This is a genomic window from Methanobrevibacter sp. (genome assembly GCF_045114555.1).
GTDB lineage: Archaea > Methanobacteriota > Methanobacteria > Methanobacteriales > Methanobacteriaceae > Methanobrevibacter.
The window spans coordinates 115,344-173,014 of sequence record NZ_JBGUKT010000022.1 but is presented as its reverse complement, the minus strand read 5'-3'; the positions used below and the strand labels follow the sequence as shown (position 1 = coordinate 173,014).

Here is a 57,671-nt window from a genome sequence, read left to right as displayed (position 1 = left end):
GGTGTTTATGCTATCCATAAGATTGTAGAGCATAATGCAGGATCTTCATCAGGTTCCCCATATGGTAAATTGAGTTGTGTAAGGGCTGTTTTCTCAGCAGCTGGTGAATTGCCGCTCTTTGCAGTGATTGCAATTATATTCCTCTTGACTGGAACTATGGACATCAGTGGAATTATAGATTATCAGGCAGTGCATGGTCCTTTAGTATTGAAATTGCCTCTTGCAGCAATTATGTTCTTCACATTGATTGTTACAAAATCCCCATATTCTCCTTTTGCCATTACAAAAGGAAAGGAAATCATATCTGGATTTGAAACTGAACACTTCGGTATGCTTAGAGGATACATAATGTTTTCAGAATCAATCGCATGGTATATTCTATTATGGTTATTCTTGACAATATTCTTTGGACCGATTTCCGTTGTCGGATACTTGATTGGAATGATTGTAATCTGTATAATTACAGGATTTATCAATGCTACAACTCCAATGTTAAATCCAAACCATTCCGTAATGGCTCAAATATCCATTGCAGTTATCTGTACTGTAGGTTCAATTATCATGATTATTATTTAAAATTAAATGAATTAAAATTAATGAAATTAATTAAAATTAAAAATTAAAACAATGATTATTACTTTTAATTCAAGTAAAAACTAATAAAGAAGGCTTAAAAATGAATGATGAAAAAGGAATGAGAGTATTAACTTCATTGGTAGCTTTAGGCATTTTTGTAGTGGCAGGTCTTGCTGCTTTCTATCAAAGTATTTTAGCGCTTCCTTTAGCTATAATTGGACTTATTTTTGTTCCATTTATATTGATGCAAAATAAGGAAAAATATGCTCATTTAGCTGAAAACTTAGAGAAGATTGCTTTCATCATTACATTTTTGATTATTTGCATTACATTTATTTGTTTATATAAGCCAATTTAGGTAAACTAGGTGAGATTATGGAAGAATTATATATTATGATTTATATTTTAGTTTTCATTATAGGATCCATTGCCGGTCTTTTATTGAGTTATAAAAAGCATATGGAACCTTATATAATATCTGAAATAGATGTTTTAACCTTGGTTTTATCTATTATTGGATGGTTTTTATTATTTAACCATGGATTAAATACACATATTAGCTCTGAAATATTGCTTACTATAGCATTCTTCTTTATAGGGCTTGCATTAGGAAGAAGGCCAGGTTATGGCCGTAAGGAAACTGCAATAGGTATTCTCATTGCAGCGGTAGTCTGGATTTCAACATCAGGAGTATTATTTTAATATATTAAATGAATCAAGTAGTTAAATTTAAAATCAAATCATTTATATGGTGATTTATATGAATAGTGAAGAAAAATATGAAATGATGAAATTAAGAGTTCTTCATAGTTTTAAATGGGAAAAGGACATTACAATCCCATTATCTGAAGAATTTGGAATTTCTAAAGAGGAATTTGAAGATATTCTTATGAATCGCTTTGATATGAGTGATTTGGAAAATATGCATGCTACCTTTGAAATAGCAAATAGAGAAAAGATAAAAAGGCAAATGCATCTTGATTTAAGACTTTATTGGTTAAGTGATGTTGCTAAATTAATATCTGAGGAAGATGCAGATAGAATCTGCCACAAATTAACCAAAGATGTAGTAAAGAATGGCAAAAAGTATGAGGATGCTTTAGAAGAGGGTAGAGCTCAAATAGTTGAATTATTGAGAGAATAATTTGAAAGATTATATTTATAAAATTATTATAAAGAACGAGATTTAAGGTAATTGAAATGCTTAAAAAACTTAAAGATATTGTGAGAAAAAGTTCAATTCATGTTTGTATTGTAAACTGTGGAGGATGTAATGGTTGTGATGTAGAGCTCGTTGCACTTCTTTCCCCAAGATACGATCTTGAACAGTATGGAATTTATGTTCACAATAATCCTCGTGAAGCTGATGTTCTTTTAGTGACTGGTGCAGTTACAGAACAATGGAGAGACAATTTAAGAAGGATTTATGCAAAAACTCCTGAGCCTAAGATTGTAGTTGCTGTTGGAAACTGTCCGCAATCTGGAGATGTCTTTGCACAAGAAGGAGGAAGGGTTCTTGCTCCTGTTTCAGACTTCATTCCAGTGGATGCAGCTATTCCAGGTTGTCCTCCAAGGCCAAGTGAAATTTTAGAGGCAGTTTTAACTGTCGCTCCTGGTGCTCTTGCAGCTAAAGGAAGGGCTCAAGACGCTAGAGAAGACTAATTATAATTTATTTGAATTAGAATTAGAACTAGAAAAAAATTATATTTATTGTTGATTTATGAAATTAGATAAGTAAATAGGAGTCAGATATTATGATATTACCAATTGGACCAATTCATCCAGGTTTAAAGGAACCTTTAAGACTTAAACTCAAAACTGAAGGTGAAAAGGTTATTAAGGCTGAGATTGATTATGGTTATGTTCATAGAGGTATTGAAAAGATTATGGAAGGAAAGACCTGGCAAAAATGTATTTACTTATCTGAAAGAATCTGTGGTATCTGTTCATATGAACATACTCAAACCTTTGCAGAAACCTTAGAATCAATTTCTGGAGTTCAAGCTCCACTTAGAGCCCAATACTTAAGGGTGATTACAAATGAATTGGACAGGATCCAATCTCACTTGCTTGCAAATTCAACATTCTTCAAGACTCTTGACCATGAGACATTGTTCATGCATGTTTTGGCTTTAAGGGAATATGCAATGGATTCCCTTGAATTGTTAACAGGAAATAGGGTCAATTTAGGTTGGAATGTTGTCGGTGGAGTTAGAATGGATGCTGATGAACGCCATTTCAATGCAATTCTTGAGAACTTGAAGAAAATTGAGGATGGCTTTGACAGGCATGTTGCATTATTTGAGGAGGCCCCAATAGTTGCCTTAAGGGCAAAAGGTGTTGGTGTGATGACTAAGGAGGAAGCTATTAAAGGACATGCTGTAGGGCCTATCGGAAGAGCTTCCGGTCTTAAGCATGATTTGAGAGAAGAGCATTATACTTATAAGGATGAGTTTGACTTCAAGCCGATTTGGAGAAAAGAGGGAGATAACTATGCCCGTACCTTAAATAGGCTTTATGAAGTTGAACAATCCATTGATTTAGTGAAACAGGCTATTGAGAATATGCCTAAAGGAGATATAAGAACTCCGGTAGACATTCCTTCAGGATATGGGGAATGGAGAAATGAAGCCCCTCGTGGAGAAGTAAGATACATGGCTGAAACCAATGGAGATTTGATTAAGCGCATTTCAATCAGAACTCCAAGTATCATGAATATTGACTCTTGTGCAAGATATATGCTTAAGGATGTAGCTACAGTTGCTGATGCAGTAGCTACTTATGCATCATCAGATCCTTGTATTGCATGTACTGAAAGAGTGGCTATAACTGACGTTGGCACTGGTAAATCCACTGTAAAAGATTTCTTTGAGGTGAAATGAAAATGTCCTCACTTATTTGGTATATTTATGAATTTGCAAGAAAAACCTGGATTGATGGATTTTTCGATGCAAAATCCAAGGAAGACATAGCACACAAGCCAGATAGATTCAGGGATTTTCCTGAAGTAATCAAGGAAAATTGTATTGGTTGTGGAAGCTGTACAGCATCTTGCCCATCTCCAAATGCAATCAAATTGGTTAGGGATTCAGACAATGAGGAATCCATTGGTTTGATTTACCCTGTAATCAATAAGTCTGCGTGCATTAGATGCGGGTTCTGTGCTGAAGTCTGCCCTTCAACTCCAAAAACCTTGGAATGTGGTGAAAACCATTTCATTCGTGAAGAGTTCAATATCATACCATCAAAGAGAAAATACATTGTAGATGATTACCTATGCATAAGATGCCATAAGTGTATGGATGCCTGTGAAGTTGGAGCAATTGAAGAGATTGATGATAGGGTTGTTGTAAATCAATCCAAATGTATTTCCTGTGGAAAATGTTTAGAGACCTGTCCTGTAAAAGGAGCAATGAGAGGGGTCTTTGTAAACAATCTTGAAGAGCAAAAGAAAATTATAAATTTGGCAGTAAGCACATTAGAGGAATACATTGAATCCAAACAGGATGATTTAATCCAATTAGGCACTGATAAGCTATTTTTAGATGAATTGGATTTCAAGCCTATCTTTGATAAGTCATTAACCATTCTAAATGATGAAGAGGTTGTTCACGAAGTCTTGGAAGATGCCATCAATAGATTGAAGATTAGAATTATCACTTGGGACGCTGACAATTGTAAGAAATGTCAAATGTGCATACCAGACTGTCCTACTGGAGCAATCAGTTTCGATAATGAAAATGATACTATTGTAAGAGACAAGGAAAAATGCTTAAGATGCAGTATATGTTATCAAACCTGTCCATTTGGTGTCATCAAATATTTCTTGGCTAAATTTAACCTTGATACAAATGATAATGATGAGGAAGTTATTCACATTTCTGTAAAGGCTTCTCAATTAGCAGAAAGGAGGGCTTAAGATGGTTACTGTTGATCCAATTCCAAGACCATTAAGGGATGTTCATATAGAGTATGAGATTGATAATGAGAAATGTATCAATTGTATTGACAAGCCATGCTTGAATGTTTGTCCGATTGATGCAGTTTATCAGGATGAAAATACCAAGTTCATTAAATTGGACGAGCATTGTTTCGGTTGTGTCTTATGTACCAATGCATGCCCTTATGATGCTATTCACATTAAAAAGACTTTAGCGGATCCAATTCGTGAAAATGTTCCAAACATCAACAAAAAGCTTTGCAGAGCATGTGGAGCATGCGTAAATGCATGTAAGTCTGGAGCTATTCACTTAAGGTCCTCTGGTGGAGAGGAAGTACATAGTGAAATAGATGAGGATAAGTGCATTCGTTGCGGATATTGCTTTAGGCACTGTCCTACTGATGCAATCAAATATGGTGAAATTCTTCCTAAAACTGTTAAGGAAGGTAAAACTCTCTGCATTGACCAGGATGAATGTATCGGTTGTATGACATGTACAAGGATTTGTCCTTCCAAAGGTGCAATCAATGTAGGAAAAACCAATAAATTGCCATTCATTGACCCTGCATACTGTGCAAGATGTGAGGAATGTATGCATTCCTGCCCTACCTATGCAATAGATTATGTGGAAAGGGAAGAGGCATTCGAATCATTCAATAAGATCAAGACATTGGAAATTGCATCTGAAATCATTGATAGGGATGTTCATAACATTTCTAAAGGAGTAACCAATATTGACAATGTTTTAGTCAAATTGCTTGAGGACATCTCAGCGGATTATCACTTTGATGATTTTGATTATGAAAACTCAATGGACATTAGGGATGTTCCTAGAGGAATGGAATTTTCAGATGTGGAAATCTTTACCTGTACAAACTGCAGATCAATCGTAGTGAATGTAACAGAATTCCTTAATGAGCGTTTGAATGCACAGATTAAAAAGGACTTGGATGTTGTAAAGGTTTTGGACCTCGTAGAGTTCTTCCCACCTACACTTGGAATTGAAGTGGTGGAAGAGAATTGTATCAGCTGTGGATTATGTAGGGATGTCTGTCCGACTGAATCAATTAGCTTGGATGGTCCTAATCCAATTCTTATAGATACTGACAATTCATGCGTTTACTGTGGATTATGTGCTGAAAGCTGTAATTTTGAAGCTATCAAGCTTAAGGAAGAGTTCTTTACAAACAGAAATCATGAGATATTCTTCATTAAAAGAGACCTTAGAGGAAGAAGAAACGGTACTGTAGAGATTAATCATCATGCTTGTCAATTATGTGAAGTTTGCGTTAAAAACTGTCCCGTTAATGCATTAAGCGTTGAAGATGGAAAGGTCGTTGTAAATCATGATGATTGTATTTCCTGTAGAAACTGTGAAGGAATCTGTCCAGTGAATGCAGCAAGAGTCTCTACAATTTGGCAGTTCTTATAATATCATTTTAAATTATTTTATTTTAAAATAAAATTTTCTTTTTTTATTTTTATTAATCATGCTTATTAAAAAAATTCAATACTAAAAATCTAAAATTATATAAAAAATTCAAAACTTAAAATTTGGGAAGATTAAATTATGGTAAAAAAAGTTTTTATCACAGATTGTGAAGGTCCATTGACATTAAATGACAATGCTTATGAATTGGCAGATGAGTTTATTGAAGATGGTGGAAAATTATTCAAGATCATCAGTCGTTTTGATGATTACTTAGTTGATGATGTCAAGCTTGAAAATTATCATGCTGGTGACACTCTTAAACTTATTGTTCCATTTTATAAATTAGCTGGACTTACAAATGAAAAAATGATCAAGTTTTCAAGGGAAAATATCTATCTTGTTGATGGATCTGATGACACTCTTAGATTCGCAAATGAACTTATTGATTCTTTCATAGTTAGTACTAGTTATGGCCAATATATTGAAGCTCTATGCAATTATATTGATTTCCCATTCCAAAATACTTATCACACACAACTTGATGTGGATGGGGCTACTAATTTTAACCAATCTTGTGCAAAATCCAAAACTATAGGTGTCAAATCACCAAAATTTATTGAGGAACTTAAGAAAGTTGAAGAGTTTAGAAAAATCATACTTGAACATGGTGATGAAAATGAAGATGACTTCAATGTTTTGTATGACATTTTCTTCAATGAGTTTCCAAAGCTTGAAATCAACAAGTATATTGAAAGTGTGAAAACTGTTGGTGGTAAAGGTAAGCAAATTGCAGTTGAGGATATTGTTGATAAATTGGATTTGGGTCAAGGTTCAATCATCTACATGGGTGACAGCATAACTGATGTTGAGCCATTGCAATATGCAAGGGATAATGGAGGATTGTCTGTTAGTTTCAATGGAAATGAGTATCCTTTGAATGTTGCTGAGATTGCAGTTATATCTGACCATACAATCGTTAGTTCCATACTTATTGATCTTCATTCAAGATTTGATAAGGAATATGTCTTGGACTTTATCAGAACTTATTCTGAAAAGGGTCCTGATGAGGCATTTGGAGACTTTGAAGTTGATTACTCTCTCATTGAAGAGTTTGAAAAGGTCTTCCATAATAAGAATGCCCCAATCATAGAGATTATTTCAGATGAAAATAGGGAGCATTTGCTTAAGTTAAGCAAAGAGATGAGAAATAATATCCGTGGTAAAGATATTGGTGGACTAGGTTAATATTATATTTAGAATATATTTAATTGATTTATTACTAATGAGATGACATTTATGGTAAATTATGATAAGGTTGAAGATACATTCTTTGAATCATTTGATGGAATGTATATCAGAGCATTGATTACAGCAGAAGACGAATTGACTGTAAAGGAAGCAGCTTACGATGCTACAGCTACACCAAGTGCTGTCATTGGCAGAGTTGAAGCAGGTGTGGAAGCTTTTGTAGACGCTGATAAGACTCCTGATGGAAGACCTGGAGCTATTGTCCAGTTCTGGTTAACTGATGACTTGGCAAAATTTGAAAAGGAATTATCCTACAGAATTCGTCAAGACATTCTTGTAAAGCCATTTACAAGGGTATTCAGCATAACTGAAAATCCTGTTGGTGCTATTGGAATGATGGAAAGCGTAGGCCATTGTGGAGATGGCTATGAATGGGAAATTGAAGAGTTTGGAAGAAAGATAATCAATGTCCCTATTGCAGTTCCAGATTTCCAGATTGAATCTGAACTTGCTTATGCAGAAGGAATCATGGGAGGTAACTTCTGGTATATGTGTTCCACTAAAGAAGCTGTCTTAAAGGCAGGAAGAATTATCATTGACACTATAATGGAAGTGGAAGGAGTTTGCACTCCTTTTGGAATATGCTCTGCTGCAAGTAAGCCTGAAACAAACTTCCCAGAGATTGGTCCAAGTACCAACCATCCCTATTGTCCTTCATTAAGGGAAAGGATTGGTGATGAATCAAAAGTTCCTGAAGGTGTAAATTATATTCCTGAAATAGTTATAAATGCAACAAGTCAGGAAGCAATGAATTTGGCTATTAAAAAGGCTATTGATGCAATTATTGACATACCTGGTGTAGAAAGGATTTCTGCTGGAAACTTTGAAGGCCAATTAGGTGAACATAAGACCAATTTATTGGATATTTTGAAATAATGCTCTTTGAAATAATGTTCCTAATAATCTTTTAACGATGTGAATTAAATGGAAGAAAATGAAAGAAATATTCCGAAATCCTCAAATAATGTGACTGCTGAAGATTTAGGCGTTGATGAGATTGTTTATGATGCAATCAATGTTGATGTAATAGGTTTTGGTGCATTGAATGTGGATAAGCTCTATAAGGTTGGGCACATTGCAGAAATCGATGGAGAAAGTTTCATTAAAGGTGAAGAGGAATCTCCTGGAGGTTCAGCAGCCAACACCATCATAGGTCTTTCAAAGTTTGGATGTTCCACATCATATATTGGAAAGATTGCAGATGATGACGAAGGGGATTTATTGGAGTACAATTTGATGATCAATGATGTTTACTTGACAAATCTCATCTATGCAGATAGCGGCAATTCAGGTAAGGTATTGGGATTCGTTTCTGATGCAGGAGATAGGGCTCTTTATGTAGACCCTGGTGTAAATGATGAGATAACAATTGATGAGATTAATCCATTGAATGTCAATGCATGCAAGATACTTCATTACACCTCATTTGTAGGAGATTCATTCAATGCTCAAAAGGAATTGTTGCCATTATTGGCAGATAAGATTGTTTTAAGTTTTGATCCTGGAATGCTTTATGCTAAAAAAGGAGTAGGAGAACTTAAGGAAATTCTTGAAAGAACTGATATTCTTCTTATTAATGAAGCTGAATTGAAGATATTGTTTGAAGATTATTATAAGGAAAAATTGAATTTATCTGGTGATGATTCATTAAGCTTTAGAGATTTGGCAGTTTATGTTCGCAATGATGGCATTGATACTGTGGTTGTAAAAAGAGGTTCTGTTGGAGCTTATGCAATAAATAAGAAGGATGAAGAGGTTAAAATACCTGCATTCGAATGTGATGCAGTTGATACAACCGCTGCAGGAGATTCATTTAATGTTGGGTTCCTGTATTCATATCTTAAAGGATATGATTTGGCTAAATCATGTACAATAGCTAATTGGGTTGCTTCAAAATCAGTTCAAGCCATTGGCATTTCCGGATTGCCTACCTTAGATGAATTGGAAGAATTTATACAGTCCTTATGAAAATTTTATTTAATTAAATCATTTAATAAAAATAAATCATTTAATAAAAATTATTTGATATAATAAATTATTTAAGTTATTTAAAAGATATATAAACATAATAATGTTTTTAAACAGTGAAATTTAAGATTAAAATTTACTTATTGAAGTAAATTTATTATAAGCTTTATCTATGGGGATAAAAATATGGAAATTAAACTAAAAAAGCAGATTGAAACATTAGAGAGGGAAATCACTCTTAAATCTGTAGATTTAGATGAAGATATTGAAGACTTTAATGTAGACATTCATGATTTCAACGATCAGGAAAAGCTCATAACCATTTCACCTCGTTGTGTCAGATGCAATCTTTGCGTTGAAGAATGTCCTATTAATGTTATCAGCTCTTCCACCTGGCTTAAGAAAGCTAAAATTGGTGAAGATTGCGTGCAATGTGAAATTTGCGCTCAAACATGTCCTGTTTCATGTATTTACGTGTGGGATGCTGAATCAGTCATTAAGGAAGATGATTCTGTAGAATATACATTAAAGGAGATTAAGGTTCCTCATAGAAATCTTAAAATGGAAGACATTTCCATAAATCGTAAAGAATGTATTGGATGCGGCTCTTGCTTAAAATACTGTCCAACCAATGCAATATCACTTAGAACTAAGGAATTCATTGAAGAGCATGGAGAGACATGTCCAAGTGATGGGGCTATTGACTCTGAAGATGGATATATGTATTCCTATATTGACAAAGACCGTTGTTGTGGTTGCGGATCCTGTGCAAACTTATGTATCCAAGGTGCAATTAACCTTAAAAGGGATTTAGGTCCAGTAGTGATTTACAGCCATATTGATGTCAATCAAGATATCTGTGTAGCTTGTGAATTATGTGAAGATAACTGTCCCGTTTCTGCCATAAAGGTTGTAGACGGTGAAATTATTCTAAATAATGATAAATGTATAAGATGCAAGGAATGCAGTTCCAGATGTCCTGTAGGTGCTTTAAATTTAGTTTTAGATGATTAAGAAATAAATGAAAAAATTTTTTAAAAAATAAAATTGGATAATGGATTATTTTTACAGATTTTTTAAAATCTTATGGAGAAGTGTTTAAAATGAAAGCTAAAGAGATGATGGATAAGGAATTTGTTTTTGTTTCAAAAAATGATTCTATAGAAGACGTTTCTATAAAAATGGAAGAGTACAGAAGATTTACTGCTCCTGTTTTAGATGAAAACATGAAATTGGAAGGTTGGATTACCTCATTCAACATAACCAAAGGATTACGTGAAGGAAAGACAACCATTGCTGATGTTATGAGTCCTGTTGAGGAAATCATGACCATTAATGAAAATGAAGCGGCAAGAAATGTTGTTATTGCAGCTTCAAACAATAAATTAATCAGCATTCCTATTATCAATGATGAAAATCAGGTAATCGGTGTTACAAGATCAGTAGATATTGTAGATTCCATGTCTTCATTATATGATATTAAAGTAAATAAAATCTACAAAGCTATGGAAAAAGAGCTTAGAGGAGTCAGTTGGGATGAATTGATGGAAGCTTCCGCTAAAATCTCTACAAGAACAACTGGTGTAAAAATCACTGCCGAAGAGTATGAGAAAAATATTGAAAATGCCACATTTGGTGAAGCCATTTGGGCAACTGGTGGTCTTGAAAAGTTCTTTGCAGGCCTTATTTCTGTTGGAGAACTTGTTATTGCACGTAAAGTAGGTCGTGCAAGACGCTAATATTTTCAAATCTCTTTAGATTTTAAAATTTCTCCTTTTTTCTTTTTTTATTTTTTTTTATTTTTTTCCTGTTCTTATTTTTTATCTGTTCGGTTCCTATTTTTATTTTATTCTAATTTTAGTTATTTAAGCCATTTTTATAAGAAATTGAATACAAAAAATTCTATCATGATTTCATAGACTAAAATTAAGCCTATTCCCCCTAAAATTCCTGTAATGAATCTGAGAGTGTTATTGCTTTCTCTCATTTCAAATAGCTGTGTGAATCCATCGATTGCACATGGGATTAAAAGGAGGATTCCTAAAAATAGAGTTGTTAATGAATAGGGAACCGGGAAGAATTTTATAAGGATTATGCTAGCTATTCCACTAATGTAAAACCCTGTGCATCTTGCGCAAACAGGAAATTGGCGTCCTTTATAAAAGAAGCTTCTTTCAGGTCTTCTATGACAGATATAATCGAATACACTCATTTTTTAACCTTTCTTTTAACATTTATTCTTTAAAGAGACTTATACAATCAAGGGTCTATAATCAATAGATTTTACGATAAAGAGGTTTATACTATCAATACATTAACTATTATAAAAAGTACTGCAAGTACTATTAAGGTACTGCAACATCCTTCATTCCTATTTACATTATTTTCGTCATTTTCAAAATAAGTTTCATAAATTAAAAATTCTTCAGGACCAAGATCCATTCTATCACCCTCTAATTATATTATTTAATCTTATTTTATTCCTATTTATTATTTAAATTTAATTAAATTTACTTAATTAATTCTTAGTTAATTGCGTCTAATTGTTCCCATCCCCTTAAAATTTTTTTCATATTGAATAATTTTATTAATAATAAAAACATATCCTATAACATATAAACAGTTAAAATTATTTTTAATTAATTTAAACAAATTTAACAACTATTAACTATGAAGTGATTTTTATGTCTAAATATAATGAATATCAAGATAAAACCATATTAGTAACTGGTGGAGCAGGTTGTGTTGGAAGTAACTTAACAAGAAGATTAGCAGAATTAGGTGCAGAAAAAGTGATTATACTTGACAATATGTCTTCCGCTTATGAATGGAATGTACCTACAAATGAAAATGTTGAGCTTATTCAAGGAGACATTTTGGATGATGAAGAGCTAAAGAGAGTATTTAAAATGAAACCGGATTATGTATTCCATTTGGCTGCTCACTTTGCTAACCAAAACAGTGTGGATAATCCTGAAACTGACTTGATGGTAAATGGTATAGGTATCTTGAAAGTTCTTCAATATGCTCAACTTACTGGTGTTGAAAGATTTGTATATTCCTCTTCTGGTTGTGGAGTATACGGTTTAGACTCTAAAATGCCATTTGAAGAACATGACATTTCTATTTCATTGCACACTCCTTACCAAGTAACTAAATTGCTTGGTGAATTATATACCAATTATTTCCATAATTTATATGACATGCCTATTGTAAATGCAAGATTCTTTAATGTATTCGGTCCTGGTGAAGTTCCTGGAAAATACAGAAATGTTATTCCTAATTTCTTCTACTGGTCTATGACTAAACAGGCATTGCCTATTACCGGTGATGGATCTGAAACCAGAGACTGGACCTTTGTAGGAGATATTGTAAATGGTCTCTTATCAATGGGTGTTGAAGAGGAAGCTATTGGTGAAGCCATTAACCTTGGTTCCGGTAAGGACCACAGAGTTATTGATATGGCGAATAAAGTCAATGAATTAACTGGAAACCCTGAAGGAATCGCTTATGTTGCAAGACGTAATTGGGATGCTAAAACCAAGTTATTGTCTTCCATTGATAAGGCAAAAGACATTCTCGGTTACAAACCAACTGTTTCATTTGATGATGGTTTAGAAAGAGTCTATGGTTGGTTTACAGACAACTGGGAAAACATTGAAAGAGATGCAGAGTTCTAATTATCTCTTTTAATTATTTACTATTTTTTATTTTTTAATTATTTTTTAAAAAGAGTTATTTCACTTATTTTCTATTTCTATTTCTATTTCTGTTTCTTAAGTTATTTTTTTTAAAAAAGAGCTATTTTAATTATATTATAAAAAAAAGAAAATGGTTTATTTAAAAACCAAATAAACTGGATAAATTACTGGAACCACTCATGTTCATTGCACTTGAATTGTACATTTGAGTCATGTTTGTGGTATTGAATGGATTTAAGATAATGTTCGGATCCATTTGACCAGTGAAAATCAAGAAACCGATTAGTGCAAATTCAGCTATTAAAACAACTAATTGGACTAACCCATGCTTTCTAGCATTTGAATCTTTTCTTGTTATCAGATAAATGGCAAAAATAAAACCGAGCACACTACCTAATATTGCAAATAGGTAACCTATGATAATCATCAATCTGTAACTTTCTTTTCCGGATGAGAGGTTTTCAGGCATAGGATTTAGTTTGACTTCTTGTTTTTTTCCTCCACGTGTAGGAATAAAGAAGACATTGGAATCATCTTCCTCTGCATTGTATTCATCATAGATAGTCCCACAGTAAATGCAGAAATCGGTAGTTCCATCGTTTATTTTTCCACATCTAGGACATTTAATTGGATTCATTTATACCACTATTTTAAATATATTTTAAATTTTTATTATTCTATTAATCTTAATTTGAATTTTTAATATAAGCTTTGTACTATATTATTTAATATTTAATATAATTTATAATTTTTTATTCTATTTTCCCCTTATCTTTTTTTTAGAAATAAGTAAACTATTTACCATCATCTTTTAATCCACATTCGCTGCAGACATGCTCCTGAATGCTTATGATTCCTCCGCAAGACTCACACTTCCAGTTAATGCTGTCTTCCAACATTATCTTATTTATTCCAGTGTAAGTGATTCTTTTTGCATTGTCTAATGTGGAAAAATTGTATCTCTTCTTATAATTCTTGTCTTGCTTTTTAATGAGTTTGCAAGGAAATTCACTGCATCTGCCACAATATTTGACTCTTTTTGTTTCAAGACATTTTTTTATTTTGCATTTCAATGCATTCTTGGTCTTATTGGGACTATCAATAAGGCATCCAGGGCATGAGTTGCTTTCGGATAAATGTTTTATGCATAACTTGCAATTCATTCCACAAGGTGCAAACATTATAGTATCAATCTTTTCAGGCATCTTCATTTTCAACACTAAACTTATCTTTTTAATTTATTTTTTAAATTCTTTTTTATTTTATTCCTTTTTTTTATTTAATTTTATTTTTTTCCTTTTTTTATTTAATTTTATTTTTTAAATTCTTTTTTATTTTATTCCTTTTTTATTCAATTCTTTTGCTTTTTCATTTAAAGATAAGTTTTATATATTTCCAATAATATAATAGTATTAATTATTTTAAAATAAATTTATTTTCATTTATTTGAATAAAGGGGGATTAATATGAAGTTAAAAGGTAGGAATTTATTAATTTTGCTAATTATCCTAATTTTAGGATTTTCTATTTTATCTGCAGGATCAGCTTATACTGGAACTGGATTCACTCATGACATACCTTACTCAAAATATTCTGATTTGTCAAATGATGATATCCTAAGCAAGTTTGATGATACTGATTGCCAAGGGGAATTCACTGGATTATGTACTTATGTAACTGATGGAGATACCATTGAAGTGGATGGGCTTGGAAAGGTGCGTTTTGTAGGGGTAAACACTCCTGAAAGAGGAGTTGAAGGTTATATTTGCTCTAAACGTTTTGTTCAGAAATTATGCTTGAATAAGGAGGTAAGCTTGGATATTGATGATTCAAAGAACACTGATAAGTATGGCAGATATTTGGCTGTTGTCATTGTGGACGGCAAGAACCTAAATGAAATGCTTTTAAGGGAAGGGCTTGCTGAAGTCATGTATATGCCTCCAAGTGAGTTTTATCCATATGATTGGACCCCTAATTCAGATGGATACTCAAAGTATGTAAGTTCATACAGTTCTTCAAGCAGTGGAAGCTCTTCATCCAGTTCAGGCTCTGGATCTTATATAGCAAGTGCAAACAGCCATAAGTTCCATTACACTACATGCAGATGGGGAAAGAAGATCTCTGAGAAAAACAAGGTCACTTTCAAAAGTAGGTCTGATGCAATCAGCCAAGGTTACGAGCCTTGTAAGGTTTGTCAACCTTAATTTTACTTTTTATCATCATTTAGTGACAAAAGCATTAAATATTTTTCAAAAGAAACATTATTATAATTATGATTATTTTTTTTAATCATAACGTTTTTTGGAGTTTTTAAAATGAAAAAAGAAGTATTTTATGGAAAAGGTATGGGAAAATTAAAAGAGGAAGATTTGGATTTATACCAAGCTATTGTTGCTTTAAATGATGCTGTATGGAATGGAAAGGCATTAGATTATAAGACTCAAAAGTTAATAGCTATTGGAATTGCTGCTTCCAATGCAGACAGTCGTGCAACTGAAAAGCAAATCATGAGTGCTAAAAAGGAATTGGGAGTCACTCGTGATGAAGTTGTAGATGTTTTGAAAGTTGTATTGTTGACTTCAGGCATGCAACCATTCAACAAGGCCTTGCAAATTGCTAATAAAGTTTTTGAAGAGTAATATAATAGTTTATTATTTTTTTAGGTGTAAAATTATGGGTGATAAGGTATTTTACGGTAAAGGCATTCGCAGAATTAAAGAAGAAGATTCTGAACTGTACGATTCCATTGAAAATTTGGATAAGAATGTTTGGAATGCCAAAACTTTGGATTACAGGACTCAAAAGTTAATAGCTATTGCAATCTCAGCAACTAAACCTGAAAGCTCTTCCTTCTTGAAGCAGGTTTCTAAAGCTAAAAAGGAAATTGACATTAGCCGTGATGAAATGATGGATGTTTTAAAGGTGGTTCTTTTAACTTCAGGTATGCAGCCATTTAATAAGGCTTTAGAAGTGGTAAATAAATTGTATGATTGATTAGTTATTTTATTTTTTTACTTTTTTTACTTTTTTTACATTATTCTTTTTCTAGAAGTGCAAAAATTTTCTCAATGGAATCCGCTATTTTAAAGGTGTTCTTATCAATCTCTTCTCTAACTACTCCTTCTTCCAACATAAAATCAAGCATTTCTAACATAGGGTCATAATAACCGAAGAGATTAAAAAGTATTATCTTTTTGCTGTGCTGTTTTAATTTCTTCAATACGATTATTTCAAAGAATTCATCAAGGGTTCCTATTCCTCCAGGAGCTATTATAAAAGCGTCTGAATATTTTAAAAATAGCTTTTTTCTCTCATCCATGGATTCTGTATAAATGAATTCATCGCAATCTCTGCAGATTCCTTCAAAATCTTCCATCCATTCAGGTGCAATTCCTATAACTTTTCCATTATTGTCTATTGCTCCTTTTGAAACAGCACCCATAACCCCTGTAGATCCTCCGCCAAATACGAGAGTATGTCCTCTTTTAGCTATTTCCTCACCTAATTTGTATGATTCTTCAGTATATTTGGATTTTATTTGAGTGCTTCCAGCACCATAAAGACAAATTCTCATATTATCACAATTATTATTTTTAAAATGAATAGATATTTATTATTGTATGTTTAATTAATAAAAAAGCTATAGAAAAATTATAATTAAAGAATAAAAATAGTATAATTTATTATTAAAGGAAAGTAATGTTCCTTTAATAATCCCATTTTCAAGAAAATATTTTAAATAATAATTTCTAATAATACTTAGTATTATCAATTAATATTTTACTATTTTTAATATTTAAACATTTGCTTGAAATTAGAGTTAAAATAAGGCATTTTAGCCCTTTTTTAATTTAGTAAACTAGTTAAATAAAGTAGAGGAAATTCACTCCAAAGAAATCTAACTTTAGTTTTTTTTTAGGAAATTAATTATTTAATTAGGAGGATAATTAATTTCAAAACTTCGACAAAGTAAAAGAAAAATTCTTTGAATGAAATCTGGGAATTGATTTCAATGATTAAAAGGAATTTTCTTTAACCGAAATTTTAATATTATCACCTCCAAAATTTTCTCGAAAATGGGTGATTTTTTAATGGAGTGAAAAAACCTCTAAAATTAAATTATCTTTGTTTGTTTATAAAATAATAGGAAAATTAGAGGTTAATGTTGATTTAAACTTGGCATATTGTTTTTATTTCGTTATAACATTGATTTAAGATTAGAAAATCAATTTTTAATTAGAAATTTATTTTTTATAATTCTTTATCTATTTAAATAAAAAATTACATATAAATAAATAATAATTCTTTTTTGGAAATTTGGTGAGTTTATGAAAATATTAGTAGTTCAAGAATCAGACTGGTTAAAGAGAAATCCACATCAGCAACACCATTTGATGGACCGTATGGTACTGCGTGGACATGAAGTGAAAGTTATAGATTATCCTATTGATTGGCCAAAAGAGGATCCTGATGGATTCATGTTCAAAAGGGAAGTTCATGACAATGTATTCAAAGTAAAGCCAGAAGCAGACATTCAAGTAATCAGGCCTTCTTTCATTAAAAAACCAGTTTTAAACTACATGTCATTATATTATACTCATAAAAAGGAAATCAAAAGGCAAATTGAAGAATTCAAGCCAGATGTAATCATGGGATTGGGTTTGCTTAATGCTTATTCCGCTTCAAAGCTTGCAAATAAACATAATATTCCATTTGTATACTACTTGATTGATGTGCTATATGCACTTATTCCAGAAAAGACATTTCAGTCATTTGGAAAGAAAGTCAACATCAAGGCAATAGAACGTTCTGACCTTGTAATTACTATCAATCAAAAACTTAAAGAACTGGCAATGGATTTGGGTGCTAATCCAAATGAAACCATTTTAATTGATGCTGGAATTGATTTAAATGACTTTGACCCTCAACTTGATGATTCAAATATAAGGGATATGTATAACATAGATAAAAATGACACAGTTCTATTCTTTATGGGTTGGATCTATGAATTTGCAGGTATGAAGGAATTGGCTATGGAACTTGGAAAAAACAAGGAAAAGTATCCGAACATGAAGATTCTCATTGTAGGGGATGGTGATGCATATGACAAGATGGTTCAGATTAAGGAGGATTATGATCTTGGTGATCAACTGATTCTAACTGGAAAGCAGCCTTATGAAATGATTCCAGAATTTTTGGCCTCTGCAGATTTCTGTCTTCTTCCAGCTTACATTGATGAAGAGATTATGCAGGATATTGTCCCAATCAAACTTTATGAGTATTTGGCTATGGAAAAGGTAGTTATAGCAACAGAGCTTCCAGGAATTTCCAAAGAGTTCGGATATGGGAATGGAATTGAATATGTTCAAAAGGCAGAGGAAGTTTTGGAAACTGCTCAAAGGATTCTTGATGAAGGAAAATATGAAGAGATTTCCAAAAAAGGAAGAGAATATGTCAAGTCCAATGATTGGGAAGCAATCACTGATAAGTTTGAAAAGGCTTTGAATGACTTGATCGGATAATAGTTTTAAGATATAAGAACAAGTAGAAATCTTTATAACTCATTAAGTTCAATTAAGATTTACAGATCAATTTTTTAACTTTTTGAATGATGTTAATTTATTTTAAAAAATTTTGTTTTAAATGAAAAGTTCTAATTGTGATATTATGGCGAGAAAAAGTTTCAATGAAAAACTAAACGATTCTAAAGATATGCCTAAAATTATAAAAGTTACAGATGAAAAATCTATTGAACGTTATGGTGGAGAGGATATGCTGATTGCTCCTCCATTGGAGTACAATGAAATCATGGCTAAGATTCCAAAGGGAAAACTGATTACTACCGGTCAAATTAGAGAATTTTTAGCAAAGAAACATGGTGCGGAATTTACTTGTCCCTTGACTGCAGGTATTTTCATTTCTTTAGCTGCTCAAGCAAGTGAGGAAAGAGAGGATAATAAGATACCATTTTGGAGAACTCTTAAAAAGGATGGGGAGTTGAATCCAAAATATCCTGGAGGAGTGGAATATCAAAAGGAAATGCTTGAATATGAAGGCCATAGATTCATTACAAAAGGAAGAAAGAATATAAGATATTTTGTTGAAGATTATGAAGATAAATTATTTGAGTTAGAATAACTTTTAGTTATTTTAACTAATTTTTATATTTGTATTGAATAATTGATTTTTTTTTATTTTTGATTTAACTGATTTTCACCATCAAATAATTGGGGATTGTTTATGCCAGAATTAACATTTAGAAATGCAGAAGAAAAGGATGTTCCTTTAATCTTGGAATTCATTAAGAAATTAGCTGATTATGAGCATCGTTTAGATGAAGTGATAGCTACTGAAGAAGCTTTAAAGTATTGGATTTTCGATAAAAATCAAGCAGAAGTCATTTTTGCTCTTGAAGACGGTAAAGAAATAGGATTTGCATTTTTCTTCTTAAGCTTTTCAACTTACATTGCAAATGTCAATATGCACCTTGAAGATCTGTTCATCGACCCAGAATATCGTGGAAAAGGGTATGGAAAGGCATTGCTTAGAGAACTTGCTAAGATTGTAAAAGAAAGAGGATATGGCAGGTTTGAATGGACCTGTTTAGAATGGAATGAGCCAAGCAAGGAATTCTATAAGTCCATTGGTGCGGAAGAGAAGGATTGGGATGTTTTCCACTTTACAGGAAAATCCTTGGATGATTTTGTAAATGAAGATTAATTTAAATATTTTTTATAATTTTTTTAATCTTTAATTTATTTATTTTTTTATTTTTTTAACCTTTTTATCATCTTCATTTTTTCTATTTTTACATTTATTTTTAAAATTGATTCATTTTTTCATTATTTATATTTAATAATTTAATCAATAGTTCATTTTTTAATAATTTTCTTACTATTTTTTATAAAAAATTCATTTATTTTATTGAAAATCACACTCTGTTCAAAAGTTTTAAAAAAGTTTTAATAATGGGATTAATAAATATAAATCTGATAATAAATTAATTAATAAATTTTGAATTAATTTATTTATTTTTTTTATAATTCTTATTAATTAATTAAATTATTAATTCTTTAATTTATAGTGTGATATAATGAGTGAAAATGATAGTGATATGATTTATGGTTTATGGGATAAACCTCCTGTTTTTGAGTTGATTTTATTATCCCTTCAACGTTTATGTGCTATTTTTGGTGCTACAATTTTAGTACCGATTGTAGTTAACACCACTGTTGGCGAACCTGTGCTATCTGTTCCAGTTGCTTTGATTGCTTCAGGGATAGGTACACTTATTTATGTAATCTGTACACGGAATAGAAGTCCGGTATATCTGGGAAGTTCATTTGCTTTTATTGCTCCTATGATTGCAGGATTTGCTATTGGCGGTAAGTCAAGTATTTTCTCAGCTTTAATGGTTGTAGGTTTAGTTTATATGGCTATTGCTATAATCATCAGAATTACTGGTAATGAATGGATTAACAAGTTACTTCCTCCAGTAATTGTAGGTCCTATGATTATGGTTATCGGTTTATGTTTAGCTCCTACTGCAATTCAGGAAATCGGTCTCGACCAAGCTGTAGTTCCAATCAATAATCTTATTGTTGCACTTGTTGCATTCTTGACAACTGCTGTAATAGCTATTCGTGGTAGAGGAATGCTTAAGGTTATTCCTTTCTTGATTGGTATTATTGTATCATATGCTGTAGCAGCTTGCTTAGGTATGGTTGACTTCTCAGGATTCTTTGCAGCTAGCGTGTTGGAAGTTCCTGATTTCTATATGCCATTTGTAAACTATAGCTTCAATCCTGCAGCTCTTTTGACAATTGTTCCAATTGCTCTTGTAACTATGGTGGAGCATGTAGGGGACCATAAGGTATTAGGTGAAATCATTGGACGTGACTTGATTTCTGATCCTGGTTTAAACAAAACCCTTTTTGGTGACGGTCTTGCTACCTTCTTTGCAGCATTCATTGGGGGTCCTGCAAACACCACTTACGGTGAAAACACTTCAGTTGTAGGTTTAACAAGAGTTGCATCCATTTATGTAATCGGTTTGACTGCAGTCTTTGCAATTCTCTTTGCATTCTCTGGACATTTAACTGCACTTCTTGCAGCTATGCCTAACCCTGTAATCGGTGGTGTAGCTATTCTTCTTTACGGTTTCATTGCAGTTAATGGGGTAAAGCTCTTGATTCAAGAGGAAGTGAACTTCAACAACAACAAGAACATTGTTGTAGCAGCTACCATGTTGGTTTTAGGTTTAGGTGGAGCTACCTTATCTATAGTTCAAGGTGACTTATCAGTATCCATTTCCGGTATGGCTCTTGCAGCAATTGTTGGTGTAATACTTAATTTACTTATTCCAGAAAGAAAAGATGATAATGAATTCACTGAAGTTCATTAATCTATTTTTTCTTTTTTCTTTTTTAATATTCTTTATCTATTTTTTCTTTTTTTCTATTTTAATATTTCCCCATATATTTTTTTACAGAATCTTTTTTTAAAATTTTTATCTATTTTATGATTTAAATAAAAATATATTTATTTTATTTAATACATAGATATTATTAATAAAAATTCAACTATTTAAAAACATGGAGATAAAGTATGAATGAAATTGTTTTGAATCATCCATTAATTACACATAAATTAGGTATTTTAAGAGATGTTAATACTGGTACTAAAGAGTTTAGAGAGCTTGTTACAGAAATTTCCACTCTATTATGTTATGAAGCTACAAAAGATGCAAAGCTTGAGGAAACAGAAATTGAAACTCCACTTGCAAAAATGCAAACAGGTAAGCTTAATGAAGACAATTATGCTGTTGTGCCTATCTTAAGGGCAGGTATGGGTATGGTTGAAGGAATCATCAATGTAATTCCTAATGCTAAAGTAGGACATATTGGTCTCTACCGTAATGAGGAGACCTTTGAGCCTGTTGAATATTATTACAAGATGCCTGATGGAATTGGAGATAGGATAGCCATTATTATAGATCCTATGCTTGCAACTGGTGGGAGCGTTTCAGCAACCATTGACAGATTAAAGAAAGATGGTGTTAAAGCAATTAAGTTTTTATGCATTGTTGCGGCACCAGAGGGAATTAAGGTCATTGAAACCAATCACCCTGATGTTCAAATCTACTGTGCAGTTGTGGATGAAGGATTAAACGAAAATAAATATATCGTTCCAGGTCTTGGTGACGCTGGAGATAGGATTTATGGTACTAAATAATTTTTTGCTATAATAAAATAAACAAAAGTATTAATATATATAAAATAGAAAAATAATAAAAGATAAAAAATTTTTTATTTAAACAATTAATATTAATTAAATTATTATGGTGAAAAAATGAGTGAAGTATATAAAACATTCACATCCGAATCAGTAACCCAAGGGCATCCGGATAAAGTTGCAGACATTATATCAGATGCAATTTTAGATGCATATATGGAACAGGATCCTCATGCTCACGTAGCATGTGAAACTAGTGTTACAACTGATTTTTGTCTAGTGTTTGGTGAAGTCACATCAACTGCAAACATCACCAGAGCAGATATTGAAAAAATCATTAGAGACACTATTATTGAAATTGGATATGACAATCCTGAATTGAAATTTGATGGTCATAACTGTGAAGTAGTCAGTTTGCTTCATGCTCAATCTCCAGACATCAAGCAAGGTGTAGACCGTGAAGGTGAAGAAAGCGGAGCTGGGGATCAAGGTATGATGTTCGGTTATGCAACTAATGAAACTGATTCATTAATGCCATTCCCAATCGATTTGGCACGTAAGCTTACAAATAAATTAACAGAATTAAGGGAAACTGGTGAAATTCCATATTTAAGACCTGATGGTAAAGCTCAAGTTTCCGTAAACTATGATAAGGACGGAAATGTGCTTTCATTGGATGCAATTGTTCTTTCAACCCAACATGATGAGACAATGTCCAATAATCAAGAGCAACTTAAAGCAGATATTCGTGAAAAGCTCTTTAAAGCAGTCATTCCACAGGAATTAATGACTGAAAACACTAAAGAACACATCAACCCAACTGGTGTCTTTGAAATCGGTGGCCCTCATGGGGATGCAGGATTAACAGGTCGTAAGATTATTGTAGACACTTACGGAGGTTATGCAAGACATGGTGGTGGAGCATTTTCAGGTAAGGACTGCACTAAAGTGGACAGAAGCGCATGTTACATGGCAAGATACATTGCAAAGAACATTGTAGCAAGTGGACTTGCTGAAAAATGTGAAATCCAAATTTCCTATGCAATTGGAGTTGCTGAACCGACTTCCGTTATGGTGGATACCTATGGAACTGAAGTGAAGACCAGCAAATCCTTTGATGAAATCGTTCGTGAAAACTTTAAGTTAACTCCTGATGGAATCATTGAAACCTTGAACTTAAGATCTACCAAGTATAAGCAAACCGCTAAATACGGTCACTTCGGTATTGAAGGTCTTCCATGGGAGAAAACCGATAAAGCTGAAGACTTAAAGAAATATATTGTAGAATAATTTTAAAATTATTTCTTTTATCTATTCTCAATATTTATTTCTTGAATCTTGAGACTTCTTTATGAAGTTTCTACTTTTTTTATTTTTTATTATTTTTTATATTTTTTACATATTTTTTACTATTTTTAACACATCATGTAGATAAATACATTACATTCATGATGTTTTTCAGTTCTCTTCTTTTTAACAAATTTTATGATAAATATTTTTAATAGTTTTTGTTAAAAACATCATTTTAATTAATCATATATTCAATTAAATTAAATCAAATTCCACATCTATTTTTTATTATTTTTTAACATAGTGTCTCCCCCTTATTTTTTCTTATTTTTTTAACGAATATAGATTATTAGTATAATTTAGAATCATTTCAAAAATTATATATATTTATTCAATTAATTATAATATAAGAGAAGATTATACTTTATAGATTTTTATTCAATATTTCATCAAAATAAAGATAAATTCTTATTTTTATTTGATTTAAATATTTTTTAATCTATTTTTTAATATAATCTTAATCTTTAATGCGTTTATTTTAATTTAACATATTGAATGAATTAATTTAATTTAACATTTTAAATTAATTTAATTTAATTTAACCTTTTAGAATAAACTAATTGATTTAACCTTTTAAAATAAAATAAACTTTAGCGGTCGAATTTTTTATATAATGTGGTGTTATGATGAAAGAATTATATGAAAAAATGATTAATGAATCAGTAGCTGCACTTCAAGCAGATATTGATGTAATTTCTAAAAATAGATACAATGACTTCAAGATTGTTGATGCAAAACCTTATGCAGATGCTGTAGCAGGCATGACCTGTGCAGATGGACAAGCAGAATCTGTAATTGACTTGCACAAGAAATCTGTAGAAAGCCATTACAAAGTATTGACTTCTGTAACTGAAACAATCAGACCGGAAGATGATCCATTTATTGAACATTACCAAACTCCTCCTGTACTTGAAATCTTATGTGAGGAAGATGGTGAATTTGCAGACAGCATGGATGTATTCATTAAGGCCATTGCTGACAATGAAGCATTGATTGCAAAAGAATCCATTCGTCGTTATGGTGGATTCTATGGTCCTACCTGTGTAGTGGACTTTGCATTGATGCCTGGTAGTACCTCTAATGTAGTAAACCAAATCTTGCAAACCATTGACATTCCTGTAATGCACAAGCAAGCTATTTTATCTGCAAAATCCTGGGGTATGAACACTTCCTATGGTGTTGGAGATGCATTTGCAAACGCTATTGAAGCTGGCGCAACTGCTGCTGAAGCAACTCAAAAAGAAATTGAAGCATTGCAAATGATTTACAAAGAGCCTGTAGAAGCTCAAGGAAAATTAATGGACGATGCAGGTCACTCCTCATTTGATGTAAGAAAATTCATGTTAGGATACAAAAAGGAAATGACTTCTGTTGTAAAAGCTGCAATGGATGATGGCGTACACTATGGTAACATTGTAACCGTGCCGGCATACTGTGTTGGAGATATTGGTCACCACATTGGTCAAGCAAGCTACAACATGTGTAAGGATGACGTAATCTTAGCAGTTATTCAAGCAACTGCAAAAGTTATGGAAGCTTCCTTAAAAGCTAATGTTGACAACTTCAAAACCCCTTACAATGTCTTGTCATTAGCAACCGGTTCAACTGCATGTGCTGCTGAATACATTCTTGAATTAGATGGATTCAATGCACCTATGGTTGTAGACTTATTAACCAAAAGATTCCACAACTTCGTACAACAATACCCTACCAGAGGAGCAGCTGCAGAATTGCACAACTGTGACTTTATGGACATGATCTATAGAGGTTACACTTCAATCAACAATGCTAGAAAAGCTAGAAGCAGTCAAAAAATTGACCTTGTGCCTAAAGCTGCTGGATTTGACGTTGACTTAAGTGCTATTGCTGAAAATGAAGTACTTATGAATCCACAAAGATACACTTACCCTGCTTGTGGAATTACAGTAAGATTCTCTTCATTAATGAGACTTGCAGACTACCCTTGCTTACTTACTCCTGAACCTGTAACCGCTACCATGATGACTAACATCATTGCACTTAACAAGGAAGTTCCTGGTTCCCCTGTAAGAGGATGTAAGAACTGTGCTGCATGTATGATTGATGCAAAACACGAATACTGTCAATGGAAAGAATCTGTATAAATAAGTTTTATTGGATAATTTAAAGATTTTTCTTTAAGTTATCTTTATTTTTTTTAAGGTTTCAAACTTAATTAGTATAAGATTATTTAAATATAGGAGAGAAATTATGGCTTCATGTAATATTACTAAAAAATTCATTGCAGAGCTTATTGGTACCTTTTTCCTAGTGTTCTTCGGTACTGGATCTGCAGTTGTAACTTTACTTATTGATGATGGTGTTGATCCTGGTGCAGCGGGTATTGGACTACTTGGTGGTTTAGGAGACTGGTTAGCTATTGGACTTGCATTCGGATTAACTGTAATGGCATGTATTTACTTATTTGGAAAAATTTCAGGTGCACACTTAAACCCTGCTGTAACAATCGGTTTGCTTGTAAGCAAAAACATTTCATTAATTGATAGTGTTTACTACATCGTAGCACAAGCGATCGGTGCAGTTTTAGGAAGTTTATTATTATTTGTATGTTTAGGTGCTCCTGCTGTAACAATTGGAGGATTAGGTGCTACTGCGCCTGGTTTGAGTGTAGGATATATTCCAGCAATGATTGCAGAATGTATCGGTACTTTCTTCTTGATGCTTGTTGTAATGGGTGTTGCTGTGGATAAAAAAGCAGACCCTGGTGTTGCAGGTATCTCCATTGGTATGACTGTAGCTGCTGTAATCATTGTACTTGGTGCATTCACTGGTGCATCCATTAACCCAGCACGTACCTTTGGTCCTTACTTAATGGACACCTTACTTGGTGGAGCTAACCTTTGGGGATTCTTCCCAATTTATTTAGTTGGCCCTATTGTAGGCGCTATCCTTGCAGCTTTAGTATACTCATACTTAGCTAAAGGAAACGATGCTTGTGCATTGCCACAACCATTTGAAGAATAACCCAGCTTTTTCGCTCCTTCGGAGCGCAAAACCTGGACCAAAACTTTTTCACTAGTTGGGAGTAATTACTCTTAACTGGTTACACTTTTTTTTTAAAAGTTTTCATTACAATATTGAGTATTTTTCAATATTCCGATTCTTTTTTCTTAAATTTTTGAGCATTTTTTCACTTTTTTTAGTTTTTTTATTATTTTGACCATTTTTTATCATTTTAATTTTATACAGTTGCATAATATTTTTTAATTTTTTTATATAAAAGTTTAAATATTAGATAGTTTAAATATATGATTAACTAATAAGTTCAAAAATATCTGAACAGTTATTAGATTAATTTGGTGAGGAGTCAATTATGTGCACTGCAAGTGAATATCTAACAGCAAAACATTATTTTGGCAGAAACTTTGACTATGAAATTTCATATAATGAGAGGGTTTGTATCACTCCAAGAAACTATGAATTTAAATTCAGGAAAATAGAAGATATGAAATCTCATTATGCGATAATTGGTATAACTGCAGGTATTGATGAATATCCCTTATATTATGACGCTTGCAATGAAAAAGGAGTAGCTATTGCAGGTCTTAACTTTGCGGGCAATGCTGTTTATAGGGAAATTGAGGACGATATGGTGAATGTGACACCATTTGAATTCATTCCTTATTTGTTATCGCAGTCTGAGTCGATAGAGGATGTTAAAGAATTACTTCTGAATCTTAATTTAGTGAATATAAACTATTCGGAAAACTTACCTTTATCTCCTCTTCATTGGATGATTGCTGATGAGAATTCATCTATTATTGTTGAACCTTTAGAAGATGGATTGAAAGTTTATGATAATCCCGTTGGGGTTTTAACTAATAATCCTACCTTTGACATGCAATTATTCAATTTGAATAATTATAGGAACTTGTCTATTAAAACACCGGAAAATACTTTCTCTAAAGACCTTGAATTGGATACTTATAGCAGAGGTATGGGTGCAATTGGACTTCCTGGTGACTTGTCGTCTTCATCAAGATTTGCAAAAGTGGCATTCACTAAAGAAAATTCATTCTCTGGCGAAAGTGAAAGTGAAAGCGTTTCTCAATTTTTCCATATTTTGGCATCTGTTGAACAGCAGAAAGGATTGACATTTATTGATGATCCTGATTTATATGAATATACAATTTATTCATCCTGTTACAACACAAATAAGGGTATTTTATATTATAAAACATATGATAATCATCAAATAACTGCTGTAGACTTAAATAAAGAGGATCTTGATGGCGACAGTTTGATTATTTATCCCTTAATTGATGAGGCGCAAATAAATTTTGTAAATTGATTTAAAATCTTTTTATTTATTGTAATTTTTTATACAATTTTTAAAAAGTTTTTATGGTTGAAACTAGATTATTATAATTATAATCTTAGGAGGAATTATTATGGCAGATTTAAAAGGAACAAAAACTGAAGAAAACTTAAAAGCAGCTCTTACTGGTGAATCTAAAGCTCGTGTAAAATATGAATTCTATGCTTCTCAAGCTAAAAAAGATGGTTATGTGGAAATCAAGGATATTTTCCAGGAATCGTCTGACAATGAGAAAGAACATGCAAAAATCTGGTTCAAGCTCTTAAATGGTGGAAAAGTGTCTGACACTTTAAGCAACCTTGCAGATGCTGCAGCAGGTGAGCATGAAGAATGGACTGTAATGTATAAGGAATTTGCAGAAACCGCAAGAGAAGAAGGATTCGATGAGATTGCAGATTTGTTTGATGCAGCAGGTGCTACTGAAAAGGCACACGAAGACAGATACAATGCTTTATCGGCTAAGATAAAAGCAGACAAAGTCTTTAAAAAAGATGAAGAGATTGCATGGAAATGTAATAACTGTGGTTACATCCATATTGGAAAAGACGCACCTGAAGTCTGTCCATTATGTGATCACCCACAAGCACACTTCAGAAAACAAGACACAAGTTATATCTAATATTTTAAACTATAACTAGTTTTTTTTATTTTTTTATAGAATTAACTAGTTTTTTTTTATTTTTTTATAGAATTAACTAGTATTTTATTTTTTCATATTTGATTTTGATTTATTCTAATAGTCTATCAATCTTCTCCCAATTTTAAAATATCTGTTTTTATACAAAAACTTTTTAAATGATTACTATTAAATATTATAATATGTTAGTGTATTTGCTGTTTGATAGCAATTTCTAACAAAAAATTAAACTCTTATGGACTATAATATTTAGAATTTGATTAATAATTAAATAGCTATTCACTACTCTATTTAAACTAATACAATTAATCAAAAAACCATTTTAAATATTGTCCTTTGGATGTGGCGAAAAGCTGAACAAGAGGTTATTTAAATGATGTACAAATATATTAGAGATGCATGGAAAAATCCAGATGAGTCTTATGTAAGAGAACTTATGTGGCAAAGAGTTCCTCAATGGAGGAAACAACCTGCAATCACTAGAATCGACAGACCAACCAGAATTGATCGTGCAAGATCTTTAGGTTACAGAGCTAAAAAAGGTTTCGTGGTTGTAAGAGTAAAAGTTAGACGTGGTGGACGTAGGAAAACTCGTTTCAAACATGGTCGTAGACCAAAAAGAATGGGTGTAAACAAAATTACCATGGCTAAGTCTATTCAAAGAATCGGTGAAGAACGTGTAGCTAAAAAATACCCTAACATGGAAGTATTAAACTCTTACTGGGTATGGGCTGACGGAAAATACAAATACTTTGAAGTAATCTTAGTAGACCCACAAAGTCCTTCTATTAAAAACGACCCTAAAATCAACTGGATTTGTGAAAAACAGCACAGAAGCAGAGCTCTCAGAGGCTTAACCAGTGCTGGTAAAAAAGGCCGTGGCCGTAGAAATAGAGGAAAAGGTAGTGAAAAAAGATTAAAATAATCTTTTTTTAATTTTTCTTTTCTTTTTATTTTTTTATTTTTTTAAAACTATTTTTAATTATAATCTATACTTTTTTTCAATTATTATCATTTTATTTTATAATTTTAATTAAATTTAAATTAATTTCATTATTGGGATTGTTAATCATGATTCATAATATCAGATATCGTGTCTTTATTTACGAAAATGAGGATAAGGATGAAGTTTTAGAAGCTCTTTTGAATATATTGCCTACTGCAGAACCAGAAGTGGAAGAGGCAGAAGGTCTTTTGGAAGAGAAAATGCTTATTTTAACTGGAACCATTTCCAAAAAAAGAGAAACAAAGGAATTCCTAAACAGTCTTGTGGAATCCATTGGAGAAGATCAATTGGCTAAATTATATGATGATTTGGACAGGAAAATGGATGAAAAGGGTAATTTGTTCTTAAGATTATCAAAGGAAAAGGCATTGGGAGAAGAGTGGGAGATTCTTGATGGTGGAGACAGCATTCATTTAAAGATTAAAATAGCTGCTTATCCTGCTAAAAAAGAGGTTGCAATTAAGAAAATCTCTGAAATATTTCCCGACAATATAAAGAATGATTAGAAACTATTTTAAACATTAATAATAAATTATAAAATATATAATTTGAATATGCGAATATAATTATTCCATATGATTATTCTATAAAATTATTTTTAAAAATCTAATTAAGGTAATCAAATGAAATTTTATGACTTGAATCTAAGAGGACAGAATTATGATGATGATTTGGCTTTGGTAAAGGAAGCCAATAAATTCGGATGGGATTATCTTAATTTGAATTATTCTCATGACAACTTTGAGAAAGCTATTGAATATAAGGATGATTTAATTGAGGAATTATCCTCTGTAGACTTCAATCAAACCTATAGAAATAAGAAAAATAATTTTAAGCATGCTGAACTTTCTATGGGAATAAATATATTAAATGCTAATTCCAATGAAATTAGAAAAATAATCAATAAATATCGCAATAAATCCAATTACATCAGCTGTTTAGGCGGTGACTTGAAGGTTAATCGTAGCGTTTGTGAAAACCATAGGATTGATGTCTTGTCAAGGCCTTACTATAAGAGAAGGGATTCTGGAATGAATCATGTATTGGCAAAGGAAGCTCAAAGAAACAATGTGGCTATTGAATTGTGCTTTAGGGACATTTTAAACAATCATCGCAGATACAGAGCAAATATAATAAGCAGCTTTAAGGAAATTCTCATGTTCCATCGTAAGTTCAAGTTCCCATTGATTCTTACCACTGATTCAAAATCAATTTATCATGTTCGTTCTACAAGGGATATTGTCGCTTTCTTCAAATCCATTGGGTTTAATGATGAAGAGATCTACAATGGATTTTATTATTATCCTAAGCAAATCGTTGACTTCAATAATGAAAGGAAAGACATGATAATTAAGGGAGTTAAAGTCATAGACAGTGATGATTTCACTGACACTTATGACAATCTTGAAAGTGATTTGGAAGAATTCAATGAATCTGAAGACTTTAATGATGAATTAATTGATTATGATGATATTGATATTGATTTAGAGGAGGATGAGCCATGAAACTAAAGGTATTGCCTCCAACACTCAGAAAAAACCATCATTACTTGATTCTTGATGTAAAGACAGAAGTGGAAATATCCAAGGAAGAGATGTTGGTATATTGCTGGGATGCTTGCATTAGATACTGGGGAGAGAACCATTCAAGCAACTTTGACTTATGGGTCATGAGACATTATCTTATTGAAGAAAGCACTCATAATAACGAAGCTATTTTCAATTATAAGACAGTTTTAAGATGCGGAAGATCCTATGAAAATGATGTGAGGGTTGCTCTATCCACTTTAACAAGGCAAAACAAAAGGAAAATTGCCATCAATACAATTGGTGTTTCCGGAACAGTCAAATCAGGAATTTCAAAATTCATTGACGAGGATAACATCCAATAAAAACTTTTTTTTTTTTTATTTCGTTTAGTTTATTTTCTATTTTTTTTAAAAAATTTCTCTTTTTCTTTTTTACTAAATCAATAATAAAATAAAAAATTTGAAAACATTTATAAATAACTTTATTATAATATAGTATTGACAGAAATATCAATAAAATACATATTACCAAATAACAGAATGTTTGGTTTATTTTTTAAAATTAATTTGAATTTGTTTAAACGTAAATTATGGTTGAAATTTTATTTATTCTTTTTAAAAGGCTGTAATTTAGAAGATAAGATGAAAATAAGATGAAATGAGTTAAATAATACATAATCTTTAAATTTAAGAAGTATTTGGTTTATCTATTATTTAATAAAATATTATGTTTGTATTTGTTTTAGATAAATTGGATTGATTTTAAATAAAATATGTAATTTATTAAGTAATTTGTATGTGAAATTGAAATTTTAGAAAAAAATAGGTGATATTAAATGCAACCTTTACAACAACAAAATGCTGGATATGACAGGGCAATTACTGTATTCAGTCCAGATGGAAGACTTTTCCAAGTAGAATATGCAAGAGAAGCTGTAAAAAGAGGAACCACCTCTTTAGGTCTCAAATCCAAAGAAGGTGTAGTTCTTATTGTAGATAAAAGAACTGTAAGCAGATTAGTTGAAGCAAAATCTATTGAAAAAATATTCCAAATTGACAATCATATTGGTGCTGCTACTTCTGGTCTTGTAGCTGATGCAAGAGCATTGATTGAAAGAGCACGTATTGAATCTCAAATTAACAGAATAACTTATAATGAACCAATTCTCGTTGGAGGTTTAGCTAAAAAAATCTGTGACATGAAACAAATGTACACTCAAAATGGTGGTGTAAGACCTTTCGGTTCAGCACTTATCATTGGTGGGGTGAATGGTGACGAAGTTAAATTATTCGAAACAGACCCAAGTGGAGCTTTAATTGAATATAAGGCTACTGCTATTGGATCTGGTGTACAAGCAGCTATGGATGTCTTTGAAGAAAGATATGAAGACGACATTAGCTTAGATGATGCTATAAACTTAGGTTTAGATGCACTTTATGAAGCTACTGAAGGCAGAACCACTGCTCAAAGCGTTGAAATAGCTGTCATTGAAGTAGATACTCAAAGCTACAGAAAATTATCTGATGATGAAGTATCTGAATATGTTGAAGCTCTTCTTGAGAGAAATGCTGAAGAAGAGGAAGAGGAATCTGAGGAAGATGCTGAAGAAGAAGTAGTCGAAGAAAAAGCAGATGAAACTGCTGAATCTGAAGCTTCCGAAGAGACTTCTGAAGATGAAGTAGATGAAAATGTTACTGAAGAAAGCAATAGTGAAGAAGGTTCTGAAGAGTAAGGCTGTAAGAGAAACTGCAAAGTTTGGAATTAAACTTGTTCTTACAGAAAAATTCTTAAGTGAACATAAACATTTAAGGATGATTGTTAAGTATATCTAAAAAACTTAAGGGATTTGGAAATAATTCACATGATTTCTTAAGATATCCTAAGTTTTCAAAAAAATATCTTAACATTTCTTAAATTTTTATATTTTTATTATTGAGTTCATTTTGAACTCATTTTCATTTTTACATTTTTATTAATGTATTTATTTTACATTTTTTTATTTTTTTAAAATGTATGAAAAGAATATCAAATTAATTGGTTTTTGGTGAGTAAGCATGGTAAATGTAGATGATGCTATTATTGCAAGATTAGAATCTTTTGGAGAAAAATTTGAAATTTTAGTTGATCCTGATTTAGCTGCAGACTTTAGAAATCCAGATAATGAAAAAGAAATTGAAATTGAAGACATTTTGGCTGTTGAAGAAATATTCAAGGATTCCAAAAAAGGAGACAAGGCTTCTGAGGAAGCTATGGAAAAGGTATTTGGAACTACTGATGTTTTGGAAGTCGCTAGCCAAATTCTTCTAAAAGGGCATGTTCAATTAACTGCTGAACAAAGAAGACAGATGCAAGAAGACAAGAGGAAACAGGTCATTGCTAAAATAGCAAGAGAAGGTATTAACCCTCAAAACGGTCTTCCACATCCAGCAATGAGAATTGAAAATGCCATGAATGAGGCTAAAGTTAAAGTCGATGCATTTAAATCTGTTGATGAACAGGTTCAAATAGCTTTAAAAGCAATTAAAGTTTTAATCCCAATTAAATTTGAAAAAGTTAAAATGGCTGTTAGATTACCAAGCACAGCAGCAGGTAATGCTTATTCTGCAATTCGCCCATTTGGAAAAATTGTAAATGAAGAATGGCAACAAGATGGTTCTTGGATTGGAATTGTAGAAATGCCTGGTGGTCTTCAAGATGATTTTAATCATAAAATGGCTTCTATCTCAGGAGGAGAAGCTGAAACTAAATTAATAAATTAACTATAATAAGGTCTATTGGCAATTAATGGCTAATGGATTTTAATTTGATTAGAGAATAAGAGACTAATTGGATTAACTTATAGGTGTTTTAATTTAGGTGTGTAGTTGAATTTAATATACTCTTATGGGAAGTATATGTATGATATATGTGAATGAAAAAGATTTAGTTGTTCCTGGAGAATTATTAGCAGAGGATGATTATTATCCAGGAAGAGGAACCTTTGAAGATGATGGAAAAATTTGTTCCAAACTCTTAGGTTTAGTTTCTTTAAGGAATAAGAAAATTAGTGTAATTCCTTTGAAAAGCAAATATCTTCCTAAAAAAGGTGATGTGGTCATTGGTAAAATCGATGATGTCAGATTCTCAATGTGGGGAGTGGACATTAACTCACCATACTCTGGTATTTTGCCTGCATCTGAAGTATTCGGAAGAGAGAAAAAGGAATTAAGTAGAGTATTTGATATCGGGGATGTTCTTTTCTTAAGAATCGTCGATGTTGATGAAGTTAAAAAGGTTAAATTAGGTTTAAAAGGCCGTGGAATGGGCAAATTCAAAGGGGGAGTAATTGTAGATATCGCTCCTACTAAAGTGCCTCGTTTAATTGGTAAGAAAGGGTCCATGATTAACATGATCAAGGATAAAACCGGCTGTAAGATTGTTGTCGGTCAAAATGGTCTTGTTTGGGTAAAAGGTAATGAAGACATGGAACAAATCGTCAAGAACATTATCAAGTTAATCGAAAAAGAAGCTCATACCTCTGGTTTAACTGACAGAATTAAAAACAAGCTTTGTTTACTTATTGACGGTGAATTACCTCCAGAAGAGGAAGAAGCTGAAGAAGCAGAACAAGAAGTGGAAGAAGAGGATGCTTTTGAAGAAGGCTTGAAAAAACCTGAACTTCAAGATTTCAGAGATGAAGTTGAAAAGGAATTAGCTGAAGAAGGATTCCTTGATGAAGACTCAGAAGAAGACTTGGATGATGAGGATTCTGAAGAAGAGGAATTCGAAGATGATGTGGAAGACTTCAATGATGAAACAGAAGATTACGAAGATATCGATGAGGAAGACTTAGATGATGAGGATTCTGAAGACGAAGATGAGGAAGACTTAGATGATGAGGATTCTGAAGAAGAAATCGAAGACTTTGAAGACGATATCTCTGATGAAGAATTGGAAGATGTAATCTCTGATGCTATTTCTGAAGATGAAGAAGACGTGGAAGAAGATTCTGAAGATTTAGAGGATTCTGAAGAAGAAACTGTAGAAGACGATTCTGAAGATGAAGATGCAGTGAAAGATGAAGAAGCTCCTGAAGAGGAAGCTGAAGAAGTGGCTTCCCAAGAAGATTCTGAAGATGATGAAAAGGAAGAAAAATCAAAAAAGCCTAATTTCATGGATACCTATGAATTTATCAATGAGCAAAAAAAGAACAATAAATCTTCTTTTGATTTAAGTCGTGCAGATAATTCTAAATCTCCTACTTTAAACATTTCACAAGGAAGAGGTATTTAAGCTGTTGAATTAAAAATTTAATAATTATTGTTAATTATGAATGTGATTTTGAAGAGGTGTTTTTTATTATCTCAAATGACAAAGAATTAAGAGCTGACGGCAGAGCTTATGATGAGCTCCGTCCAATTAAAATTGAAGCTGGAGTCTTGAAAAGAGCAGATGGTTCTGCTTACTTGGAAGTTGGTGGAAATAAAATCTTAGCATCTGTATACGGCCCAAGAGAATCCTATATCAGACGTTTATTAAAACCTAATACTGGTGTAATTAGAGTAAGATACAATATGGCTCCATTTTCAGTAGATGACCGTAAGAGACCTGGTCCAGATAGAAGATCAACTGAAATTTCCAAAATTGCTGCTGATGCACTCAGACCTGCATTAATGTTGGAATCTTTCCCAAGATCAATGGTTGATGTATCAATTGAAGTTATTGAAGCAGAAGGAGGAACCCGTTGTGCAGGAATCACTGCAGCTGCTGTTGCTTTAGCTGATGCAGGTATTCCAATGAAGGATATTGTAGTGGGCTGTGCTGCAGGTAAGGTAAATGACCAAATTGTATTGGACTTATCTGAAAAAGAAGATAAGGAAGGACAAGCTGACGTTCCTATTGCAATCATGCCAAGAACTGGTGAAATTACTTTACTTCAAGCAGATGGTAACTTAACTGAAGAAGAATTTGAAGAAGCTTTGGATTTAGCTATGGAAGGATGTATGAAAATTAGCGAACTCCAACATGAAGCTTTAAAAAACAGGTATAGTTCTGAATAGGTTGTGAAAATATGGATATTGTACCAGAAATTACTAGAAGAAGTATTACAAGACTTATAAATGATGGTAAAAGAGCTGATGGAAGAGCTTTTGATGAAAGAAGAGATATTTTCATTGAACCTAATGTGATCGATAAGGCAGAAGGTTCTGCAAGAGTTAGATTAGGTGACACTCAAGTTATTGTAGGTGTAAAGCCAACTATTGGTGAACCATTTGGAGACACCCCTAATTTAGGTGTATTAATGACCAATTGTGAACTATTGCCAATGGCTGCTCCTGGATTTGAACCAGGTCCACCTAGCCCTGAATCCATTGAACTTGCACGTGTTGTAGACCGTGGAATCCGTGAAAGTGAATTAGTGGACTTAGAAAAGCTTTGTATTGAAGAAGGCAAAAAAGTATGGATGCTTTTCATTGACTTACATGTAATCGATTACGATGGAAACTTATTTGATGCATCCAATCTTGCTGTAATGGCAGCTTTAATGAACACCAAATTGCCTGTTGCTGAATACATTGATGATGAAGTTGTTTTATCTGAAGATGAAACCATGGATTTACCTATCAGAGATAGATTAGCTTTATCCACCTTTGTGAAAATCGGCAATGGATTGATTTTAGATCCTTCCCTAGAAGAGGAAGAAATCTTGGATGCAAGAATTACCATTGGTGTTACTGAAGAAGGAAATCATGTCTGTTCCATGCAAAAAGGTGGAGAAGCACCTTTAAGTAGAGATGAAATCCTTGATGCTGTTCACATGGCATTCACTACCAAAGATGACTTATTAAGTCATTTAGACTAGTTTGGGAACTATTCCTAACTAGTTTTTAATTATTTTTTATTTTTTAATTTATTTTCAAAATTTTATTTTTATTTTCAAAAATCCTTTCAATATATATAATTATTGTAAAAAATGGTTTAATTCAATGTTAAATTGTAAAATTAAAGATTTATTTAAATCTAAAATAAAAAACAGCTATTTTTCTCAAATTAAAATATCTAAAAACCATTAACTTTATATACTTTTAAATACTATATTATATTATTAGTTAAGTTTATAGCCTAATTGCTGTAATGGCTTTATAATTTTAACAATATTCTCTTTATTTTAATTATCGTTTATAGGTTATAATTAGTAAAGTAGATCTTTTTATTTAATCTTATAATTAAAGACAAGAGTATGTCTTATTACTTCATATTTATTGTTTATCATGTGATGGATTAAATAATACATAAAATTAAGCTTTGTAGGTGTTGAAGCTTAATCACTTATTTAATTAATTCAATTTTACTGGAGATATTTTAAATGGCAAGAACAAAAAAAGTTGGTATTACTGGCAGATTTGGTGCTAGATACGGAAGAAAAGCAAAAAGACAAGTTAAGAAAATCGAAGAAAACATGAAAAAGAAACATGTTTGCCCTAAATGTGACAGACCTTACGTAAAAAGAGTAAGCGCTGGAATTTGGGAATGTAAAAAATGTGGTACTGTCTTTACCGGTGGAGCATACGTACCTGAAACTCCTATGGCAAAAGCTGCTACCCGTAACATTAAAAGAGTAGTTGGAGGAAACTAATTGTACAGATGTCCTGAATGTGGAACTGAAGTTGACCATAAAGGTTACATGGAAAATAAATGTCCTAAATGCAGATATAGGATTTTATTTAAAAAAGTTCCAGAAGTCAGAAAACTTGTAAAAGCAAGATAGTTATTAAATAATTTTTTATTTATAATTATTCTTTAATTATCTTTAATAACTATTTAGCTTGGCGGTCTGATCACTGCTTCAGTAGATCACTGCTTTCATTTTCTATTTTTATTAGCTATTTAGTTATTTTAGCTATTTGCTAATTTTAATTGCCTATATTAAAATTAGCCTTTTTATAATTTTTACTAATTTTATGCATATCTATTTCTAATTCTTATCTAAATTATAAAAAAGAGGATTATCATGCTTATTTCTACATCAAGAAAACCATCTCAGAAAACAAGAACATTCTGCAAGAACTTTTCCCATGCTTTTGGATTTGATTATACCAATAGGGGAAAAAGCAGCTTAAGGGATTTGCTTATTAAAGCTAAGCAATTAGGTCATGACAGTCTTGTTTTAGTGTATCAGATAAAGGGAAATCCAAGCAAACTAACCTTTTATGACCTTGAGGCAAATGAAAAATTGGCTTTGCTTGTTTCTGTAAACACTACAAATGAGCGTCTTCACATCAGCCCTAAGGATTTGAAAATCAGATCAACCGTAAGAGAGTTGGATGTTTTGGCTGAAGTATTGGGGATTGAAGTTACTACAGAGCCTCAAGACTCAAATTACATTAGGATATCCTATGCTGACTATGATGATGAAAAGAACTTTGCAATACTCTATTTTGTAAATAAGAAAGGGGAACAAATAGATTTCCAAATAAACGTTAAAAAAATAGTAGAAAATTAAATTCATTATTTGCTTTAAAATCATTGATTAATTTATTTTATCCAGGGGAGATTCTTATTAGTGAAAGTGAAATTCTAAAATCAATCAACAGTGATATTGTAATTGATTTTGATACAGAAAAGCAAGCTAAAATAGTTTATGATTCCATTTTGCTTGAATTTGAGACTTCTCCTGATTACAGATCTTCTATGGATTTGAAATTGGATAAGAATTCTATCATAATCACAATAGATGCCGAAGATGCCACATCTTTTAGAGCGTCCATCAATTCCGCTATCAAATGGATTAACTTATCCGTTGAGATAAATGAATTGACTGAAAACTAATTGTTTGCTTGAGATTAATTTTTAGTTTTCTAATTTTAAAATTAATCAATTTCTCAATTTCAATCAATTTAAATTTTCTAAATCAATAGTTTTAAATATATAACTAATAATATATTATAGTATAATGATTTATTAGCTAATTATATTAAATAATTAAAAATTAAACTAATATTATTATAAAAAAGATTAAAGGTGAAAATATGGAAATTCCACAAAATATACAACATCAATTAAACCAATTCCAACAATTACAACAACAAGCTCAAGCTGTAACCATTCAAAAACAAAATGTTGACATTCAATTAAGAGAAACTGAAACCGCTCTTGCAGAACTTAAAAAGACTCCAGAAGGAGCTGAAGTATTCAAATCTGCAGGAAACTTATTAATTAAAGTTGAACGTAATGAAACTTTAGAAGAGCTTGAAGATAAAGTTGAAACTCTTAAATTAAGACAACAAACCATGGCCCGTCAAGAAGAAAGAGTCATGAAAAAACTTGAAGAAATGCAAGCAACCATCCAACAAGCTATGGGTGGAGTACAAGGATAAATAGATTAAATTAATTTTTATCTATTTTCTTTTTTTATCTTTCATTTTTTAATTCGTATTGTATAAAATGATTTTTTAAGGTGTTAACATGGTATCAAAACTTAAAGAGTTATCTGAAGATGATCTTGAAGACATTTCAAATTTTTTATCTGAAACTATTGAGAAAAAAATTCAAGCATCTGTAAACTCACAAAAGGAAATTTTGGATATGGATGTAAGCATTGAAATTAGCTATCCTGATGAAAATGGTGAACTTGATGTAGATGCATCAATTGAAATTGATACAGATGAGTTGTCCGACTTATCTAATGAAAGAATCGATGAAGTAATCGATGAGTCTTACTTAGAACTTGATGAATACATTAACGAACATTATAGATAATTAATTGAATTTGATTTATTTAAAATAGGTGAAAAAATGAGTAATGTAACTGCAGTATTTTTCAGTCCATCTGAAACTACAAAAAAAGTTGTAAGTCAAATAGCTAATAATTTTAATGATGAAAATGTTGTTTGTGATTTATTGTATTTCAATGATGAAAAGAAATTTGAATCAGATGATATTATTGTTGTTGGAATGCCTGTTTTTGCAGGAAGAATTCCAAAAACCGCAAGAGCAAGATTATCCAAGTTAACTGGAGACAATACAAAAGCAATAGCTGTTGTAAATTATGGAAATGCACATGTAACTGATGCATTGATTGAACTTGTTGACTTATTGAAGGAAAATGGTTTTGATGTAATTGCAGCAGCGTCAACTATTAGCCATCATTCAATCTTTGAAGGTGTAGCTATTGGAAGACCTGATGAGTCAGACATTGAAAAGATCAATGAGTTTGCTCAAAAGTGTATTGAAAAAATAGAAAATGGAGATTCATTGGAATCTGATATTCCGGGAAACAGGCCATATGTTGATTATAAACAGCTTCCATTTGTTCTAAGCTGTGATGAAGGCAAATGTGTATTCTGTCTTGAATGTGTAGGTGTTTGTCCGGAGAAAGCCATTCCAGATGATGACCCTGCTGATGTAGACCTTGACGTATGTACAAGATGCACTTCATGCATTAACATTTGTCCTGAAAATGCTAGAGCTTTCACTGGAGAAGCATTTGAAGCTAAAAAGCCAGCATTTGAAAGTGCAAATGCAGAAAGAAAAGAGCCTGAATTCTATTATTAGATTCAATGTCTTTTCATTTTATTTTTTTATTCATCATCTTTTTACTTTTTTTATCTTTTTTCACTTCCTTCCTTTTTTTATCTATTTTATCTTTTTATTTTTATTATTAATTTTTAAAAAATTAAATTTGTATATTTGAATATTTTTTAAAAATTTTCTTCTATTAATCTTATATTACAATTAAATAATTTTAATTTCTTAACAAAATAATTATTTAATTAAAAATTATTAAATAAATGCCTAATTAAATGAAAAATTTTATTAATTAAATATGATATAAATATCATTACAATGGATTAAGGTGTGTTTAAAATGAATAAAAAACTATTTGCTATATTTATTGTAGCGATTTTAGCTATTGTGAGTATAGGAGCGGTCAATGCTTTTGATCTTGGAAGTCTCCTGGGTGGTGGAAATACCGTTACTGTGGATGGAGTCAATTTCAATGTTCCTGATGGATTTGAAGAAGTTGTAAGAAACACCACAACAAAATATAACAAGACTGTTGATAATATAGCTTATTTCTCAGAGATAAAGAATTATAAAAAAGATAATGATACACTTTCATTAAGCGTTTCTAAAAACCCTAGCCATAAGGCAACTGATGACACAGCTCGTCATTATGGGGGGAATAGTGAAACCATAAATGGAGTTGCTGGTTATTTGGAGTATCACCCTCAAAATGTAACCAGATTTGTAAGCGGTAATTACATTTATACCATTACAACTTATCCGTACTATACTTTTGCATATGCAAAAGATGATAAATTGGTTGTTGTTTCAGCATCTGAAAAAGAATTTATATCTGATGCAGTAAAGGCTTAATTTTTATTTTAAGTATTAACTGTGGGTTTTAAAATGATTAAACCCATAATTTTACTTTTTTTACTTTTTTTTTAAGTTTATAATTTTATAATTTAATATTTGGGGGTTTTTTAATTAATTTCTACTTCTTCATTTTTTTAATTTTTTTAATTTTTTTATATAATTTTAGAATTTTTAAGGGATTAAATTTCTAAAAATTTAAATATTACATTTTCTTAAATATTATATGTTCTAAATTTTAGACTAGAGACTTTAGTTAAAAAAATGCATTGATTTTGATGATAATTATGATGGAAACTGATGTTTTAGTAATTGGTGCAGGTCCTGCTGGCTCTGCTGCAGCTAAACATGCTGCTTTAGGAGGGGCAAGCGTAATATTGATAGATAAGAAGTCAGAAATAGGGACTCCTAAAAGATGTGCAGAAGGCATTTATGACCATGGGCTTAAATGGCTTGAGATTGAACCGAATCCACAATGGGCTGTTCAGAGAATCAATGGGGGAGCTATTATTGCACCGGATAAAACAAGATTGACTCTTGATGAGACAGTGCTGCCAGAAAAGGGATATATCATTGAAAGGAAGGTCTTTGATAAGTATATGGCTATGGATGCTGCAAGAGCAGGTGCTAAAATAATGGTTAAGACATTAGCAAAATCCATTATGAAAGATGAGGATTCCGATGTTTCATTTTATGTAATTGACTGTGAACATATGGGAGAAATCATTGAAATAAAGGCTCGCATAGTAATTGCTGCAGATGGTCCTGAATCTCGAGTGGCCAAGGCATTTGGCATAAACTCCACTAAAAAGCCACAGCAAATGATGTCTGGAGTTCAATATGAAATGGCTGGAGTCGATTGTGAAAGGATGGACTTGGTTGAGCTTCATTTAGGCGCTTTTGCAAATGGTGGCTATGCATGGATATTTCCTAAGGGAGATGACATTGCAAATGTTGGCATTGCAATATCTTCTGCAAGCAAAAGGCCAGCCATTGACTACTTAAATGAATTCATTGAATCATATCCTCCTTTGAAAAATGCAAAGGCAGTTGAACTGAATGTTGGTGGAGACCCAATTGGTGGTCTGATTGGCCAAATATACAGCGATAACCTATTGGTTTGCGGTGATGCAGCAGGTCAAGTAGATCCTATCACTGGTGGTGGAATAATTTTGGGCATGCTTGGAGGAAAGACTGCAGGCCAAGTGGCAGCTAGAGCTATAAGGGACAAGGATTATTCAGCGGAAAGACTAAAGGAATATGAAGTTTTGTATGATGAATACACTCAAGGTGCTATTCCTAAATTACTTATTGCTCATGAGGTATTTCTTTCTTTAAGTGATAATGATTTGAATCAGATTATTCATGCTTTCGTCGGGCTTGATTACAAGAATATGGCTCCAAAGGACATTTTAAAAGTATTTTTAAAAATATCTCCTCGTCTTGCCTTGAAGTTTACAAAGTTATTTAAAGTCATATTTTAGATATATTCAAATCTTTTTTAATTATTTTTATTTTCATTTTTATTTTTCTAATATTTATAAAATATTTGCTTATTTTTGAATTTTTTTACATTCTTCATATTTTTATAATTTTTTTTAAATTTTATTCAAATCAATTAAATTTTATTATTTTTCAAGTAAACTTTATATACTATAAAGTATAAAATAAGTTTAAGGGTTCATTCTCTTTATTTTTAATCTTAGCTAGTATTTTTAAACACAATATGAATAAGAAAAGAGATGAATTCTCTTTTCTTTTTCTCCCCCATTTTATTTTTTTATTTATTCATTCATTCTATCTGATTTTCCAGTTTTATTTTAACCAATTCTTATTATTATACTATTTCTCCATTCTGTTTTTTTTTTTAATCGTTATGATTTTTTTAATCAATTATTTTTACATACATCAGTTTTAATATATACAATAAACAAACTATTATTGTTGGTACAAATTTATGAGTTTTCTATCGGTGTTTTGATGAAGGAAAGATTAGACAGATATTTGGTGAATAATAACTTTACATATTCCAGAACTAAAGCAAAGGAACTGATCAAATCTGGGTCTGTAAAAGTAAATGACAATATAATTACTAAAGCAAGTTATAGCGTTAAGGATAATGATAAAGTCGAAATTATCGATAGCAGTTCCATAAGGTATGTTTCAAGGGCAGGATTAAAGCTTGAAGGTGCAATAGATTCATTTGATTTGGAATTGAATAAAAAAAGTATTATGGACATCGGATCATCTACAGGAGGATTTACAGATTGCTCATTAAGGTATGGTGCAAAAAGGGTGGTTGCAATTGATGTTGGAACTGATTTGATGGCAGATTCATTAAGGAATGATGAAAGGGTTGAACTTCATGAGCAATTGAATTTTAAGAACGCCACAAGCAATCTGTTTGAAGGCATAGATCTTATAGTATCTGATGTGTCCTTCATTTCCTTAAAGCATATTATAGATAGGATATCCTTGGAGGATGGGGATTTTGAATTGGTATTTCTCATAAAGCCTCAATTTGAATGTGGTAAGGAAATAGCTGATAAATACAAGGGAATCATCAATGATAAGGAAGTCCATAAGGATGTTATTCTTGATATAATAAGTTATTTTAATAAATACGATTACAGCATAATTGGTCTTGATGTTTCCAAGATTCAAGGAAAAAATGGCAATATCGAATATTTGGCTCATTTCAAGAGAAATGTAGAATCTTATGAAATTGATGTAGATGATGTTGTAGATAAAGCTTTTTTATAGAAATATTTATATAATTAGGAAATAAAATATTATTTAGGTTTACCTAATTTCTTTTTAAACTATGGTTAAGTCTATTTTTTACATATATGCATTATTAAGTAAGTAAATAAATCAATAGACTTATATTATCTGGTTTTATTCAATACTATGAGATAATATCAGTTTTAGGTAAAAGTTATAATGTAGTTTAATTCAATTTTTGAGAAGGTAAAAATGGGGAAGGATACTAATTCTAAGATTGATTCAGAGGATGATAAATCAATCAATAATGATAAAGCATACTACAAAAACGTTCTTTTAATAGGAAGTCCTAATGTAGGGAAGAGTTTAACATTCAATAAATTGACTGGTATGACTGCAATGGTTTCAAATTACCCTGGAACCACAGTGGATATCGATGAGGGTAATTTCACCTATGAAAACAAGACAGTCCATATAACTGACCCTCCAGGACTTTATGATTTAAATACAATCACAGAAGAGGAAAGAGTAGCTAAATTGTTGGTTTTAGATGAACAGTTTGACTTGATGGTTCATGTAGTGGATGCTAAGAACATTGAAAAGTCAATTGACCTTACTTTGCAGTTGATTGATGCAGGAAAAGAAGTGATTTTAGTTTTAAATATGATGGATGAGCTTGAAAAGATTGGAGCAAGCGTTGATGCTGAAAGCTTGTCACATGAGCTTGGAATTCCTATTGTCTTGACTGCTGCTGCAGAAAACAGGGGATTGGAAGAATTAAAACATACAATCGTCAACTATGATTCAATTGAAAATCAAATATTAAGCGAATCAAAAACTTTATTGGATGTAGACTATGGAAGGTCTATTGAAATAGCCATTTCTGAGATAAAGAATAACATTAAGGGATCTTATCCGGTTTCTAAAAGATATTTGGCTGTTTCTCTCCTTGAAGGTGATGAAGACAGTGAAAACCTTGTAAAAGAGAAGGAAGATTATGCTCTCTTATCAAAGATTATTGATGCTCAAAAAGCCAAGTTTGACCAACCGGTCAAGTATCTGACAAAACTTAGGCTTGCTGATTATGCTAAGCACATCAAATCAAACTACACAACAATAGATAGTGTAAATGTTCAGGATAAGGATAGCTTAGGTGAAAAATTAAGCAGAATAATGATTCATCCGATTTACGGACTTATCATACTTGCTTGTGTACTCTACTTTGGACTTTATTTGATAGTTGGAGTGCTTGGAGCAGGCATTCTTGTAGACTTTTTGGAAAATACCATTTTTGGCCAGTACATTAACCCTGCGGTGACTGCCATTGTTGTTCAGTATATTCCTTGGGTACCGATTCAAAACCTATTTGTTGGTGAATATGGTATCGTCACCCTTGGTTTAACCTATGGATTCGGGATTATCCTCCCTATTGTATCACTTTTCTTCATTGTATTTTCAATACTTGAAGATAGCGGATACCTTCCAAGGCTTGCTCTCCTAGTGGATAATGGATTTAAGAAAATCGGTTTGAGTGGAAGAAGCGTTATTCCATTTGTCCTTGCAGTTGGTTGTGGAAGTATGGCAACAATGGTGACAAGAACACTTGAAACAAGAAGGGAGCGTAATATCGCTACAATGCTTATGGCACTTACAATTCCTTGTTCTGCACAATTGGGAGTTATTATGGCGCTCTTATCCCAACATCAAAATGCAATATGGATTTGGTTTTTGGTAATCTTATTCAACTTTGTTGTCATAGGTTTCCTTGCAAAAAGATTTGTTCCAGGGGCACAGCCAAGCTTCTTTATGGAATTGCCTCCTTTAAGATGGCCTAAATTGTCCCATATTGCTAAAAAGACTTGGACACGTCTTGTAATGTATATCAAGGAATTGATTCCAATATTCATATTGATCAGTGTAATCATCTGGGCTCTTGACTTATGCGGAATTTTCCAATGGATCATTGCATGCATCAGCCCTGTTGTCAATGCGATTGGCCTTCCAACTTCAACAAGTTCCTCATTTGTGCTAGGATTCTTTAGAAGAGACTTTGGTGCAGCAGGACTTATGACAATTCAGAATCAATTGACAGGAGTTCAATTGCTTGTTGCTTCTGTAACATTGACTTTGTTCTTGCCTTGTGTAGCTCAATTGATGATTATGATTAAGGAAAGAGGTGTTAAATTAGCTGGTTTGATTGCTGTAATGAGCATAGTTCTTGCATTTACAATGGGTTTTATCGTAAACTTCATATTGACTAGCTTGAATGTGGTTTTATAATTATTAAGGATTTGTTCTTTTCGATATGATTTTATAATTATTTAGGATTTTAAACGTTTTAAGATTGATAGGTGTTTTGAAATGGAAGAAAATGATAATAAAGACCAAATAGTAAAATGTGAATTCTGTGGTTTCACATTTCAAAAGTGTGATGGAATCAGCTGTGATTCATGCCCTATCAATTGCAAAACAGTGAAATGTCCCAATTGCGGATATGAGATTCTGCCTGAATCCAAATCATATAAGTTTATAGAAGACAGTTTTAAAAAGATTAAAAGCATGATTAAATAGTTTCTAACAATTTGGTGTTTAAATAGATTAAAAGCATGATTAAATAGTTTCTAACAATTGGTGTTTAAAATGGAAAAAAGTGAGATTGAACATTATTTGCGTGATATTTGGGTTAGAGAATTTGAAAAGGAAGAGAAATTGGTCATTGATGAATTTAATAAGGGAGATATTGAACTATTGGCTAAGAAGGAATATGTCAATATTGATGATGGCTTTGTTAACTTAACTGAAAATGGAGAACGTTTGGGAAGGTCATTGGTTAGAAAACATAGGATTGCAGAAAAGGTAGTGGCAGACTTGTTTTTAGCTGATATGGAGGAAATGGAAGAGTTGGCAGACCAGATTGAGCATGTCATGAGTGAAGAGGTTGAAGACAATATATGCAGAATCTTGGGAAACCCTGAAAACTGTCCTCACAACAATCCAATTCCTAAAGGGGATAGTGATAATGATTTGGGAAACGAGTATTCAGTACCTTTAGTTTCTTGTCACAGTGGAGAATCCGGTGAAGTTTCACACATCAAAACAGAAGATGCTCGTAAATTAAGAAAAATCATGAATTTAGGACTTATTCCAGGTTCTAGAATTTGTTTAATTCAGAAGTTCCCTAATTATGTGTTCCAATTGGGTAACACTCAATTGGCTGTAGATAAGGAATTGGCTAACGAAATATTTATAAAATTAGATGAATAATTTATAATTAATTTAAAAAAATTTTAATTTTAATTAGTTTATATTAAAGTATGATAAAAAAAGTATGATAAAGATTTATCAAATGCATTTATTCAATTTAAGGTGAAAATATGTTAGAGATTATTCCTGTTTTAGATTTAATGAATTCTATTGCTGTATCCGGTAAAAGCGGCAATAGAGAAACTTACACTCCTTTGCAAACCATTTATGCATCTTCATCTGATCCTGTAGAAATAGCTAACTCATTAAAAAGGGCTAATGCAAAAGAGATGTATATTGCTGATTTAGACCTTATTGAAAGAAATGGGAATCATAACATCTATAAGATAAAGGAAGTAAATACTATCTTGCCTGTTATTGTGGATGTAGGTGTGGATAATCTTGAAACATTTGAATTCATGCTTGATTTTGCTTATAAGATTATTGTAGCTACTGAAACCCTTGAATCAATTGAAGAGCTTGAGAAAATCTTTGAAAAGTATCCTAAGGAAAGAATTATCGTAAGTGTGGATGTGAAAAACAATGAACTCTACACTAAACATATGGATTTGGACTTGGAAGGATTTAAGGAAGTCTTAAGAAAAATCGACCCTAATGAAATTATTTTGCTTGATATTTCATCAGTAGGTACAGAAGCAGGATTCAATAAGGAATTGTTTGAGAGATTTGATGAATTTAAGGATAAAATTATTTTAGGGGGTGGAATCACTAAAGAGGAAATTCCTTTAATCAATGAATTGGGAATTAAAAAGGCTTTGGTTGGAACTGCTTTACATAAAGGAGAAATAGATATTACAATTTTCTAATAATTCTTCTTTGTTTTAATTTAATAATTTTTATATTTTTCTTTTTTTAGCTATTTTTTTCTGCTTAAATTTAAATATTAAATGAAATAAATTATTATATAATTGAAAAAGTATTTATGTGATATAATGGCAAATGGATTTATTATTATATTTTCTCATATCTTACCCTTAATATTAGGATTTTTCAGTATTTTATTAATCATTAATGGAATAATGGATGAACAAAAGCATATTGCTGCTTTAGGCATAGGTCTTTTCCTTCTTGCAGCTATAGGACCATTCTTTATTTTACCATTTTTCATATAGTTAAATTTTTTTAACTCTTTTCTTTTTTTCTATTTTTTCTATTTTTTCTACTTTTTATTACTTTTTAGCATTTTTCAATATTTTTTTAATAACATATCATAATATCATGATATGAAAACATTTAAATATGTTGACATGTTATACTATAATTATAAAAAGGTGTTCCAAATGAAAAATCAAAATTCACAAAATGAAGAAAATAATCATGATGATGTATGTGAAATCTATCATCCTCATGAAGATTCAATAGAAAGAGCTAAAAAGCATATTTTAGCGGATGATGAGTATTCTGACCTTTCAGAGTTCTTTAAGATTTTCGGAAATCCGACCCGGCTCAAGATAATTTCCCTTTTGAGCTATGAGGATTTATGTGTATGTGACATATGTGAATCATTAGGATTGAATCAAAATGCAGTGTCTAATCAATTAAGGATATTAAGGGCGCATAATATTGTTAAATTTGAGAAGGAAGGAAAACAGGCAAGATATTCATTAACTGACCTTCATGTGGAAATGATTTATAAGATGGGTTTGGAACATTTGAATGAATAATATAGTGGATATTCTTCAATTAAACTTTTAATTTTAATTTATTTATTTTTAAGGTGTCTAAAATGGTAGAAAATAGATGTTATGATCCAGATTGTAATGATGAAGAATGTTACAATCCAGAGCATTATAATTACATTTGCTTTGACCCTGAATGTACTGATGAGAAATGTACTAATGAGGAACATTACAAAAAACAGCTATTGAGGGATTATCAAGAAAGCACAGATTTGAGTGTTTTTGATCATAGTGAAGAGATAGATTATGATGAAGATGTTGATATAAGTCTTTGCGGATGCCCTGATTGTGCAGATGATGACCATGACCATAATCACGACCACAATCATGAACATCATCATGACCATAATCATAGTCATGAACATCATCATGAACATGAACATCATGACCATGACCATAATCATGAGCACGACCATGAACATGAACATGAACATGAGGAAGAGCATCATGATGAGTCTTGTGGATGTGGATGTGATGACGATGATTGTCATGATGAAGAAGAGCATAATCACGAGCATGAGCATGACCATCATGATCATGACCATGAACATAACCACGGTCATGAGCATGAGCACGAACATAGTCCAAAAGTAGTTGGAGATTCTTGTGAAGACCCTGATTGCACTTGTCATGAGCATGACCATTCTCATAGCCATGAGCATGAGCATGACCATCATGACCATGGACACGACCATGCCCATGATCATCACCATCATGACCATGATGATGACGATTTTTCACTTTGTGCGTGCCCTGATTGTGCAGATGATGATCATGACCACGGACATGGACACGACCACAGCCATGGGGATGGAGACCTTATTGCAGAAGGAAAACCTCTACTCTCAAACAGACCTATTCAAATCATGGTTTCAAGCGGAATCCTCTTTATAGCAGGACATATACTTGAATACTTGTCATTTGACATGACCATCGTAACAATAATCTACATGATTGCTGCTCTTATAGCAGGTTATGAAATAGCTGTAATGGCTTATAACTCACTTGTAAAACGTCATACCATCGGACCTGCACTTCTTGTGGTGATTGCATGTATAGCTTCATTTATCATCGGTCATGGTGAAGAGGGTGCAGCAGTTGCATTATTATACTATATAGCTGAATTCCTAGAGGATTATGCAGAACTTCGTGCAAAACGTTCAATTAAGTCATTGGTTGAATTGGCTCCAGAAACTGCAAGGGTTAAAGTTGACGATGGAGAGGAAGTTCGTAATGTTGACCAAGTAAAAATCGGTGAAATTGTTATCATCAGACCTGGAGACAAGGTTCCTTTAGATGGAAATATTATACATGGTACCTCAGCTATAAATCAAGCATCAATCACAGGTGAAAGTCTTCCTGTTACCAAAACAGTCGGTGATGAGGTCTTTTCAGGTACTGTAAATGAAGATGGATATCTCGAAATGGTGGTTACCAAAGAGGCTAAGGATTCAGTTATTTCCAAAATTGTAACTCTTGTAAAAAGGTCACAATTAAACAGATCCACTACAGAAACATTGGTTGAACGTATTTCCAAATATTACACTCCTTTAATGATAGTAATATCTGCTTGTGTAGCATTTATACCTCCACTCTTCTTCGGTCAGAACTTGGTGGATTGGGTCTATAAGGCACTTTCAATTATGGTAATTTCATGTCCTTGTGCATTCTTAATATCCACCCCAATAGGAATGGTGTCTGCTATCACTTCAGCTACCAGAAAGGGAGTTCTCATTAAGGGAAGTACCTATGTAGAGGAAATGCGTAACGTTAAAGCGGTTATCTTCGATAAGACAGGAACCTTAACTGAAGGAAAGCTTGCATTAAGCGATATAAATGTTTTAGATGATGCTTACAGTGAAGAGGAGATTGTAAGAATTGCTGCTTCATTGGAACACAGTTCATCTCACCCAATCGCTCAGGCAATCGTTGATTATGCAGGCATTAATGAAATAAGCTTTGATGAGATTGAAGACTTCAAGAACATTCCGGGTAAGGGAATTGTCGGTACCGTTGATGGAAAACGCTACTATGCCGCAAATGAGTCATTGATTGAAGGAAGCGAGTTCAATGTTTCAAGAGAGGAAATCAATAAGTACACTGCTGAAGGTAAAACTTTGGTATTCATTGGTGATGAAAAAGGAGTCATTGCAGGATTGACTGTAGTTGACAAAATAAGAGACAATGCCCAAGATGTAATAAGGGATCTTAAGGACCAAGGTATAAAAACCATTATGCTTACCGGTGACAATAAGATGGCTGCAAATAAGGTTGCAAATGAAATAGGGCTTGACTATGTCTATTCTGACCTTTTACCTGAGGATAAGTTGAATATTCTTGACACTATCCGTAACAAGTTTGGTGATGTAGCTATGGTTGGAGACGGTATCAATGATGCACCTGCATTGGCACGTGCAAACATCGGTATTGCAATGGGTGCGGTAGGTTCAGATGTGGCTATTGAAACCGCTGATGTGGCTCTAATGCAGGATGACATTAGTAAGTTGCCTTACCTATTCAGTTTAAGCCAAAAGACAATGAATATTATTAAACAAAACATTTCACTATCCATTTTCGTAAAGGCTCTCTTTGTAATCCTTGCGATATTAGGTTTAATTACTTTAATGATGTCTGTTGGTATTGGTGACCTGGGATTAACTTTGGTGGTTATACTTAATTCATTTAGGATAGCTAGAGTAAAAGATCCTTTATTCTAGAAAAAATTTATAATTGGTCATTATGGCCAATTATCTACTTTTTTATTCTTTTTTATTATTTTTATATTCCTTTTTTATTATTTTTATATTCTTTTTTTATTATAATGGATTTTCTAATCAATCAAATTATCTATTTTTTCAAAAAGTTCCTGATAGCTTTCAAAAAGATTCTTGAATTCCGCATCGTTTTTAGACATTATAGCTATTTTGATCTGTTTATCATTTTTAGAGAATTCAACTTGTTCAGATTGATTGTTCTCAAATGTATCCAAAATCAATGATTTAATTTCGTTGTATCTCTCTTCAGTTAAATTGTACATTCTGCTATGATTTAATATGTTCATTGCATGAATAAGTCCCTTTTCTCCATTATCAAGACAGGAAGAGAGTCTGATTTTGGTATTCATATAATAAGGGGCTTCCAATTTGTCTCTACGAAGCACAATTGAAATTCTTGATATCACATGATCATCATTGACGTTTTCATTTAGGAATTTGATCAATTGGAACTGTTTTATATTTGCATTATCATTCATGAAAGTCATGGTAATATATTAATTTTAAAAATATTTAAGTTTAGTGCAGTTAAGAGAATTTTTTTTATTTTAATGTGTTTTGCCTTTTATCGTTTAATATAAACATTTATTTATAGATTTAACAAATATTAAAGTTATGAAAAGAATTTTTAAATTGGTTGAAAAATATTTTTTTATAATCATTCTTATTGCAGTTGTAATTGCTGTAATCATTCCAAATTCATTCAATTGGGTTATGGAAGAGTTTATGGGAATAAATGTTATTAATGTTCTTTTAGGGGTAATCCTCTTTGGAATGGGTACAACATTAAAAATAGAAAACTTTGTAAATGTATTTAAAAGGCCTAAAGAGATTTTGTTAGGGGTCAGTGCCCAATATCTGTTAATGCCATTGATAGCATTTGCAATTGCAAGCACCTTATCTTTAAATGAGGCATTGGCTGTAGGGCTTGTTCTTGTTGGAACAGTTCCTGGAGGAACAGCATCTGATGTAATCACATTTCTAGCAAAAGGTGATGTGGCGCTTTCAGTTTCACTCACTGCAGTTTCCACAGTTATTTCACCTATCTTAACCCCAATAATCACATTGCTTCTAATTGGAAATACAATAGCGTTCAATCCAGTTGACATGTTCATTTCAATTGTGCAGATTGTAATAATTCCAATTGCTTTAGGATTGTTCCTTAACTATAAATTCCCAGACTTTTGTGAGAAATTGAAGGATTATTTGCCTGCATTGTCTTCTGTTGTTATTGCAATAATCGTTGCAGGAGTCATTGGAGCAAACAAGGAAGCAATAATCAGTTCATCTCTTGTAATAATTGCTGCAATCGTTTTGCAATATTTCGTAGCAATGCTTTTAGGATTTGCAGTAGGTTACTTGTCTGGAATGAAGAGAAAACAGATGGTTACCATTGCTATTGAACTTGCTTTCCAGAACTCAGGATTGTCTACAAGTCTCGCAAAAACACATTTCCCAGCTTTGACTTTAGCAACAGTTCCTGGAGCATTATATTCAGTATGGCAAAACTTTTCAGGATCAATTCTTGCATATGTCTTTACAAAATATTTTAGTAATGAAGAGTAATTCTTAAGCATTCTCTCTTCAAATATTTTCTTTTTTTATTATCAAACAATTAATGCAGTATTATTCATTATTTTATTTTTTAAACTATTCTTTCTTCTTTTTCATCTTTAATTAACTTAAATAATGAAATAAAACCAATTATTGCTGTAATCACTTGAGTAAGGCATGATACAATATCGTAGATTCCTATAAAGTAAATTGCATAAATCAAAACATTCACAATGAATGCTACCTTAATCCATTTTATTGTCTTCAAGTAGTAGTTGCAAATGGTAAGCTGTATGATTCCAATCATAGGAAGAAGTCCAATCAAGCCCATTGTATTGATTATAGGACAAATAATTAGGGTAATTATGATGAACATAATCGCTAATTTGGAACTTAGCTTTTCATTCATTACTAAGTAGTTCCTTGCTGCTGCAATGAGCATGGTAAGTATTCCAGTCCATGATAGGAAAAATGCTGAAGAAACAGTAAGGATAAGCGCTTCAATAACCTGATACTTATAAGCTTCCCTTTTGTCATTGACAATGCAACTTAAGATAAGTGCAATTGATGCAAAAAAAGATATTATGTTTCCTATGATGATGTTAATGGGCAAGCTTAAAAAATCCATCCTATTACCTATAATTGTTTTTTTACAAAAATTAGTTTTTAATTATATTATTTTAATTTCTTTTTTATACTAATTAATCTTTCACTAAATTTATATATTTTTAAAAAGAAAATAATTTTAAATTGAAAATTTATTATATTTAAGAAATTAATTTTAAATTGAAAATTTATTATATTTATGAAATTAATTTTAAATTGAATTTTATATTTAAAACAAATAATGATTGATTGCAATGACACTTATTCTAATTGGGCCAGCATGTGAAGATCTAATAATAATCGAAGATAAGGAAAGCTCTAAAGTAGGTGGAGCCAGTTTTTTCCAAAGTTTTGTCTATGAAGAGTTTTACACTGATTATTTGGCAATATTGAATGCTTCCAATGTTGACTTGATGGATGAATTTCCAGATAAGTCAAAAGTAAAGATAATTCTAAAAGATGAAACACATCATTTCATTAATGAATATCCTGATAAGGATAATCTAGATATAAGAAGACAATCAACTAATTTTGCTAATGTTCCTATACTCAGTGATGAATTGAAAAATATTTTTGAAGAATGTGAAATTGATATTGAGGATATTGATGCTTTTGTCTTGACACCACTTAACAGCAATGATTTTCCAATTGACACTTTGGAATTTCTGAAAACTTTTGATGTTCCTATCTATGTTTCACTTCAAGGTTTCTTAAGATTTATGGATGAAGATAATTCGATGATATTGAAACTATCTGATGATCTAGATTATATTTTTGAAATAAGTGATACCATTTTCATGGATGAGAGTGAATTTGACATAATAAAAAGTGAAAAATTTGAAGGTTCGAACTTAGTTATAACAAATGGAAGTAAAGGTTCAAGAATTATTGAAGTTGGTGGTACAACTATCAAAATAAATGCAGTTAAATGTGATAATATTGTAGATGCTACTGGATGTGGCGATACTTATATGGCTGCATATATATCAGCAATATTAAATAATAAAACTTTAATAGAATCTGGTGATTTTGCATCAATGATAGCAAGTAAAAAATTGGAAAATTATGGACCTTATAAAAAATCATAAAATTTTAAAAAAATAATAAACATTACAAATAATTTTAAAAATTATATAAAATTATAAAATTATAAAAAAATTTAAAAATAGAAGAAAATAGGAAAAAAAAATAATTGATTCCTATTTAAAATGCATAATGTATATTATGCAATTTATACAAACATACTGAACTGCTTGAAGGGAATGCATAAATCATATGGTCAAGTTCTTCAAGGCTTATTTTTTGATTGATGATGAATGTGAACATATTTGCCACATTTTCAGCATCTGCTGCAATGATTTCTGCACCTACTATTTGAAGATCCTTATCTACAATAACCTTTGCTTCAGCAGTCCTATCGTTTTTAAGTTCAAGTGAGTATGACTTACCATATTGGATTCTATGAACTTCATATCCATCCATTTCCTCCGCTACAAATGCAGGAACTCCCACTGTAGCTATTCTTGGAATGGTGTAAGCAACTGCAGGAACAACAGGATAATCTATTTTCTCAGGATTTTCTTCCAATAATGCTTTTCCAAGGTATTTGGATTGATGGATTGCAACTGTTACAAGCTTTGCAATTCCGCTATCTGCAACATCACCGCTTGCATAGATATTAGGAACTTCAGTTTGAAGGTATTCATTAACCTTGATTCCTCTTTTTGTATATGTCAAGCCTACATTCTCAAGACCAATGTCCTCCACATTTGCCTCTCTACCCATAGCTGCAATGACATAGTCTCCTGTTAAGCTTAATCCGCTTTCACAGTTTACTGTAAATGCATTTTCATAAGCCTTATTGTCTAACTTGGCATCAGGATCTCTTAATTTTTCATCAGTATTCAATGCATTTTCAAGATTAAGGATTTTTTCTTCAGGATTATCAATTTTTACATTTTCATCTTTGATGATTTCACTTACATTTTCATTGAAATGGAATCTGATGTTTTTCTCTTTAAGTATTTCAATTACATGTTGAACATATGGCTGGTGGAAGTATTTCAATGCCATGTCTCCTCTGATGATAACATCCGCTTCAAGGCCTGCTTCTGCAAGGATTGATGCAAATTCCATTCCTACAAATCCTGCTCCTATGATTATTGTATGCTTTGGAAGCTCGTCAATGTCTAAAAAGTCAGTGCTGTCATGCAAGTATTCCTTTCCAGGAATGTCTGGAATAACAGGTTTTAAACCAGTACAAATTACTATTTTTTCAGTGGTAAATTTATCTTCCCCTACTTGAACGGTATGCTCATCAATGATGATACCCTTTCCATGAGCTACATCAAGATCATATTCCTTAAATTTTCCATCAAGGAAAGGAGCCATATTTGCAATTCGCTTACGTTTCAATTCCATCAATGCTGTCCAGTCAACATCGAAATCTCCAGATTTTCCACAGCCTTCGAAGTTATCTGCCAATGCCTTTATTTCATATGGTGCGTCAAGAAGCGCTTTTGAGTTACAACCTCTGTTTGCACATGTTCCTCCATAGAGGCTTTCTTCAACGATTAATATTTTAAGTCCTGCTTTTCTTAAGAAACGGCCACCTTGCCATGCCGCATTTCCACTTCCAATATATATTACATCATAATCCATATTCATTCCTCTTAATATTTATTTGTGATAAATAGTACATATTATTTATTATTTTTAAATCTTTTTCGTTTTTCAAGTTTTATTTATTTAAAAAAACTTTTGTTTATTTTTGATTATTCTTCTTTTAATTTTTTTTAATAAAATTTTAAATAACTAGTAAAATATATAAAATTATAAGAGTTATTATATTTTTTAGAAATTGTAAATGTTGATTAAATGTTATAAAAAGTATTTTTTAAATTTGGTGTTTTTCAATGATTTATGATAAGTTATTTAAAATGAGCAGGTTCACTAGGGAATTTTTGCTTTGGTACTTAAAAAGAAAAGAAGGGGGAGAATGGCATTCTGAGACTTTAAGAACTCTTTTTATGAGGCATCGTAAAATTGAAGCGGGAAAGAATTCTTATGGTTGGGCGCATGATTATATTAATGGACCCTTAAAGATTGGTAAATATGTTAGTATCGGTAGAAACTTTAGAAGAATTTCAAAAAACCACCCAATAGATTACATCACAACACATCCTTGTTCATTCAGCCCTGAATTTGGCTGGGTAAAAAAAGATAAGCGAAAACGTGAACTTCTTGAAATTGGAAATGATGTTTGGATTGGAGATAATGTAACTATCCTTCCAGGTTGTAATCGTATTGGAAATGGATCAATTATTGCAGCGGGGGCTGTTTTAACAAATGATGTTGGTTCATATGAGATTTGGGGAGGAGTCCCCGCTAAATATATTAAAGATAGATTTGATAAAGAAACTGCAGAGCATTTAGAAAATACTAAATGGTGGGATTTAGAAGAAGATGAGTTAAAAAAATATATAAATGATTTCAAAAATCCTAAAGAGTTTTTAAAGCATTTTGAAAAATAGCATTATAAATTTAATAATAATAAATAATTATAAAATTCAGTTTAAATAAGTGGTAATAATTTTACAGCTTTTTGTAAAAATTTGTTTGAAAAAAAGTTAAATAAAAAAATAATGGAGAATTATAATTCTCCTCTTTCTCT

Annotated in this window: 63 protein-coding genes and 1 pseudogene (2 of these 64 cut by a window edge); 55 read left to right on the top strand and 9 right to left on the bottom strand. The window is 31.8% G+C overall.

What is annotated here, in order from left to right; all coding sequences use genetic code 11:
- The 13 genes from ACJMLB_RS05880 to ACJMLB_RS05820 form a co-directional block, all read left to right on the top strand.
- On the top strand, positions 1 to 576 hold the 3' portion of the coding sequence (locus ACJMLB_RS05880; protein WP_405324470.1) for a respiratory chain complex I subunit 1 family protein. It extends 285 nt beyond the left edge of the window; the window shows 576 of its 861 coding nt (coding positions 286–861); its start codon lies off the left edge, out of view; it ends in the stop codon at positions 574 to 576.
- Positions 577 to 676: 100 nt separating this feature from the next.
- Positions 677 to 934 carry a hydrogenase gene (locus tag ACJMLB_RS05875; protein ID WP_405324468.1) on the top strand — a complete coding sequence of 86 codons (258 nt, stop codon included), beginning with the start codon at positions 677 to 679 and terminating at the stop codon, positions 932 to 934.
- 17 nt (positions 935 to 951) lie between these two features.
- Complete coding sequence (locus tag ACJMLB_RS05870) at positions 952 to 1,278, top strand: energy-converting hydrogenase subunit EhaL family protein (protein WP_405324466.1); 327 nt, start codon at positions 952 to 954, stop codon at positions 1,276 to 1,278.
- Between the two features lie 58 nt (positions 1,279 to 1,336).
- Entirely contained in the window at positions 1,337 to 1,720 is a 384-nt protein-coding gene (locus ACJMLB_RS05865) for a DUF1959 family protein (RefSeq protein ID WP_405324464.1), read from the top strand.
- A gap of 56 nt (positions 1,721 to 1,776) precedes the next feature.
- On the top strand, positions 1,777 to 2,238 hold the full coding sequence (locus ACJMLB_RS05860) for an NADH-quinone oxidoreductase subunit B family protein (protein WP_292788381.1): 462 nt from the start codon (positions 1,777 to 1,779) through the stop codon (positions 2,236 to 2,238).
- A 92-nt stretch (positions 2,239 to 2,330) separates the two neighbouring features.
- Positions 2,331 to 3,458: a nickel-dependent hydrogenase large subunit gene (locus ACJMLB_RS05855; RefSeq protein WP_405324462.1), complete on the top strand. Its 1,128-nt coding sequence runs from the start codon at positions 2,331 to 2,333 to the stop codon at positions 3,456 to 3,458.
- Between the two features lie 2 nt (positions 3,459 to 3,460).
- Positions 3,461 to 4,495, top strand: coding sequence for a 4Fe-4S binding protein (locus tag ACJMLB_RS05850; protein WP_405324461.1), 1,035 nt, complete (start codon positions 3,461 to 3,463; stop codon positions 4,493 to 4,495).
- Position 4,496: 1 nt separating this feature from the next.
- Entirely contained in the window at positions 4,497 to 5,948 is a 1,452-nt protein-coding gene (locus ACJMLB_RS05845; RefSeq protein WP_405324459.1) for a 4Fe-4S binding protein, read from the top strand.
- A gap of 138 nt (positions 5,949 to 6,086) precedes the next feature.
- Positions 6,087 to 7,193, top strand: a complete 1,107-nt coding sequence (locus ACJMLB_RS05840; RefSeq protein WP_405324457.1) for a hypothetical protein — start codon at positions 6,087 to 6,089, stop codon at positions 7,191 to 7,193.
- Between the two features lie 51 nt (positions 7,194 to 7,244).
- Positions 7,245 to 8,132 (top strand): formylmethanofuran--tetrahydromethanopterin N-formyltransferase, encoded by an 888-nt coding sequence (locus ACJMLB_RS05835; RefSeq protein WP_405324455.1) that lies wholly within the window; start codon positions 7,245 to 7,247, stop codon positions 8,130 to 8,132.
- Positions 8,133 to 8,180: 48 nt separating this feature from the next.
- Positions 8,181 to 9,224: a carbohydrate kinase family protein gene (locus ACJMLB_RS05830; RefSeq protein ID WP_405324453.1), complete on the top strand. Its 1,044-nt coding sequence runs from the start codon at positions 8,181 to 8,183 to the stop codon at positions 9,222 to 9,224.
- Positions 9,225 to 9,410: 186 nt separating this feature from the next.
- A complete protein-coding gene (locus ACJMLB_RS05825; protein WP_405324451.1) occupies positions 9,411 to 10,238 on the top strand; it encodes a 4Fe-4S binding protein in 828 nt (275 codons plus the stop codon).
- A gap of 89 nt (positions 10,239 to 10,327) precedes the next feature.
- Positions 10,328 to 10,963, top strand: coding sequence for an HPP family protein (locus ACJMLB_RS05820; protein ID WP_405324449.1), 636 nt, complete (start codon positions 10,328 to 10,330; stop codon positions 10,961 to 10,963).
- A 137-nt stretch (positions 10,964 to 11,100) separates the two neighbouring features.
- Here the strand turns inward: ACJMLB_RS05820 and ACJMLB_RS05815 are convergent, their stop codons facing one another.
- A complete protein-coding gene (locus ACJMLB_RS05815; RefSeq protein WP_296870162.1) occupies positions 11,101 to 11,436 on the bottom strand; it encodes a DUF2085 domain-containing protein in 336 nt (111 codons plus the stop codon).
- 86 nt (positions 11,437 to 11,522) lie between these two features.
- Positions 11,523 to 11,666, bottom strand: coding sequence for a hypothetical protein (locus ACJMLB_RS05810; RefSeq protein ID WP_296855295.1), 144 nt, complete (start codon positions 11,664 to 11,666; stop codon positions 11,523 to 11,525).
- Between the two features lie 242 nt (positions 11,667 to 11,908).
- On the opposite strand from ACJMLB_RS05810, the gene ACJMLB_RS05805 reads away from it, so the two are divergent.
- Positions 11,909 to 12,904: an NAD-dependent epimerase/dehydratase family protein gene (locus tag ACJMLB_RS05805; RefSeq protein WP_296855293.1), complete on the top strand. Its 996-nt coding sequence runs from the start codon at positions 11,909 to 11,911 to the stop codon at positions 12,902 to 12,904.
- A gap of 160 nt (positions 12,905 to 13,064) precedes the next feature.
- Here the strand turns inward: ACJMLB_RS05805 and ACJMLB_RS05800 are convergent, their stop codons facing one another.
- Positions 13,065 to 13,562: a hypothetical protein gene (locus ACJMLB_RS05800; protein ID WP_405324446.1), complete on the bottom strand. Its 498-nt coding sequence runs from the start codon at positions 13,560 to 13,562 to the stop codon at positions 13,065 to 13,067.
- A gap of 157 nt (positions 13,563 to 13,719) precedes the next feature.
- The gene (locus ACJMLB_RS05795; protein ID WP_405324444.1) at positions 13,720 to 14,136 is read right to left on the bottom strand and encodes a DUF3795 domain-containing protein; all 417 of its coding nucleotides are present in this window, start codon (positions 14,134 to 14,136) and stop codon (positions 13,720 to 13,722) included.
- A gap of 255 nt (positions 14,137 to 14,391) precedes the next feature.
- Here ACJMLB_RS05795 and ACJMLB_RS05790 point away from each other — a divergent pair, with 255 nt between their 5' ends.
- The 3 genes from ACJMLB_RS05790 (at position 14,392) to ACJMLB_RS05780 (ending at position 15,919) form a co-directional block, all read left to right on the top strand.
- Complete coding sequence (locus ACJMLB_RS05790) at positions 14,392 to 15,129, top strand: thermonuclease family protein (protein WP_405324442.1); 738 nt, start codon at positions 14,392 to 14,394, stop codon at positions 15,127 to 15,129.
- A 111-nt stretch (positions 15,130 to 15,240) separates the two neighbouring features.
- The gene (locus ACJMLB_RS05785; RefSeq protein WP_405324440.1) at positions 15,241 to 15,564 is read left to right on the top strand and encodes a carboxymuconolactone decarboxylase family protein; all 324 of its coding nucleotides are present in this window, start codon (positions 15,241 to 15,243) and stop codon (positions 15,562 to 15,564) included.
- Positions 15,565 to 15,598: 34 nt separating this feature from the next.
- Positions 15,599 to 15,919, top strand: coding sequence for a carboxymuconolactone decarboxylase family protein (locus tag ACJMLB_RS05780; protein ID WP_405324438.1), 321 nt, complete (start codon positions 15,599 to 15,601; stop codon positions 15,917 to 15,919).
- Positions 15,920 to 15,959: 40 nt separating this feature from the next.
- Here ACJMLB_RS05780 and ACJMLB_RS05775 read toward each other — a convergent pair whose 3' ends face one another.
- The gene (locus ACJMLB_RS05775; protein ID WP_405324436.1) at positions 15,960 to 16,499 is read right to left on the bottom strand and encodes a TIGR00730 family Rossman fold protein; all 540 of its coding nucleotides are present in this window, start codon (positions 16,497 to 16,499) and stop codon (positions 15,960 to 15,962) included.
- A 754-nt stretch (positions 16,500 to 17,253) separates the two neighbouring features.
- On the opposite strand from ACJMLB_RS05775, the gene ACJMLB_RS05770 reads away from it, so the two are divergent.
- The 35 genes and pseudogenes from ACJMLB_RS05770 to ACJMLB_RS05600 all read left to right on the top strand — a co-directional run bounded on the left by ACJMLB_RS05770 (position 17,254) and on the right by ACJMLB_RS05600 (position 51,781).
- Positions 17,254 to 18,447, top strand: a complete 1,194-nt coding sequence (locus ACJMLB_RS05770) for a glycosyltransferase (RefSeq protein WP_405324434.1) — start codon at positions 17,254 to 17,256, stop codon at positions 18,445 to 18,447.
- 145 nt (positions 18,448 to 18,592) lie between these two features.
- Complete coding sequence (locus tag ACJMLB_RS05765) at positions 18,593 to 19,063, top strand: MGMT family protein (RefSeq protein WP_405324432.1); 471 nt, start codon at positions 18,593 to 18,595, stop codon at positions 19,061 to 19,063.
- 102 nt (positions 19,064 to 19,165) lie between these two features.
- Entirely contained in the window at positions 19,166 to 19,645 is a 480-nt protein-coding gene (locus ACJMLB_RS05760; protein ID WP_405324430.1) for a GNAT family N-acetyltransferase, read from the top strand.
- A gap of 373 nt (positions 19,646 to 20,018) precedes the next feature.
- Complete coding sequence (locus tag ACJMLB_RS05755) at positions 20,019 to 21,329, top strand: uracil-xanthine permease family protein (RefSeq protein WP_405324428.1); 1,311 nt, start codon at positions 20,019 to 20,021, stop codon at positions 21,327 to 21,329.
- Between the two features lie 203 nt (positions 21,330 to 21,532).
- Positions 21,533 to 22,159, top strand: a complete 627-nt coding sequence (upp, locus tag ACJMLB_RS05750) for a uracil phosphoribosyltransferase (RefSeq protein WP_405324426.1) — start codon at positions 21,533 to 21,535, stop codon at positions 22,157 to 22,159.
- Positions 22,160 to 22,276: 117 nt separating this feature from the next.
- On the top strand, positions 22,277 to 23,449 hold the full coding sequence (metK, locus tag ACJMLB_RS05745; RefSeq protein ID WP_405324424.1) for a methionine adenosyltransferase: 1,173 nt from the start codon (positions 22,277 to 22,279) through the stop codon (positions 23,447 to 23,449).
- 686 nt (positions 23,450 to 24,135) lie between these two features.
- Positions 24,136 to 25,632: a DUF2193 domain-containing protein gene (locus ACJMLB_RS05740; RefSeq protein WP_405324422.1), complete on the top strand. Its 1,497-nt coding sequence runs from the start codon at positions 24,136 to 24,138 to the stop codon at positions 25,630 to 25,632.
- Positions 25,633 to 25,738: 106 nt separating this feature from the next.
- On the top strand, positions 25,739 to 26,512 hold the full coding sequence (locus ACJMLB_RS05735; protein ID WP_405324420.1) for an MIP/aquaporin family protein: 774 nt from the start codon (positions 25,739 to 25,741) through the stop codon (positions 26,510 to 26,512).
- 349 nt (positions 26,513 to 26,861) lie between these two features.
- Positions 26,862 to 27,839, top strand: coding sequence for a choloylglycine hydrolase (gene bsh / locus ACJMLB_RS05730; RefSeq protein ID WP_405324418.1), 978 nt, complete (start codon positions 26,862 to 26,864; stop codon positions 27,837 to 27,839).
- A gap of 100 nt (positions 27,840 to 27,939) precedes the next feature.
- A complete protein-coding gene (gene rbr / locus ACJMLB_RS05725; protein WP_405324416.1) occupies positions 27,940 to 28,485 on the top strand; it encodes a rubrerythrin in 546 nt (181 codons plus the stop codon).
- Positions 28,486 to 28,879: 394 nt separating this feature from the next.
- The gene (locus ACJMLB_RS05720; protein WP_292787240.1) at positions 28,880 to 29,428 is read left to right on the top strand and encodes a 50S ribosomal protein L15e; all 549 of its coding nucleotides are present in this window, start codon (positions 28,880 to 28,882) and stop codon (positions 29,426 to 29,428) included.
- A gap of 146 nt (positions 29,429 to 29,574) precedes the next feature.
- On the top strand, positions 29,575 to 30,015 hold the full coding sequence (locus ACJMLB_RS05715) for an RNA-binding protein (RefSeq protein WP_405324414.1): 441 nt from the start codon (positions 29,575 to 29,577) through the stop codon (positions 30,013 to 30,015).
- Between the two features lie 117 nt (positions 30,016 to 30,132).
- Positions 30,133 to 31,014 carry a ribonuclease P protein component 3 gene (gene rnp3 / locus ACJMLB_RS05710; RefSeq protein ID WP_405324412.1) on the top strand — a complete coding sequence of 294 codons (882 nt, stop codon included), beginning with the start codon at positions 30,133 to 30,135 and terminating at the stop codon, positions 31,012 to 31,014.
- Positions 31,011 to 31,400 carry an Rpp14/Pop5 family protein gene (locus ACJMLB_RS05705; protein ID WP_405324410.1) on the top strand — a complete coding sequence of 130 codons (390 nt, stop codon included), beginning with the start codon at positions 31,011 to 31,013 and terminating at the stop codon, positions 31,398 to 31,400. The genes rnp3 and ACJMLB_RS05705 overlap by 4 nt, the downstream gene beginning before the upstream one ends.
- 473 nt (positions 31,401 to 31,873) lie before the next feature.
- Complete coding sequence (psmA, locus tag ACJMLB_RS05700; protein ID WP_405324408.1) at positions 31,874 to 32,770, top strand: archaeal proteasome endopeptidase complex subunit alpha; 897 nt, start codon at positions 31,874 to 31,876, stop codon at positions 32,768 to 32,770.
- 322 nt (positions 32,771 to 33,092) lie between these two features.
- Positions 33,093 to 33,797, top strand: coding sequence for a ribosome assembly factor SBDS (locus tag ACJMLB_RS05695; RefSeq protein ID WP_295607559.1), 705 nt, complete (start codon positions 33,093 to 33,095; stop codon positions 33,795 to 33,797).
- A gap of 139 nt (positions 33,798 to 33,936) precedes the next feature.
- A pseudogene (gene rrp4, locus ACJMLB_RS05690) lies at positions 33,937 to 34,614 on the top strand (exosome complex RNA-binding protein Rrp4); the annotation flags it as partial.
- A gap of 752 nt (positions 34,615 to 35,366) precedes the next feature.
- Complete coding sequence (rrp41, locus tag ACJMLB_RS05685; RefSeq protein WP_292788180.1) at positions 35,367 to 36,077, top strand: exosome complex exonuclease Rrp41; 711 nt, start codon at positions 35,367 to 35,369, stop codon at positions 36,075 to 36,077.
- An 11-nt stretch (positions 36,078 to 36,088) separates the two neighbouring features.
- Positions 36,089 to 36,880 (top strand): exosome complex protein Rrp42, encoded by a 792-nt coding sequence (gene rrp42 / locus ACJMLB_RS05680; RefSeq protein WP_295607563.1) that lies wholly within the window; start codon positions 36,089 to 36,091, stop codon positions 36,878 to 36,880.
- A 504-nt stretch (positions 36,881 to 37,384) separates the two neighbouring features.
- Positions 37,385 to 37,654 (top strand): 50S ribosomal protein L37Ae, encoded by a 270-nt coding sequence (gene rpl37A, locus ACJMLB_RS05675; protein WP_292788178.1) that lies wholly within the window; start codon positions 37,385 to 37,387, stop codon positions 37,652 to 37,654.
- On the top strand, positions 37,655 to 37,786 hold the full coding sequence (locus tag ACJMLB_RS05670) for a DNA-directed RNA polymerase subunit P (protein WP_292777583.1): 132 nt from the start codon (positions 37,655 to 37,657) through the stop codon (positions 37,784 to 37,786).
- Positions 37,787 to 38,029: 243 nt separating this feature from the next.
- Positions 38,030 to 38,521 carry a Brix domain-containing protein gene (locus ACJMLB_RS05665; RefSeq protein WP_295607567.1) on the top strand — a complete coding sequence of 164 codons (492 nt, stop codon included), beginning with the start codon at positions 38,030 to 38,032 and terminating at the stop codon, positions 38,519 to 38,521.
- Positions 38,522 to 38,544: 23 nt separating this feature from the next.
- Positions 38,545 to 38,847, top strand: a complete 303-nt coding sequence (locus ACJMLB_RS05660) for a KEOPS complex subunit Pcc1 (protein WP_405324404.1) — start codon at positions 38,545 to 38,547, stop codon at positions 38,845 to 38,847.
- 200 nt (positions 38,848 to 39,047) lie between these two features.
- Positions 39,048 to 39,395 (top strand): prefoldin subunit beta, encoded by a 348-nt coding sequence (locus ACJMLB_RS05655; RefSeq protein ID WP_405324402.1) that lies wholly within the window; start codon positions 39,048 to 39,050, stop codon positions 39,393 to 39,395.
- 88 nt (positions 39,396 to 39,483) lie between these two features.
- Positions 39,484 to 39,777 carry a DUF3194 domain-containing protein gene (locus ACJMLB_RS05650; RefSeq protein WP_405324400.1) on the top strand — a complete coding sequence of 98 codons (294 nt, stop codon included), beginning with the start codon at positions 39,484 to 39,486 and terminating at the stop codon, positions 39,775 to 39,777.
- 36 nt (positions 39,778 to 39,813) lie between these two features.
- The gene (locus ACJMLB_RS05645) at positions 39,814 to 40,572 is read left to right on the top strand and encodes a 4Fe-4S binding protein (RefSeq protein WP_405324398.1); all 759 of its coding nucleotides are present in this window, start codon (positions 39,814 to 39,816) and stop codon (positions 40,570 to 40,572) included.
- A 312-nt stretch (positions 40,573 to 40,884) separates the two neighbouring features.
- Complete coding sequence (locus ACJMLB_RS05640) at positions 40,885 to 41,397, top strand: hypothetical protein (protein ID WP_405324396.1); 513 nt, start codon at positions 40,885 to 40,887, stop codon at positions 41,395 to 41,397.
- 287 nt (positions 41,398 to 41,684) lie between these two features.
- On the top strand, positions 41,685 to 42,881 hold the full coding sequence (locus ACJMLB_RS05635; protein WP_405324394.1) for a geranylgeranyl reductase family protein: 1,197 nt from the start codon (positions 41,685 to 41,687) through the stop codon (positions 42,879 to 42,881).
- Positions 42,882 to 43,377: 496 nt separating this feature from the next.
- The gene (locus tag ACJMLB_RS05630; protein ID WP_405324392.1) at positions 43,378 to 44,160 is read left to right on the top strand and encodes a TlyA family RNA methyltransferase; all 783 of its coding nucleotides are present in this window, start codon (positions 43,378 to 43,380) and stop codon (positions 44,158 to 44,160) included.
- Between the two features lie 213 nt (positions 44,161 to 44,373).
- Positions 44,374 to 46,401, top strand: coding sequence for a ferrous iron transport protein B (gene feoB, locus ACJMLB_RS05625; protein WP_405324390.1), 2,028 nt, complete (start codon positions 44,374 to 44,376; stop codon positions 46,399 to 46,401).
- 81 nt (positions 46,402 to 46,482) lie between these two features.
- Positions 46,483 to 46,692, top strand: a complete 210-nt coding sequence (locus ACJMLB_RS05620) for a hypothetical protein (RefSeq protein WP_405324388.1) — start codon at positions 46,483 to 46,485, stop codon at positions 46,690 to 46,692.
- Positions 46,693 to 46,761: 69 nt separating this feature from the next.
- Positions 46,762 to 47,385: a metal-dependent transcriptional regulator gene (locus ACJMLB_RS05615; protein ID WP_405324386.1), complete on the top strand. Its 624-nt coding sequence runs from the start codon at positions 46,762 to 46,764 to the stop codon at positions 47,383 to 47,385.
- A gap of 110 nt (positions 47,386 to 47,495) precedes the next feature.
- Positions 47,496 to 48,191: a HisA/HisF family protein gene (locus tag ACJMLB_RS05610; protein WP_405324384.1), complete on the top strand. Its 696-nt coding sequence runs from the start codon at positions 47,496 to 47,498 to the stop codon at positions 48,189 to 48,191.
- A gap of 474 nt (positions 48,192 to 48,665) precedes the next feature.
- Entirely contained in the window at positions 48,666 to 49,049 is a 384-nt protein-coding gene (locus ACJMLB_RS05605; RefSeq protein ID WP_405324382.1) for an ArsR/SmtB family transcription factor, read from the top strand.
- A 62-nt stretch (positions 49,050 to 49,111) separates the two neighbouring features.
- On the top strand, positions 49,112 to 51,781 hold the full coding sequence (locus ACJMLB_RS05600) for a heavy metal translocating P-type ATPase (protein ID WP_405324381.1): 2,670 nt from the start codon (positions 49,112 to 49,114) through the stop codon (positions 51,779 to 51,781).
- A gap of 113 nt (positions 51,782 to 51,894) precedes the next feature.
- On the opposite strand, the gene ACJMLB_RS05595 is transcribed toward ACJMLB_RS05600, so the two are convergent.
- Positions 51,895 to 52,326 carry a hypothetical protein gene (locus ACJMLB_RS05595; protein ID WP_405324379.1) on the bottom strand — a complete coding sequence of 144 codons (432 nt, stop codon included), beginning with the start codon at positions 52,324 to 52,326 and terminating at the stop codon, positions 51,895 to 51,897.
- A 127-nt stretch (positions 52,327 to 52,453) separates the two neighbouring features.
- Here ACJMLB_RS05595 and ACJMLB_RS05590 point away from each other — a divergent pair, with 127 nt between their 5' ends.
- A complete protein-coding gene (locus ACJMLB_RS05590) occupies positions 52,454 to 53,404 on the top strand; it encodes a bile acid:sodium symporter family protein (protein WP_405324377.1) in 951 nt (316 codons plus the stop codon).
- Between the two features lie 79 nt (positions 53,405 to 53,483).
- Here ACJMLB_RS05590 and ACJMLB_RS05585 read toward each other — a convergent pair whose 3' ends face one another.
- Positions 53,484 to 54,020: a YgjV family protein gene (locus ACJMLB_RS05585; protein WP_405324375.1), complete on the bottom strand. Its 537-nt coding sequence runs from the start codon at positions 54,018 to 54,020 to the stop codon at positions 53,484 to 53,486.
- Positions 54,021 to 54,252: 232 nt separating this feature from the next.
- On the opposite strand from ACJMLB_RS05585, the gene ACJMLB_RS05580 reads away from it, so the two are divergent.
- The gene (locus tag ACJMLB_RS05580) at positions 54,253 to 55,086 is read left to right on the top strand and encodes a PfkB family carbohydrate kinase (protein WP_405324373.1); all 834 of its coding nucleotides are present in this window, start codon (positions 54,253 to 54,255) and stop codon (positions 55,084 to 55,086) included.
- 115 nt (positions 55,087 to 55,201) lie between these two features.
- On the opposite strand, the gene ACJMLB_RS05575 is transcribed toward ACJMLB_RS05580, so the two are convergent.
- Entirely contained in the window at positions 55,202 to 56,659 is a 1,458-nt protein-coding gene (locus ACJMLB_RS05575; protein WP_405324371.1) for a dihydrolipoyl dehydrogenase family protein, read from the bottom strand.
- A 278-nt stretch (positions 56,660 to 56,937) separates the two neighbouring features.
- Between ACJMLB_RS05575 and ACJMLB_RS05570 the strand changes: the two genes are divergently transcribed.
- On the top strand, positions 56,938 to 57,531 hold the full coding sequence (locus tag ACJMLB_RS05570; protein WP_405324370.1) for a CatB-related O-acetyltransferase: 594 nt from the start codon (positions 56,938 to 56,940) through the stop codon (positions 57,529 to 57,531).
- Positions 57,532 to 57,650: 119 nt separating this feature from the next.
- Here ACJMLB_RS05570 and ACJMLB_RS05565 read toward each other — a convergent pair whose 3' ends face one another.
- Positions 57,651 to 57,671: the 3' end of an AMP-binding protein gene (locus ACJMLB_RS05565; protein ID WP_405324368.1), read on the bottom strand. 1,644 nt of this gene lie beyond the right edge of the window; only the last 21 of its 1,665 coding nucleotides appear in the window; its start codon lies off the right edge, out of view — the gene reads right to left on this strand; its stop codon occupies positions 57,651 to 57,653.

Bases quoted from the DNA above. Each gene is read 5' to 3' on its own strand.
- ACJMLB_RS05875 (WP_405324468.1), top strand. From the start codon at position 677: ATGAATGATGAAAAAGGAATGAGAGTATTAACTTCATTGGTAGCTTTA.
- ACJMLB_RS05870 (WP_405324466.1), top strand. From the start codon at position 952: ATGGAAGAATTATATATTATGATTTATATTTTAGTTTTCATTATAGGA.
- ACJMLB_RS05865 (WP_405324464.1), top strand. From the start codon at position 1,337: ATGAATAGTGAAGAAAAATATGAAATGATGAAATTAAGAGTTCTTCAT.
- ACJMLB_RS05860 (WP_292788381.1), top strand. From the start codon at position 1,777: ATGCTTAAAAAACTTAAAGATATTGTGAGAAAAAGTTCAATTCATGTT.
- ACJMLB_RS05855 (WP_405324462.1), top strand. From the start codon at position 2,331: ATGATATTACCAATTGGACCAATTCATCCAGGTTTAAAGGAACCTTTA.
- ACJMLB_RS05850 (WP_405324461.1), top strand. From the start codon at position 3,461: ATGTCCTCACTTATTTGGTATATTTATGAATTTGCAAGAAAAACCTGG.
- ACJMLB_RS05845 (WP_405324459.1), top strand. From the start codon at position 4,497: ATGGTTACTGTTGATCCAATTCCAAGACCATTAAGGGATGTTCATATA.
- ACJMLB_RS05840 (WP_405324457.1), top strand. From the start codon at position 6,087: ATGGTAAAAAAAGTTTTTATCACAGATTGTGAAGGTCCATTGACATTA.
- ACJMLB_RS05835 (WP_405324455.1), top strand. From the start codon at position 7,245: ATGGTAAATTATGATAAGGTTGAAGATACATTCTTTGAATCATTTGAT.
- ACJMLB_RS05830 (WP_405324453.1), top strand. From the start codon at position 8,181: ATGGAAGAAAATGAAAGAAATATTCCGAAATCCTCAAATAATGTGACT.
- ACJMLB_RS05825 (WP_405324451.1), top strand. From the start codon at position 9,411: ATGGAAATTAAACTAAAAAAGCAGATTGAAACATTAGAGAGGGAAATC.
- ACJMLB_RS05820 (WP_405324449.1), top strand. From the start codon at position 10,328: ATGAAAGCTAAAGAGATGATGGATAAGGAATTTGTTTTTGTTTCAAAA.
- ACJMLB_RS05815 (WP_296870162.1), bottom strand. From the start codon at position 11,436: ATGAGTGTATTCGATTATATCTGTCATAGAAGACCTGAAAGAAGCTTC.
- ACJMLB_RS05810 (WP_296855295.1), bottom strand. From the start codon at position 11,666: ATGGATCTTGGTCCTGAAGAATTTTTAATTTATGAAACTTATTTTGAA.
- ACJMLB_RS05805 (WP_296855293.1), top strand. From the start codon at position 11,909: ATGTCTAAATATAATGAATATCAAGATAAAACCATATTAGTAACTGGT.
- ACJMLB_RS05800 (WP_405324446.1), bottom strand. From the start codon at position 13,562: ATGAATCCAATTAAATGTCCTAGATGTGGAAAAATAAACGATGGAACT.
- ACJMLB_RS05795 (WP_405324444.1), bottom strand. From the start codon at position 14,136: ATGAAGATGCCTGAAAAGATTGATACTATAATGTTTGCACCTTGTGGA.
- ACJMLB_RS05790 (WP_405324442.1), top strand. From the start codon at position 14,392: ATGAAGTTAAAAGGTAGGAATTTATTAATTTTGCTAATTATCCTAATT.
- ACJMLB_RS05785 (WP_405324440.1), top strand. From the start codon at position 15,241: ATGAAAAAAGAAGTATTTTATGGAAAAGGTATGGGAAAATTAAAAGAG.
- ACJMLB_RS05780 (WP_405324438.1), top strand. From the start codon at position 15,599: ATGGGTGATAAGGTATTTTACGGTAAAGGCATTCGCAGAATTAAAGAA.
- ACJMLB_RS05775 (WP_405324436.1), bottom strand. From the start codon at position 16,499: ATGAGAATTTGTCTTTATGGTGCTGGAAGCACTCAAATAAAATCCAAA.
- ACJMLB_RS05770 (WP_405324434.1), top strand. From the start codon at position 17,254: ATGAAAATATTAGTAGTTCAAGAATCAGACTGGTTAAAGAGAAATCCA.
- ACJMLB_RS05765 (WP_405324432.1), top strand. From the start codon at position 18,593: ATGGCGAGAAAAAGTTTCAATGAAAAACTAAACGATTCTAAAGATATG.
- ACJMLB_RS05760 (WP_405324430.1), top strand. From the start codon at position 19,166: ATGCCAGAATTAACATTTAGAAATGCAGAAGAAAAGGATGTTCCTTTA.
- ACJMLB_RS05755 (WP_405324428.1), top strand. From the start codon at position 20,019: ATGAGTGAAAATGATAGTGATATGATTTATGGTTTATGGGATAAACCT.
- upp (WP_405324426.1), top strand. From the start codon at position 21,533: ATGAATGAAATTGTTTTGAATCATCCATTAATTACACATAAATTAGGT.
- metK (WP_405324424.1), top strand. From the start codon at position 22,277: ATGAGTGAAGTATATAAAACATTCACATCCGAATCAGTAACCCAAGGG.
- ACJMLB_RS05740 (WP_405324422.1), top strand. From the start codon at position 24,136: ATGAAAGAATTATATGAAAAAATGATTAATGAATCAGTAGCTGCACTT.
- ACJMLB_RS05735 (WP_405324420.1), top strand. From the start codon at position 25,739: ATGGCTTCATGTAATATTACTAAAAAATTCATTGCAGAGCTTATTGGT.
- bsh (WP_405324418.1), top strand. From the start codon at position 26,862: ATGTGCACTGCAAGTGAATATCTAACAGCAAAACATTATTTTGGCAGA.
- rbr (WP_405324416.1), top strand. From the start codon at position 27,940: ATGGCAGATTTAAAAGGAACAAAAACTGAAGAAAACTTAAAAGCAGCT.
- ACJMLB_RS05720 (WP_292787240.1), top strand. From the start codon at position 28,880: ATGTACAAATATATTAGAGATGCATGGAAAAATCCAGATGAGTCTTAT.
- ACJMLB_RS05715 (WP_405324414.1), top strand. From the start codon at position 29,575: ATGATTCATAATATCAGATATCGTGTCTTTATTTACGAAAATGAGGAT.
- rnp3 (WP_405324412.1), top strand. From the start codon at position 30,133: ATGAAATTTTATGACTTGAATCTAAGAGGACAGAATTATGATGATGAT.
- ACJMLB_RS05705 (WP_405324410.1), top strand. From the start codon at position 31,011: ATGAAACTAAAGGTATTGCCTCCAACACTCAGAAAAAACCATCATTAC.
- psmA (WP_405324408.1), top strand. From the start codon at position 31,874: ATGCAACCTTTACAACAACAAAATGCTGGATATGACAGGGCAATTACT.
- ACJMLB_RS05695 (WP_295607559.1), top strand. From the start codon at position 33,093: ATGGTAAATGTAGATGATGCTATTATTGCAAGATTAGAATCTTTTGGA.
- rrp42 (WP_295607563.1), top strand. From the start codon at position 36,089: ATGGATATTGTACCAGAAATTACTAGAAGAAGTATTACAAGACTTATA.
- rpl37A (WP_292788178.1), top strand. From the start codon at position 37,385: ATGGCAAGAACAAAAAAAGTTGGTATTACTGGCAGATTTGGTGCTAGA.
- ACJMLB_RS05665 (WP_295607567.1), top strand. From the start codon at position 38,030: ATGCTTATTTCTACATCAAGAAAACCATCTCAGAAAACAAGAACATTC.
- ACJMLB_RS05655 (WP_405324402.1), top strand. From the start codon at position 39,048: ATGGAAATTCCACAAAATATACAACATCAATTAAACCAATTCCAACAA.
- ACJMLB_RS05650 (WP_405324400.1), top strand. From the start codon at position 39,484: ATGGTATCAAAACTTAAAGAGTTATCTGAAGATGATCTTGAAGACATT.
- ACJMLB_RS05645 (WP_405324398.1), top strand. From the start codon at position 39,814: ATGAGTAATGTAACTGCAGTATTTTTCAGTCCATCTGAAACTACAAAA.
- ACJMLB_RS05640 (WP_405324396.1), top strand. From the start codon at position 40,885: ATGAATAAAAAACTATTTGCTATATTTATTGTAGCGATTTTAGCTATT.
- ACJMLB_RS05635 (WP_405324394.1), top strand. From the start codon at position 41,685: ATGATGGAAACTGATGTTTTAGTAATTGGTGCAGGTCCTGCTGGCTCT.
- ACJMLB_RS05630 (WP_405324392.1), top strand. From the start codon at position 43,378: ATGAAGGAAAGATTAGACAGATATTTGGTGAATAATAACTTTACATAT.
- feoB (WP_405324390.1), top strand. From the start codon at position 44,374: ATGGGGAAGGATACTAATTCTAAGATTGATTCAGAGGATGATAAATCA.
- ACJMLB_RS05620 (WP_405324388.1), top strand. From the start codon at position 46,483: ATGGAAGAAAATGATAATAAAGACCAAATAGTAAAATGTGAATTCTGT.
- ACJMLB_RS05615 (WP_405324386.1), top strand. From the start codon at position 46,762: ATGGAAAAAAGTGAGATTGAACATTATTTGCGTGATATTTGGGTTAGA.
- ACJMLB_RS05610 (WP_405324384.1), top strand. From the start codon at position 47,496: ATGTTAGAGATTATTCCTGTTTTAGATTTAATGAATTCTATTGCTGTA.
- ACJMLB_RS05605 (WP_405324382.1), top strand. From the start codon at position 48,666: ATGAAAAATCAAAATTCACAAAATGAAGAAAATAATCATGATGATGTA.
- ACJMLB_RS05600 (WP_405324381.1), top strand. From the start codon at position 49,112: ATGGTAGAAAATAGATGTTATGATCCAGATTGTAATGATGAAGAATGT.
- ACJMLB_RS05595 (WP_405324379.1), bottom strand. From the start codon at position 52,326: ATGACTTTCATGAATGATAATGCAAATATAAAACAGTTCCAATTGATC.
- ACJMLB_RS05590 (WP_405324377.1), top strand. From the start codon at position 52,454: ATGAAAAGAATTTTTAAATTGGTTGAAAAATATTTTTTTATAATCATT.
- ACJMLB_RS05585 (WP_405324375.1), bottom strand. From the start codon at position 54,020: ATGGATTTTTTAAGCTTGCCCATTAACATCATCATAGGAAACATAATA.
- ACJMLB_RS05580 (WP_405324373.1), top strand. From the start codon at position 54,253: ATGACACTTATTCTAATTGGGCCAGCATGTGAAGATCTAATAATAATC.
- ACJMLB_RS05575 (WP_405324371.1), bottom strand. From the start codon at position 56,659: ATGGATTATGATGTAATATATATTGGAAGTGGAAATGCGGCATGGCAA.
- ACJMLB_RS05570 (WP_405324370.1), top strand. From the start codon at position 56,938: ATGAGCAGGTTCACTAGGGAATTTTTGCTTTGGTACTTAAAAAGAAAA.